The following is a 56024-nucleotide window of genomic DNA, read 5'->3' on the forward strand; positions in this document are numbered from 1 at the left end:
ACGCAAGGTGAAGGGCGGTTAGGCGCTGGCGGGGCAGGCGGCGGGACAATGCTGCCGGGGAATCAGTCGAAATCTGGTGGGACGAGTGACGCTTCCAGCCGACCTTTTTCGGTGACATCGTGCGGCGGCGAAAGACACACTCTCGTCGGCATGAGAATGCGTCATGCCGATGGTTCTTTCGCTGAGGGTGGTGCTCTCGACGGCTGATCACTCCCCCAGCAGGCCGACGAGGACCCGCGACAGCGTGTCGTCGAAGAGCGGCGCCGGCACCAGCGGGCCGCCGGTCAGTGCCGCCGTCAGGTGGGTGTGCCGACCCGCCGCGACCACGTGGGCCAGGTACGCGCCCTGCCGCTGGCGGGCACCGGAGCCCCCGCTGAGCTCGTTGAGGGCGAGCGCGGCGGTCAGCGTGCTCATCACGCCGAACGCCTCCAGCTTGCGACCCGCGTCCGCCGGGTGTCCGGCGAGGACCGCCAGCACGTGCTCCAGCAGGTCGGTACCGTGCGGGCCGAGCGCCGATCGGGTGAGCACCAGCTCCGGCAGCCAGCCGTGCCGCAGCATCAGCGAGCGTCCCTGACGGCACACCTCCAGCAGCTGCGGCAGCCAGGGGCCGTCCGGCGCCGGCAGCTGATACCCGGCCGCCACCTCATCGGTCATCAGGTCGAGCAGGTCGTCCCGGCTGTCGACGTAGCGGTAGAGCGACGCCGCGCCGGTACCCAGCTCGGCGGCGACACGGCGCATCGACACGGCGGCCAGCCCCTCCCGGTCGGCGAGCGCGATCGCCGCGGCGGTCACCTCCGCCCGGGATCGCTCGGCGGGCCGGCCCACTCCCGTGCGCCGTTCCCGAAGCCATACCGGCGTCGCGTCCATGCCACTCCCTCTCGATTGCACCCACCCTATCGTTTCGTTTACGGTGTTCGCGAACACTGTTTTCGAATGAGTGAGGCGGCGATGACCAGGACCCCGTACACCGCGCGCAACGGCGACGTGCACCTCGCGGTCGATGACCTCGGCGGTGCCGGCGGTGACCCGCTGCTGCTGATCATGGGACTCGGCGTCTCCCGCTTCTTCTGGCCCGACGGCCTGGTCGCCGCGCTGATCGACGCCGGCTTCAGCGTGGCCTCGTTCGACGGCCGCGACGCCGGCGGCTCCACGCACTTCGACCACGCCACGACGGGTAATCCGGTGACCGGGCTGCTGCGCCGGCGGCCGCTCGCCTACACCGCCGAGGACATGGCCGACGACACCGTCGCCGTGCTCGACGCGCTCGGCTGGCAGCGCGCCCACCTCTTCGGCGTCTCCCAGGGCGGCCTGGTCGCCCAGCGCACCGCGCTACGCCACCCGGAGCGGGTGCACACCGTGACCTCGTTCGCCGCCGTACCCAGCGACGTTCAGGGCGCCGCCGTCCTCCGCTACGTGCGCCTGCCGTTCCTGGCGCGCCTGACGCGCATGCGCCACCCCGCCGGCCGCGAGGGTGACGTGGCGGCCGGGCTGGCTCTGCTACGGGCGGTCAGTTCGCCCGGCTATCCGTTCGACGAGCGGGACGCCCGCCTCCGCGTGGAGCGCGAGCTCGACGCGGGGCTGCCCAGCGGTGTCCGCGACAGCCGTGCCCAGGCCCGGCAGACCAGCGCCACCTGGCACGGCCCGCGCCTGCGCGGGCTCCGCGTGCCGACCCTGGTGCTCCACGGCGAGCGGGACCCGCTGATCCGGCCCGCCGCCGGCCGCCGCATCGCCGCGTCGGTGCCGGGCGCGCGGTATGTCGAGCTGCCCGGCACCGGTCACGACCTGCCAAGGGCAATCTGGCCCACAGTGGTCCGCGAGATCCGCGCCCACGCCGGCTGAGGATCAAGACCCGCGCCCAGCCCAGCCCAGCCCAGCCCGGCTGAGGTTTCAAATCCGCGCCCAGCCCGACTGACGTTTCAGATCCGCGCCAAGCCCGGCTGAGGTTTCAGATCCGCGCCAAGCCCGGCTGAGGTTTAACATCCTCGGCCATGGTCCGCACCACGCCCCCGCGTCCCCTGGACATCACCGAACTCTTCCCCGGGCTGCGGGAACATTCCACCACCGCCACCCGCCTGCATCCCCGGCCCGGCACCCCGACCACTGCGGACAGTTCGGTCGGCGGCCCGCTGCTGTGGCCGGCCGGCGAGGCGTGGCCGGTCTGCGACGACGCCGGGGCGCACGAGCCGTACAACCTGACTACCCCGGCCGCCCTGCGCCGCAGGCGAGAGATCCTCGCGACCGCGAACGCCCGAACGCCACAGCGGCACGGGGATTTCCTGACCGCGGAGGAGCGGGCCGAGCTCGACGCGGCCGACGCCCTGGAGCTGGACGATCTGATCGACGATCCGATCCCGCTGATCCCGGTAGCGCAGCTGTACCGCCGGGACATCCCGGACTACGCCGGCCCGGACGGCACCGACGTGCTCCAGGTGCTGTGGTGCCCGGTGGACCACTCGGACCGGCACTACAGCCCGCGCGTCTTCTTCTACTGGCGCGACAGTTCCTCCGTCGGCCCGGTGCTCGAAGCGCCGCCCGAGCCGCCGGTGATCAGCGAGCTGTACCTGCCGGTCCCGTGCGTGGTGCACCCCGAGCAGGTTCGCGAGTACCAGTACGCCGACCTACTCCCCGATGACCTGCGGGAGCAACTCGACGAATGGGGCGGAGACGACGAGGACGACGAGGGTCCCGGCTACCAGAGCGACCTGTCGCTGGCTCCGGGATGGAAGGTCGGCGGGTACGCGAACTGGTCCCTGAGCGACCCGCACCCGGTGGATTGTGAAGTCTGCGGCACCGCGATGACCTTGACCTTCACCGCGGACTCGGCCGACTGGAACGGCACGCATTGCAGCTGGCGCCCGTTGGAGGAGGACCCGGACACGTCCCCGGACACCGTCGGCGTGCAGATCGGGCGCGGCTATTCGTTGTACGCCTTCCGCTGCCCCGAATCCTTCGACCACCCGCCGGCCACCGCCATGCAGTGACCCGCTGAAATTGCGTCACGTGACCGATGCGGACCACGCGGCGGGCCTGCAGGATCGATTCATGAAAGATGTACGGGTCACTCACATCGGAGGGCCGACCACGCTGATCGAGGTGGGTGGCTGGCGGATCCTCACCGACCCCACCTTCGACCCGCCGGGACGCCGGTACTCGTTCGGCTGGGGCACCAGTTCGCGCAAGCAGACCGGCCCGGCGTTGCAGCCCGGCGAGGTCGGACCGGTGGACGTGGTGCTGCTCAGCCACGATCATCACGCGGACAACCTGGACGACCGTGGACGGAAACTGCTCGCCGGCGTACCTGTCGTGATCACCACGGCGGCCGGGTCACGCCGGGTCGGCGGTCGTGGCCTGCGGGCGTGGGAGTCCACCGAGCTGACCGGTGCCGACCGGCCGGCCATCAAGGTCACCGCGACCCCCTGCCGGCACGGACCCGTCCTCAGCGAGCCGATCGTCGGCCAGGTGATCGGTTTCGCCCTGGAGTGGGAGGGCCAGGAGCACGGCGTCCTCTGGATCACCGGCGACACCGTGCTCTATCCGGCCGTGCGTGAGGTGCCGCGCCGGATGACCGTCGACACGGTCGTGCTGCACCTGGGCGCGGTCCGGTTCCCGATCACCGGCGGACTGCACTACAGCCTCACCGCAGACGACGCTGTCGAGCTGTGCGAGCTGGTCCGGCCACGGACGATCATCCCGGTGCACTACGAGGGCTGGTCGCACTTCAGCCAGGGGCGCGCGGCGGTCGAGCGGGCGTTCGCGGCGGCGCCGGACGGGCTCGGCGAACGGCTGCACTGGCTGCCGCTGGATCAGCCGGCCGGCGCCTGATCGAATTCGGCTGGAAGGGTTCTCAGCCGGGTGGGGTGGCCGCCGATGCTTCGCGGCGCCATTCCCCCGCGCCGACACCCGAGGTCACCGCATGTCCGTTCGCACCCGGCCCGCCATCCTGCTCGCCACCGCCTCGGTCGCCGTCGGCCTGCTGCTCGCGCCCGGTGCGGCCGTCGCCGCCGCGAACCTCACCGCCGCGCAGCAGTCGCCTGCACCGTGACGGCCTCCGGCAAGAAGGCCGTCGTCAAGAAGGTCTCCTAGCCGGTCAGGCACATCTCGGCGGTCCGCGACGCCAGCGCCATGATCGTGATCATCGGGTTGGTGCCGGAAGCGGTCGGGAAGGCCGACGCGTCGCCGATCCAGACGCCGGGAGTGTCGTGCAGTTCCCCGCGCGGGTCGGCGACGCTGGTTGCCGGGTCGGCACCCATCCGGCAGCTGCCCATCTGGTGCGCCGAGAAGAGCACGGCACCGCCCGCCCGCAGCGGGATCTCCCCCGCCCGGGCGATGAACGCCTCCAGGTCCTCGCCGGCCTGCCAGGGCGGCAGACCGTGGCCGAGCACCCGGATTCCCCGCGCCCCGGCCGCGTGGTGCAGGCGGATCTCCGCCTCGACCGCCCGCCGGGTGTTGCGGAGGTCGAGTTCGTCGGTGAGGTCGTACCAGGCGGTGGTCTCGCCGCCCGCGTCGAGAGTGACCCGGCCGTGGCCGCGGTCGCGGATCAGCCCGATGAACGAGCCGAAGTCGCGGTACCCGGCCATCGCCTCCTTGTGCTCGGCGCCCGTGGTGAACGGCATCGCCGACGCGCCGAGGCCGGTGGTGTACTGCACGCTCTCCATCAGGAAGCCATAGCCGTCCTCGACCGCGGCGAACTCGTCGATCAGGGCGGCCTGCGGCGGACCCCACCAGCCCCGCATGTCGGTGCCGTAGTTGCCGAGCGTGACCGTGCACGGGTGCAGCCGCAGGTGCTCCCCCACCGCCGGCCCGCCGATGCCGGAGCGCAGCAGCACACCCGGCGACTCCAGCGCGCCGGCGGCCAGGACGACGATCGGCGCGCGGACCGTGACCGCCGCGCTCCGGCGACCGTCCTCGCTGGTCCACCGGCCGGTGACGCCGGCCGCGCGGCCCCTGTCGGTCAGGATCCGGTCGACCCGGCAGCCGTCGACGACGCGGGCTCCGTGCCCGGTGACCGCCGGCTCCAGGTAGACCTTGACGGTGGAGCGCTTGGCCCCGGACGGGTCGCCGAAGCCGAGACCGCCGGCGACCAGCGCGTCGTGCCGCTTCTCGTCCCAGTTGCGGTGGACCGTGGCGAACGACCAGCCGAGCGCCTCGGCGCCGCGGTGCATCGCCTCGTGGGCGCGGTTGAACTCGGAGCACCGGTCGGTCACCGACAGCTCGCGCCAGACCGTGTCGAGATGCCGGTCGAAGTCGGGTCCGGCCACATCGGTCAGGCCGTGCTCGTCGGCCCACTGCCGGCGGACCCGGTCGGTGGTGCGGATGCAGTTCGTCCAGTTGATCACGGTGCCGCCGCCGAGGCCGGCGCCGGCCATCAGCGTGATGTTCTGATCGGCGGTCGGGGTCGGGCCACCTCGCCGGTACGACTGCTGGTACGCCTCGAGCTCGAACTGGCGGAAGTCGGCCTCGGAGCGGTAGCGACCGGCCTCCAGCACGACGACGCGCGCGCCGGCGGCGGCCAGCCGGCCGGCGATCAGCCCACCGCCCGCGCCGGACCCGATCACCACGGCGTCGGCTTCCAGGGCGAGGTCGCCGTCCGGGCGCAGCGGGGTGATCGGGCGCTGGAGGGCGACCGCCGGGCGCGGGGCCGGGCCGGGATAGCCGAGCCGGGTCCAGTTCGGATTGCCGCCGGTGGCGTCGGGCATGCCGTACGTCAGCAGCAGGACCAGCCCGGCGAGAGGCGCGACAGCGGGCCCGGCCGAGGCCAGGATCTGCTCCCGGCGCGCCTGGGCGGCGGTCAGGAAGCCCTGTGCGGCGAGGCCGTCGAGCAGCGCGCCGACCGCCTCCCGCTGCTCGGCCGGCATGGCCGCGACGGTCGCCAGCACGCCCAGGTCGGCGGCGACGTCGCTGGCCCGGCGGGCCCAGAATCCGTCGGCGTCGTCGGGGTGGTCGATCGAGGGTACGACGGTGTCGCAGAGCAGCCGCAGTACCTGGGTCCGGAGGTCGGTCACGATGCGGTCCTCCTTCTTCGGTGGAGAAGGGCGAGACCAACCTTGCCGCCACCCGTGCCGCGCCGCAAGGTATCGACCGTCGTTATGCCACTCCGTCGAGGTAGGCGAGCCGGCCGGCGCACGGCCCGCAGCGTGCTCCACACCTCCGGTCGCTGCCCAGCGCGAACTGGTCCTGTGCCGCCCGGACCCGGTCCAGTGGTGTCATCCGAACCACCCCACGGATAGATGATCTCTCATAGTTAGCGTTGCCGATCTAGGGTGTGCGGCTATGACTGTCATCAATCGGCGGATCTTCGTGCTCGGCGGACTGGCCACCGCCGGAACACTCGCCGTGCCGTCCTTAGCCAGCGCAGCCGTGCCGTACCCGTTCACCCTCGGCATCGCCTCCGGCGAACCGGACTCCACCAGCGTCGTCCTCTGGACCCGCCTCGCCTCGTCCCCGTTGAACGCCGACGGCCAGGGTGGCATGGCCAACGCCGATGTCATCGTCGACTGGCAGGTCTCCACCAACGAAACCTTCACCGCGGTCGTCGCGAACGGGTCGGTCACCGCCCGGTACGCCGACGCCCACTCGGTCCACGTCGTCGCCGGCGGGCTCGCCGCGGACGCCGAGTACTTCTACCGTTTCCGCGCCCAGGGTCACATCTCCGCGATCGGCCGCACCCGCACCGCCCCGGCCACCGGCACGTTCGGCCGTGACCTGAAGATGGCGTTCGCCTCCTGCGCCCACTACGAGTCCGGCTACTTCACCGCCTACCGCAGGATGGCCGAGGACCGGCCGGACCTGATCCTGCACCTGGGCGACTACATCTACGAGGACGCGGCCACCGCCGGCTCGGTCCGGGAACACCTGGGCGCGGAGATCGTCAGCCTGGCCGACTACCGCCGCCGGTACGCCCAGTACAAGGTCGACCCGGATCTGCAGGCCGCGCACGCCGTCGCGCCGTGGCTCGTCGTCCCGGACGACCACGAGGTGGAGAACAACTACGCGAACATGGTGCGGGCCGACAACAGCCCGGCGCTGACCGCCGCGCAGTGGACGGCCCGGCGGACCGCCGCGTACCGCGCCTACTACGAGAACATGCCGCTGCGCCCGGCCCAGGCCCCGAGCGGCAACAGCATCCCGCTCTATCGGCGGGTGCGGTGGGGCAACCTGGCCACCTTCCACATGCTCGACACCCGGCAGTTCCGCGACGACCAGGCCTGCGGCGACGGCTGGCAGGCGTGCGCGGACGCGGACCTGCCCAGCCGCTCGCTCACCGGCGCCGCGCAGGAGGCCTGGCTGCTCGACGGTCTCGCCGAGCACGCCGCCACCTGGGACATCCTCGGCCAGCAGGTGTTCTTCGCCCGCCGGTTCGACACGGCCGGCGCGGCCGCCATGGACGCCTGGGACGGTTACCGGGCGTCCCGGTCCCGGATTCAGCAGGGCTGGCGTGACCGGGCCGTACGCAATCCTCTGGTCCTCACCGGCGACGTGCACCGTGCCTGGGCCAACAACCTGATGGCCGACTACGCCAACCCGAACTCGGCGGTGATCGGCACCGAACTGGTCTGCACCTCGATCGCCTCCGGCGGCGACGGCAGCACGACCAGCACCATCCCGGACGTCGCGAACAACCCGCACCTGAAGTTCTACTCCAACCTGCGCGGCTACACGCTGACCACGATCAGCCCGAGCCAGGTGCGCGCCGACTTCCGCGCGGTGCCGCTGGTCAGCGAGCACGGCGCGGCCGTCTCGACCCTGAAGTCCTTCGCCATCCTCGACGGTGTACCGGGGCTGGAGGCCCTCTGATGATCCCGCTGCTCGCGCTTCTCTCCACCGCCCTGGTCACCTTCACCACCGCCAACAGCGTGGCCACCGGCGACCAGGACACCCCGTCGATCGCCACCAACCGCAACGGTCAGGTCGCCGTCGTCTGGGAGGACGACCGGGACACCACCGCGCCCGAGGACGACGCCCACTCCGACGTCTACCTGCGCCTGTTCAAGGACGGCGCGCCGGTCTACGAGATCAAGCTCTCCGACGGCGGGACCAGCGGCGTCAACTGGAAGCACATCACCCCGGACGTCGGGCTCGACGACAAGGGCAACGCGGTGGTCGTGTGGGCTGACGACCCGGACGGCAACGGCGCGTTCAACATCCCGTACCGGGTGGTGTCGCCGACCGGCACGGTCCTCGCCTCCGGGCGGGCGAACGCGGACACCGCCGGTGACCAGCGGGTGCCGCGCGTCGCGGTCGACCCCGACGGCACGCCGACCGCGGCGTCCGCGGTCGCTTTCACCGTCGTCTGGGAGGACACCCAGGGGACCGCGGTCACCGTCAAGGCCGCCGGTTACACGGCGGCTTCGACCAAGGCGTACGAGGTGACGGCGTCCCAGGCCACCGGCGCGCACCACCGCCCCGACGTGGCCGTGTCGGCCTCGGGGGACGCCACGGTCGTGTGGGAGGAGGACTCCGACGGCAACGGCTACGACAACGTCGGCCTGACCCGCCTCGCCAAGGCGAACGGCGCGGTGCTGCTCAGCCGCCGCCTCGCCAACTCCTTCGGCGACCTCCAGCAGCGCCGCCCCGCGGTCGCCGCGAACTTCAACGGTGACTTCGTGGTCGGCTGGGAGTCGGACCACACCGGCACGAACGCCGTCTGGGCCCGATCGTTCACCTCGGCCGGCGCCCCCAGACACCCCGAGGTCGAGGTGTCGACGACCACCGGTGCGGCCGCGCCATCCGTGGGCCTGGACGACCAGGCGAACGCCGCGGTCGGCTGGACCGTCACGGGCGCCGACGGCTGGGCCCGCGGCGTCAACCCGGACGGCACGTTCGCCGGCCGGCTCGGCGCGCAGACCCTGACCAGCACCACGACGGGCCGCCAGGACCAGTTCGCGGTCGCGGTGTCGGCGTGGGGCGAGATCCCGGTCGCCTACACCGACGACAACGACGGCAACCTCTTCGACCAGGTCATCCTGGGCGTCGGCGCCACCAACAGCGACTGGTGACCAGACCCGGCCCGCGGCGGTGACCGCCGCGGGCCGGGCTCCGGCGACACGGTCAGGCCCGCGCCGGGTCGAGCGCGAGGAACCGGCTCGGCCGGAACACCTGGTTCATCAGCTTCTCGTAGAACAGGCCGGCGGCGTGCACCCGCAGGTTCACCCGCTCGCCGGGCGCGGCGTCGATCACCAGCTCGGGGCTCGAGCACCAGTCGATCTTGGCCTTGACCACGTGCCGGCCGGACGGGATCAGGATGTCGACGCCGTCCCGGATGCTGACGTCCGATCAGGCGTCCGGCAGGTCGGTGCGGACGTCGACCCGCGCCGCCCGCAGCCGGGCGATCACGTCCCGGTTGGCCCGATCGTCGTCGACGGCCGCCCCCTCCAGGTACAGATGACCCAGCTTCGGCACGTCGGCCAGCCACGACGGAAGCCGGCGCAGCCGGGTCCCGCGCAGGTTGAGCGAGGTCAGGTTGCTCATCGCGCCCATCGACTCCGGCAGCGTGACGAGGTGCTGGTGGCTGAGGTCGAGATGGGCCAGCCCGGTGAGCTCGTGGAACAGGTCCGGGAGCTCGGTCAGGTAGGCGGGCCAGGGCTCGCTCCAGTTGGACACGGCCAGGCTGAGCTGCCGCAGTCCGCTCAGCTCGAACACGACCTCCGGGACCCGGACGAAGTGATTGTTCGACAGGTCGAGTTTGCGCAGGTCGCGCAGCTCGGCGAGGCCGGCCGGCAACGTGGTGAGCAGGTTGTTGCCGAGGTCGAGGATGCTCAACCCGGCCAGGCGGCCGATGTCGCCGGGCAGTTCGACCAGTCCGGCCTGCTCCACGCGCAGGTGGTCCAGGCCGGTCAGCTCCAGCACGTACGAGGGCAGGTGGGTGAAGGTCATCCAGCCACCTCGGACGTCCAGCCGCCGACCGAACGGGCCGGCGTCGCGCCGGGCGATCAGCAAGGTCAGCAGCCGGACCCCGTCGATGGTGCCAGGGCACTCCTCGACCAGGTCGTGTACGGCGCTCATCACGTCCCAGGAGTCGGCCGTCTCGCGGAAGACGTTCGTACGGGCGAACGCGCCGGCAAGCGCCGCGTTCAACGCCGCCGGAGCGTGCTCGGCGAGCAGTTTCTGGGCGCCGCCACGGACCGGCCGGCCCAGCCGGGTGTCCTTCCAGACGACGATCAGCTCCTCCAGCAGCCCCGCCTGCAGGCCGTCCTTCCGCGCCAGGTCCACCGCCGCCTTGATGTCTGCCTGGTCCGGTGAGGTGAGCAGCGCCCGCAGCCGGGCGGCCGGATCGTGCCCCGCGCCGGGCAGCGGCTCCGGCACGGCCCCGTCGAGCAGATCCTGCCCCGCGCCTGCGGTACCGGACAGCGGCTGCGGCACGGCCGCGTCGAGCACGTCGCGCAGGTGCGACTCCAGGATCAGCGGTATCCCGGCGTCCAGGTGGGCCAGCGCCCGTCCCCGGTGCTGCTCGCCGACGACGGCCAGCCGGGTCGCCGGGCCGGGCCGGCGGTCCAGGGTGGCACCCAGCGCCGCGAGCCGGTCGGCCAGCGCGGCCCGATCAGCATTGATCTTTCCGGCGAGCAGGACACCGTCGCCGCGGCGCAGCCCACCCTCCGGGACGGTGAGCCGATCGGCCAGCACGCGCTGCGCGGCCGACCGAACCGCGGGCACACCCGCGTCCAGGGCCGCCACCAGGTCACGGACGCCGGCCCGCTCGGCCGTGGCGTCACCGGTGTCGAACAGCAGCGCCACGTGCAGCAACCGCTCCTGCGGCGACCGGTCCTGACGGGCGAAGTCGGCCCGCAGTGCCCGCACCTGACCGGGCCGGACGGCCACACCGTCGACCTCGAAGGTCAGCTCCTCCAGGGTCGGCACCTGGACGAGACGGGTCAGGAACGCGGTCGGCAGCGGCCGGTGCAGGTGCCCACGGAACGTCAGCCGGGCCAGCCTCGGCAGCTCCGCCAGCACCTCCAGGGCGTCCTCGTCGCCCCACACGTCGATCTGTTCCAGGTTGACCAGCGCCCGCAGCCCGTCCCACGGGCTGATGCCGAGTTTGAGACGGCGCACTACCTCGGGGCCGGCCGCCAGCGCGGCCTTCAAGCCGGCGAAGAGCGGCGGATCCAGGTGGGCGAAAAGACCGGCATAACCCGGGTGCTGCCACATCGGCGCGAGTGCCATGTCGTCGCGGATCAGCCAGATGGAGCCGTCGTTCCGCTCACCGGCGGCGACCATCTCCACCACCCGGTCCCGCTCACCGAGTGCGAAGTAGACCCGGGCCGCGCAGTGGAAGATCTTCGGGTACACCGCGCCATGCGGCAGCGCCGCGGCCAGACGGGTACGCGCCAGCGCGGGATCGATCGGGCCGGCATTGTCCTGGTACAGCTCCTCCAGCGCCGTGCAGCAGGTCTTGGCCGCCAGGATCGCCGATGTCACCGGGCCGCCGAAGGGTCGTGCGTCATCCGTCGTCCGCTCCTCTGCCGACATCCGCAATCCGGGAACAAGCCACCCGTGTCTGAGACGATCGAGGATAGACCGACGGATACGTCGGCGGTGTCACTTGATGCTTGCGGCGCGGTTCTCGAACCAGGGATCGAGCCGATCCATCGACGCCACGACTTTGGCGCTTCGAGCCGCGGCTCGATCGGCCCTGCCGACCTCCTTGGCCAGTCGTTCAGCGCGTTCCCGAGTCTCCTCGAAGAACACCGGGCCGTCCCAGACCGTGCCGGAGGGGCTGCCGCCGGCCAAGGCCGGTAGCGTCTGCCCCAGGTCTCCGGTGATCCAGCCGAGCACCAAGCGCGGTTCGTCGTCGGCCAGCTCAAAACGGGCCGGATCATCAACCTTCCGCAGTATCACGGCAAACAGCGGGTACGGCTGCGGAACGAAGGACGCAGGCACCGGCAGGTTCCCTTCATCAGGGTGCGAGGGCGAGGCTTCACGCTAACCGCCACCCGGTGCATCGGCATAGACCTAGGGCGACCACTTCCTCACTCTGAGGTCACCGGGCACACGATGGCGGCACCACTGACCTATTGCGACAAGCGTCCAAAGCCGACAAGCCATCGAAGGACAATCCGCGCCCGGCAGGGGCCGTAAGGCCAAGCCGTCAGCCGGCGTCACGGATCCGCAGCCGGGCAGAGCGGCCGACGCCGTCGATAGAGCCGAACGCGATCCTGCGAGGCATTCGATGATCTTCTGTCCTGCCGTACAGATAGATAGCCGGCGGCAGGGTTCCGGCATTATCGCCGAACTCGGCGAGGCGAGCGCGACGTTTCCTGAATCCGCCGGGGATTTGACCGCGATTTGACCCGTTCGGAGGAGGTGGCCATCAGCTGAAATGCCACCTAACACGGAAATTCGAATGAATGCCGGAAGTGTCATGGTCGGCTTGTCGAGGCCAGCAATTCTCCGGAAGGATCAGAACTTTGAACGTCATGACACGCACGCTGATGGTGGGCATCGGACTCATCGCCGGGGCAACGGTCGGGGCGGGATCGGCGCTCGCCTCTTCGAGTGACACGAGCACGCCGGCGTCCGTCCACACCCGAGCCGATTGGCCCGATATGGACTGCCCCGAACCCTACCCGGACGTCGACCCGGACTGCTTCGAACGCCCGTACCGGGACGTGGACCGGAACCAGCCCGTCGCGCGGCCCATGGCGCAGAGCGTTGCACGCCCCGTCGTCGTGAAGAAGGTCGTACGCCCCATCGTTCGGCCCGTCGTCGTGCAGAACGTCCAGCGGCCGATCGTGCGACCCATCGTGAAAAAGGTCGTGCGACCCATCGTCGTGCAGAACGTCCAGCGACCCATCGTGCGACCCATCGTGAAAAAGGTCGTGCGACCCATCGTTCGGCCGGTCGTGGTGCAGAACGTTCAGCGGCCCATCATAAAGAAGGTCGTGCGCCCCATCGTCGTGCAGAACGTCCAGCGACCCATCATAAAGAAGGTCGTACGCCCAGTCGTCGTGAACAAGGTCGTGCGCCCCATCGTGCGACCCGTCGTCGTGCAGAACGTTCAGCGACCCATCATAAAGAAGGTCGTGCGCCCAGTCGTCGTGAACAAGGTCGTGCGCCCCATCGTGCGACCCGTCGTCGTGCAGAACGTCCAGCGGCCCATCATTAAGAAGGTCGTACGCCCCATCGTTGTAAAGAATGTCGTACGCCCCATCTCGCGACCCGTCGTCGCGCAGAACGTCTCGCAACCCTACCGGGCCACAAACGTGGACACCGACCAACACTGCCCCGTCGCACTTCCCGACCCGCAGTGCCCCGTCGCACTTCCCGACGGCCCGGTGTGCGACAAGAACAAGTAGCGTCAACTATTGCCGAACAACGGTCGCGCCCTCGCCGGGCGCGGCCGCTGTTCGGCATCGTGCACGACCGATTCTTCGGCCCTCATCCGACGATTTCGCCGGCGCCCCGCTGGGCCTGTCGGTTCGGCCGGTGACCTCATCGCAGCACGGCGCCCCCCATGGGTTGCCACGGCTCAGATGGGGTCTGAACCTGCCGATAGCACCGTCATGTCAGTACGCCCGGCGCCGTTGTGCGCCGCGATGACGGCGGCTGTGCTGCTCGCTGCCTGCGGTCCGCACCCGGCAGGGGAGCCGGCAGACCGTCCCGGCACGAAGTCGCCGACGCCTCGATCGGCCGGCGAGGAGTCCGGGCCGTCGCCGTTCGCGACGTTTCCAACCCCTCTGCCATCCGAGATCATCGAAGCTTGCGGACTGCCTCCCGGCCGTACCGTCCTGCCGAGTTCCTGTCCCGGCGTGCTGGGCCCGGACAACATCGGTGTTCTTGACTAGAAGCAGTGCGGTTGAGGTCAGTAATAGCCGAGTCGCCACTGCTGGTTGGTCGTTCCGATGCAGAGGCGCTGAACGACGGCCGCACCCTCAGCCGTGCCGGTGCCCGATACGGTCAGGCATTTTCTGCTGTTCCGCGAGACGGCCAGGTAGCTGTTCCCGCCGACGTAGGGAAAGGTCCACTGCTGACTGAAGTTCCCGCCGGCACAGGCTTGTTGCACGGCAGGGGCTCTGGTCGCCGTGTCGGCACCCGCCACGGACAGACATTTGCCGCTGTGCCGGGCGACCATGATGTAGTAGTCGTCGTCGGCGACGAAGAACGACCAGTGCTGGTTGTACGCGGTCTCGTCGCACGTCTCCTGGATCACCGGGGTGCCGTCCGCGGTGCCGGCGTCCGCCACGGACAGGCACTTGTTGCTGCGTGCGGTGGACAGCATGAAGTAGTACGGCGCCGCGTCCCGGATGTCACCGCCGGGCCGGGTGGCGGCCCGCGACGCCGCCGGGGCGGCCAGCACGGCCAGTACAGCGGTGATCGCCAAGAGGGCGACCTTCGATTTCGTCGATCTTGATCTGCGCATGCTCACTCCTGCCAGTTCGATGACGACATGACCGCAGTGCTCCGAGGGCCCTCAGCGGTTCCATCGTTCCTGGCAGTAGGGAAGACCGTGTTGCCAATCCATTAAAGTCCATCAATGTATGGCGAATCACTACCGATCGGCCGAAGTGATGGACCGCGCCGACGGGAACTCCTCGACGCCGAGGACACGGAGCAGGTCCAGGCGTTCCCGGGCTTCAGCGTCGGCCGGGGTCAGGACCAGCAGTTGCTGACCCAGGTCCGGGGTCACCAGGGTCTCGCAGTCCAGCAGGATCGGGCCGACCCGCGGATGGACGATCGTCTTGCGGTCGGCCCGGCGCACGCCCACCTCGTGCTCCTCCCAGAGCCGGCGGAAGTCGTCACTATCGGCCAGCAACCGCTCGACGAGCCCGGCGGCCACCGGGTCGCCGGCCCGGCGGCCGACAGCTGCCCGCAGGTCCGCGACCAGTCGCCTGGAATGCTGGTCATGGTCCTCGACCGGATGGACGGGGCGCACCGAGGGCTCGGTGAACCACCGGTAGATGGAATACCGCCGGTAGCCGGCGAGGCCCATGTGGTCGCCGATGAGCAGCAACGAGGCCCGATTCTGCGCCAGCACTTCGCCGAGATCGGAGACCACCATGGCCGGGGTGTCACCCAGCAGGTCGAGCATGCGGATCAGACCGGCGCGAGCCAGGCCGGCGACACCGGCCGCGGGTGGCGGCTGGTGGCCGGCCAACCGGAACAGGTGGTCGCGTTCATCGTCGGACAGGCGCAGGGCCCGCCCGAGGGCGACGAGCAGCTGGACCGACGGCTGGCTGCTGCGACCCTGCTCCAGGCGGACGACATAGTCGATCGAGATGCCGGCGAGCATCGCGACCTCCTCGCGGCGCAGCCCGGCGGTCCGGCGACGGGGACCGGCGGCGATGCCGGCCTCGGCCGGGCGGATCGCCTCACGGCGGCGGCGCAGGAAGTCGGCGAGCTGCTCACGTTGCATGGCACCCATGCTGCCTCGCGCCGGGCGCGCGAGACAGGGAGCGGCACTCCCACGAAGCGCCCCGCCCCCGGACAGCGCCGGGCGCGAGACAGGGAGCGGCACTCCCACGACAAACGCTCCGCTCCCGGACGGCGCCGCAAGCGCGCAGGGTGAACGGCATGCGGAAACGAACTCTGGGAAAGAACGGACCGGTCGTCGGGGCGCTGGGGCTGGGCGCGATGGGCATGACGAGCGGGGCGTACGGCGTCTCCGATCGCGCCGAGAGCATCGCCACCGTGCACGCCGCGCTGGACGCCGGCGTCACCCTGATCGACACGAGCGACCACTACGGCTCCGGCCTGAACGAGATGCTGCTCGCCGAGGCGCTGCGCGGGCGGCCCCGGGACGGCTATCAGCTGAGCGTCAAGTTCGGCGCCCTGACCGGGCCGGGCGGCGGCTTCAACGGGCAGGACAACCGGCCGGTGGCGGTGAAGAACCTCCTGATCCACTCGATGAACCGGCTCGGCGTCGACCACATCGACGTCTACCGCCCGGCCCGGCTCGACCCGGCGGTCCCGATCGAGGAGACCGTCGGCGCGATCAAGGAGATGATCGACGCCGGGTACGTACGGCACGTCGGGCTCTCCGAGGTGGACGCCGAGACGATCCGCCGGGCGCACGCCGTGCATCCGATCGCCGACCTGCAGATCGAGTATTCGCTCATCTCCCGCGCGGTGGAGGACGAAGTGCTGCCCACCCTCCGGGAGCTGGGCATCGGGCTGACCGCGTACGGGGTGCTCAGCCGTGGCCTCATCTCCGGGCACTGGAACCCGGCCGCGGAGGCGCCCGGTGACCACCGCGGCCGCATGCCCCGGTTCCAGGGTGCGAACGCGGAGCACAATCTCGCCCTGGTCGAGGCGCTGCGCCGGATCGCCGAGGCGAAGGGGTGCACGGTCGCTCAGCTGGCCATCGCCTGGGTGGCCGAGCGGGGCGTCGACATCGTGCCGGTGGTCGGCGCCCGTACCCGCAAGCGTCTGTCGGAGGCCCTGCCCGCGCTGGACCTGGAGCTGACGGCGGACGATCTCGCCCGGATCGAACGGGCGGTGCCGAGGGGCGCCGCCCGCGGCGACCGGTATCCGTCGGCGTTCATGTCCGGCCTTGGCGTGGGCAACTAGGGCGCCACCGAGGTGGCGGGCTGATCGGTTTCGGTCCGCTCCTCCTCCGCCTTCTCCTCGTCGTCGGTCGGCTCGGTGCCGGGTGGTTCGTGGTCCAGGGTCGGTTCGCCGGACGGGTGTGCCACCAGGTAGCGGATCCCGGTGTTGAGCACGGCCAGCAGCGGTACGGCGATCAGGGCGCCGATGATGCCCGCCACCACCACACCCGCGGCGATCGCCAGGATCACCGCCAGCGGGTGCAGCGCCACCGCCCGGCCCATGATCAGCGGCTGCAGGACGTGACCCTCCAGTTGCTGGACCGCGATCACCACGGCGAGCACGCCGAGCGCGGTGGCCGGCCCGTTCGCGACCAGCGCGACCAGCACCGCGACCGCGCCGCTGACGGTGGCGCCGACCACCGGGATAAACGCGCCGAGGAAGACCAGGGCGGCCAGCGGTAGCGCCATGGGTACCCGCAGCACGACCAGGCCGATGCCGATGCCGGCCGCGTCGACGAAGGCGACCAGCACGGTGGCGCGCACGTACGACACCAGCGTGTGCCACGAGTAGTGCCCGGCCCTCGCGGTCGCCACCCGGGCGTCGCGCGGCAGCAGCCGGCACAGGAAGGACCAGATCTGGCCGCCGTCCCGCAGGAAGAAGAAGAGCGTGAACAGCACCAGGAAGAACCCGGTCACCACCTCGCCCACGGTGGTCGCCGTGCTCAGCGCCCCGGTGGTGATCGAACCCTGGCTCGCGGTGAGCGAGTCGCGGGCCTGCTCGACGTACTGGCTCAGCTGCGCGTCGGTGATGTGCAGCGGCCCGCGCTGCAGCCATCGCTGAACCTCGTCGATGCCGTCGGCGACCCGTGTGGAGAGGGTGTCGAGCTGGCTGATGAAGGTGCGCACGATCAGCCCGAGCCCGCCGGTGACCAGCAGCAGCGCGGCGACCTCGACCAGGCCGGCGGCGAGCGACCGCTTGACACCGTTGCGGACCATCCGGGCGCTCAGCGGCTGGAACAGCGCCGCCAGCAGCAGCGCCACCACCACCGGGATGAGCATCACTTGCAGCAGCGCGACGATCCTCAGGAACAGGTACCCGGCGACCACGAAGAGGATGAACCGCCAGGCCCAGGCACCGGCCGTACGTACCCCGTCGGGCAGCACGTCGGCGGCGCTGGGCTGCGGGTTCACCACCACGACCGGCGGTGTGGTGTCCTCGAGGTCGGGGCCGGCCGCGAACGGCGGCGGTGCGTTGCGGCTCGCGGCCGCGCTCAGTCTCGTCCGGGCACGTTCCCGGATCGTCCGCGTCCAGCTCATCAGGTTCCCTTCGCTCGCCTCCCCGGATGCCCGCCGGCGCGCTCTTTCATGCTCGAAAAGGTGACGGCGATACGGCGCGGGCCTCAACTCGGTGGCATCCGTGCCGATTCCTCGGGATACGTCGGACTCATGGCGGAGGAGGGGACACGTGACGGCTCGGTGGCGAGACTGGTATCTACCGGTCGCCCTCGTCATGGCCGGGGCCGAGGTCCTGCTGATCGTGCTCGGTACCCACGTCGGCTTCTCGAAGCTGGTGGTGTGGGTGCCCGCGGTGGCCGGTCCGGCGCTGGCTGCCGCCGCGTTCCACGACGCCGGGACCCGGACGGACGGCCATCTGCGCCGGTTCTGGGCGTCCGTCGCCCCAGCCATGGGCGTGGTGCTGCTCGGGACGCTGAGCCAGGTGGTCGACATCACCACCATGCCGTACACCGACATTCCGCCGATCGGTACGCGCACCCTGCTGCTGTACGTCACCGGCGCGCTCCTGGCCGTCACGGGCCTGCTGCGGATGCCGGGCGGCGGCAGTTCGTGGCCCCGGCTCATCACGGCCGTGCTGGACGTGGCGGTGATGCTGGTGATCGGCGGGATCGCCGCGTCGGAGTACCTCGGCTGGTTCACCGACCGGTTCGGGGTCAGCGCGTCCGCGTGGTGGCTGAACATCGCCATGCTGGCGGTCGGCGCCATGAGCGCGACCGTCGTCGTGAAGATCATGGCGGCACGCAGCACCCTGGCTCCCCGGGCCGCGCTGTGGTGGCTGGCGCCGATCGGGCTGTGCGGCCCGCTCTCCACCGTCTTCATGACCTTGCTGGGCCCCTGGCCCCACCTGAACGGCAGCGCCGCGGTGTTCCCCTTCATCGGCCTGTTCGGAACGCTCGCCGCCCACAGGCAGCATCGCCACCTCACCGGCCGGAGGAAGCGGCCGGCCCAGCCGCTGGACCTGCCGGCGTACCGGCGTGGCACCGTGATCCCGCTGTTCGCCACCGGCCTGACCAGCGTCCTGGTCGCCACCGTCTACCTGCGTACCGGGCACCTGAGCACGGTGCAGGTCGCCGGTACGACCCTGCTGCTGTTGCTGGTGGTGGCCCGCCAGGCGGTGGCCCTCAGGGAGAACGGCACCCTGCTGAACACCGTCGCCCGGCAGGCGATGCACGACGAACTCACCGGCCTGTTCAGCCGCCGGTACTTCGCCGCGGCCGTCGCCGGCGCCACCGGGCCGCACACCGTCGTCCTGATCGACCTGCGGGAATTCCGCACGGTCAACGACGGGCTGGGATCCGCGGTCGGGGACGCCCTGCTCATCGCGTACGGGGAACGCCTCACCGCGCTGGGCGGCGAGCACGCCGTCGTGGCCCGCCTCGGCGGCGACGAGTTCGGGCTGCTGCTGCCCGGCTCCGCGGAGGCGATCGGGCGCCTGCTCGCCGCCAACGCGGAACCACTGAACGCCGACGGGCACGAGGTGCTCGTCGAGGTGTCGGTCGGCGTCGCCGAGGGCACCGCCGACCTCTACCGGCAGGCCGAGACCGCGTTGCGCGAGGCGGCTACGGGTACGGGCGCGCGGGTCGTCCATTACGACGCCTCGTTGGAGCAGCGGCTGACCCAGCGCGCCACGGTCGCCGCCGACCTGCACCGGGGCCTGGCCGCCGGCGAGTTCCACCTGCTCTACCAGCCGATCGTGGAGTTGCCGCAGGGCCGGATCGTCGGGGTGGAGTCCCTGGTGCGCTGGTCACGGGCGGACGGCAGCATCGTCTCCCCCGCCGACTTCATCCCGGTCGCCGAGGACACCGGCCTGATCGTCGAACTCGGCGCCTGGATCCTGGACACCGCGTGCGCCCAGGCCGCCGAATGGCGGCGCCTGCACGGCCCGGACGCGCTGCGCTCGATCGCCGTCAACGTGTCGGCCCGTCAGCTGCTCGATCCGTGCCTGCCGGACCTGGTCGCGGCTGCGCTCGCCCGGCACGGCGTACCCGCCGCGCAGCTCACCATCGAGATCACCGAGACCGCGGTGTTCGCCGGCGGCCGCGCGCTGGCCACCGTGAACGCCCTGTCCCGGCTGGGCGTCAGCATCGCGCTGGACGACTTCGGCACCGGACACTCCTCGCTCGGTCTGCTACGCACCTGCCCGGTCGACGCCATCAAGGTCGACAAGTCGTTCGTCGACGGGCTGAACGGCACCCCGCAGCAGGAGGCGATCGCCATCGCCCTGACCGGGATCGCCCAGTCGATGGGCCTGCGCACCGTCGCGGAGGGCGTCGAGACCGAGGCACAGGCCAGGCGGCTGACCGAACTCGGCTACCGCCACGCCCAGGGCTTCCACTTCGCCCGCCCGATGCCGCCGGCGGCGATCGACGATCTGCTGCGGGCGGAGGACCCCGTCGCGGCTTGACATTATGCAGGCAGTTGCCTGCATAATGCTGCTCATGGCCGGTGACATGGACAGGGTGTTCAAGGCGCTCGCCGACCCGACGCGCCGCCGGCTACTCGATGGCCTCCGCCAGGAGGACGGCCAGACGCTGGGCCGGCTCTGCGGCCGGCTGGCGATGACCCGGCAGTCGGTGACGCAGCATCTCGACGTGCTGCAGGAGGCCAACCTGATCAGCACCGTCCGCCACGGCCGGGAGAAGTTGCACTACCTCAACCCTGTTCCGATCCATGAGCTGCAGCAACGCTGGATCGCCCCGTTCGAGCAGCCCCGGCTGCGGGCCCTCGACACGATCCGGCGACACGCAGAGGAGCCGCAGATGTCCACCGCCAAACCCACCTTCGTGTACGTGACCTACATCCACGCCACCCCCGAGCGAGTGTGGGAGGCGTTGACCGACGCCGACCTGACCGGCGCGTACTGGGGGCACAGCAACGTCTCCGACTGGCAGCCCGGATCCCGGTGGGAACACCGGCGCACCGACGGCTCCGGCATCGCCGACGCCGGCGGCGTCGTGCTCGAGGCGACCCCACCGACCCGCCTGGTCCTGACGTTCGGCGATCTCGACGCCGAGGCCGGGCCCGACGCGTCCACGGTCACCTTCCTCGTCGAACCGCACCACGACATCGTCCGGCTGACCGTCACGCACGTGAACCTCGCGACCGACCAGGACGTCGAGGCCGTCTCGGCCGGCTGGCCCGCTGTCATGGCCAACCTCAAGTCGCTGCTCGAGACCGGCCACGTGCTCCCCCAGGCACCGTGGGAGATGCACGCCGAGCTCCGCGCCACCCGTTGATCACGCCAGGGGCCACCGCACCTGCGGTTTGTTAACCTGCCAGGGTGTCGCAGCGTAGCGGCCGGGTCGACAGCCGGCGGACCGACACCCGGGAGCGGGCGGTGACCGTTGCCCTGGAGCTCTTCGCCCGGCAGGGATACACCGCGACGTCGCTGCGCGAGATCGCCGAACGGCTCGGGGTCACCAAGGCGGCGCTCTACTTCCATTTCCGTACGAAGGAAGAGATTCTCACCGCGATCCTGCGCGGCTACCTGGACGGCGTCACCACGCTGGTCGAAGCGGCCGAAGGGCCGGACGAGCTGATCCGCGGATTCGCCGCGCACCAGCGGCAGTGGGGCATCGACCTGGTGCTGCTGGTCTGGCAGAACTACACGGAGATCCAGGACCTGCCGATCGGCGCGGAGATCAGGCAGACCATGCGGTCGCTGGTCGACACGCTGGCACCCGCCGGCGCGGATCCGGCGCAGCGGCTGCGGGTGCGGATCGCGCTGTCGACCTTCCAGATCGCGGCGGTCACGGCGCTGGTCGAGGACGACGATGACGAGGCGAGTCTGCGAGAGGCCGCCCTCGGCCTCTCGCTGGAGCTTTTGCGCGGTGCAGATCCAGGGACCCGCGAAGGTACGACCACCGAAGCTTGACTACGGAGTCAGGTGAGGCCCAGGACGGCGCTACTCCACCCCGCTCTGACCCACTGACCTGCCGAAACGTCTGGTCGTTCGCCGCGCTCGCCGAGCGAACGACCAGATTCGAAGTCCGGCCGGCGCGCCCCGTCCTCGGCCAGCCAGCGCCGCATCAGTCGCGCCGCCGCGTCCTGGCATCCCCGGCAGACGAGCCACTCAGCAAGGTCCACGAAATACAGGCCGATGGTTACCGACGGCAGCCTCTCCGCGGCCTGCTCCGGTTCGGTCGATCCGTCGAACCATGGCAGGGCCTCCGCTCGCAGCCGCCGGAGGAAGCCTTCGAGCTGAGCGTTGCGCGCGGCAGGAGCGGTCAGGTCGACCTGGCCCTGGTGCCAGACTCCGGTGAGAACGCCGAGCGGATGCCCGCACAACCAGTCGTCGTTCACGCCGACGTAGGACGTGAGCGCGGGGTTGGCGCGGCGCCACTTCCGCAACGCGCCGTCGCGGACGTTGAGCACCGCGCCGAACTCGATCAGCTCACCCGTCCGGTTCCACTTCGAGCTCTGCAAATGAATCTGCTCGCGGCGGACGCCGATCCGCCGCTCCAGCTTTGCCAGCGATCTCGCCCAGGTGAACCCCTCGCCTCGCAACTGGGACGCAAGCCATTGACCAGCTGCACCGACCACCTCGGTGGGCCGCTCGAGCGCGGCCAGTTCGACCAACTCACCTTGGTCGTCCGGCTTGCCCGCGTCCACGAGTCCATCCTCCCATCTGGGCCGGACGATTCCGGCGAACGCGCTGCCCTTGCTGATCCTAGTGATCAGCAAGGCCAGCGTCCGGTACGACCATGGTGGAAGCGTTGTCGCCGCCGGCCGGTTCTACAGGAGGCGGTGGGCGTTGGACACGATGCCGGAGGCGCCTCGGATCCGCTTGCCCTGCGCGTACGCCTCCGCGCCGGCGGCGACACCGGCGACCGAACCGGCGGCGATGGCGGCCTGCTGGGCATATGCGGCGGCCTGCGGGAGGCCGCCCGCCGCGTAGGCCGCGCTGGCGCCGTGAGCGGTGGCGGCCGTCACGCCGGAGTGACCGGCGATGACCTTCGCGCCTGCCGCGGCGGCTTTGGCCGCGCCGGCCTTCGCCGCGAGCGCCTTCACCGCGAAGATGACGCCGAGAGTGATCGGGTCCATGGAGACCTCCTGTGGAGTGCGGTCCAGTGGCCTGGACCGGGGGCAACAGAATCAGTTGCCGGGTTCGAGAGCGTGGCCGTCCGGAAAGTTCCACGACCTCCCCGGACGGGTGAACGGCCGGATCCCGAGCACCCCGCCCCTATCGATTCGCGTCGCCACCGGTCGGGGAGCCGCACTCGGCGCAGCGTTCGACGGCGGCGCGGGTGAAGGCGAACCGGTGCCGGGCCGCCAAGGCGAGCGCGACGAGGATGAACGCGGCGACCGCCACGACGAGCGCCGCGGCGGCCAGCGTCGTCCAGGTGGGGTTCGGTCCGCCGCCGTACAGGCCGACAGCGATCTCGGCGGCCAGCGGGCGCAACGTCAGCATGCCGATCGGGCCCAGCAGAAGCAGCAGTGCCCAGGCGCCGCGGAAGTCGTCACGCAAGGCCAGCCCGACGGCGATCAGTAACGTGACCAGAAGAAGTGTCACCCCGGCGCCGGGCAGTACCTGCCCGGCCGGCCAGCCGTAGTACCCAGGGAATTCGTTGCCACCGCCATAGAGGACGGCAGCTGAGACGGACGCTGCCGCGGCAGCACCGGCCAATGGCGGCAGACGTAGCCACAGGGCTGGCCGGCTTGGAACGCCGAGCGCGACGAGGCCGAGGCAGGCCTGCGGAAGCAGGACGAACACGGGCGGCCGGAACAGGCCGGTGACGGCGGCGAGCGGGATGACGGCGACCGTGAGGACGAGGGCGGAGCCGATCGCCAGGCGCGTCCACCGACCGGGTGCCACCACATGCACCACCGCGGCGAGCAGCCACGCCGCCCACAGCCCGACGCCGAGGGAGAACAACGGGCCCTGCTGCGCGAACCCGAACCACGGCGTCGTCGCCGGGTTCGTCTCCAGGACGGCCCCACTCCCCGCCAGCGCCGTGGTGGTCGACAACGCCAGCGTTCCGGCCAGCCGGGCGCCCGAGCGGATCCCGGTAGCGCCGACCGGGCGCAGGCGCTGCCGCAACCCACCGCCGGCCAGATCGACCACGTCGGCGGGCGAGGGCCATCGCCGGTCCGGAGTGGCCAGAGCGAGGTACGTGTCGACGATCTCGGTGCCGCGCTCGTTCCGGTAGCCGTCCGGGTAGAAGAGTTTCACCAGGCGCAGGTAGCGGCGTTCCAGGTCGCTCATGCGGTCCCTCCACTGAGCCGGGGTGCACCCCGGTGGGTCCGGGTCTTCAGCCGCGCGGTCGCGGCCGCCACGTTGCGGCGCATCCGCTCGGTCTCCGCGGCGAGGAGGTCAGCGCCGCCTTCAGCGAGTCGGTAGTAGCGGCGCAGCCGGCCGTCCACCACCTCCTCTCGCTCGACGGCGACCAGGCCGGCGTCGACCAGCCGGTCGAGGGCCCCATAGAGCGTGCCCGGCCGCAGCGAAACGCGGCCGTCGGAAAGCCGGGCCACCTCGGTGATCAGCCCGTAGCCATGCAGCGGCTCCCCGGCCAGCGCCGTGAGAATCATGAACGTGGGTTCGCGCAACGGTGTCTCCACGCGACCAATATATCGGGTGCCAAGATATAGCGGCAGCCGTTACTTGACGTTGCCCCTACTCCTCGTCTCCGGCGCGGTCTGGATCAAAGGATCAGAGAAACAGGATCCGAACCATTTCGGACGTACGATCGGACGAGCGCTACCGCGGCTCCGGGCCGATCGGGTCCTGGTCGGCGGCTCGTCGCCGCTCGGATGTGGCGACGCGTGCTCGACGGAAGAGTTCGGCCACCGACCGCTTCATCGCATACCGCGTCTGGCCGGGCTCGCCCTTCCACCAGTAGAACGGGTACCGGCGTTCCGACAACACTCGCACTTCGTTCAGGTTCGCAAGCGATCCAGCGACGGCGTGTGCGTTGGAGAACGCGTTTCCGCTCCTGGTGAGGATCTCGGAAGCGGGGACCGGGCAACCGGGGTGATCGATCAGGAGGTCGAGGATGGCCGTCGCCCGTTCGCCGGCCTGCGCGTAGAAGGCTTCAGCCCGGTTCACGTCGCCGGCAGGACACCATTCCGGGTCGTCGTAATGCCCGGATCCGCCGGAGTGCTCACGCCACAGCGGGTGATCGTCTTCCAGAGGCTCCGCGTCGTCGACGTCGGCGGCTGCCGGTTCCGCTTCGCGGTCCCTGTTCGTCATGCCGGAGTTTGTACTGCCGGGCGCAGCCCGAACTCAAGGCTGCACACCCGCATGGGCGATCACCCCAGCCGAGGCGTCGAGGTCACATCCACAGCACGCCGTCGTCCTCGTGCTCGCGGACGCGGTACGCGATCATGCGACGCAGCAGGTCTGTCGGCACCGGACGGTCGTAGGGCAGCTTGATCGAACCCTTGCCGGTCTCGAGATCACCCAGTTCCAGGACGAAGGCTTCGCGGGTGCTGGGGGTGAACGTGAAGTTCGCGTGCTTCGCGTGGCCGCTGATCACGAACAGGATCGTCCCCGACGGATGCACCCAGGCGGGATGACCCCACTTGATGGCCTCGCTCGCATCCGGCACGGTCTCCCGGGCCAGCGTGTGCAGTTGCTCGAGCAGCTCGCGAGCCTGGCCGACGAACCCTTCGAGGTAGTCGTCGACCGTCTGAGGTTTGTTCACCGCACCAGTCTGGCAAAGCGGCCTCGGTTTCCGGGCATTGAAAACCCGCCGGGCCGGCGAGTGCCGGCCCGGCGGGTCCTGGGATCGAGCGGATCAGGCGGCGGCGTCGGCCGGGGTCTCGGGCTTGGCCGGCGCGGTCGGCTTGCCACCGCGCAGCGGCACGTGCCGGACGAAGAGCGCCACCACGATGCCGATCGCGGCGACCGCGCTGCCCCAGAGGAACAGCGGCCCGATTCCGTCGGTGACCGCCTGCTGGAACAGGTGCTGGGCGGTCTCCGGCAGGTTCCGCATCACGGCCGGGGTCATCGAGGAGGCCGAGACGCCGCCACCCGCGCCGGCACCGGCCGTGGCCAGCGAGTCGGTCAGGTGGTGGGCGTAGATCGCGCCGAGGATCGAGACGCCGAGCGAGCTGCCCATGTTCCGCAGGAACGTGGAGACGCCGGTGCCCGCGCCGATGTCGCGCATCTCCAGGCTGTTCTGCGCGATCAGCGTGCTGGGCTGCATGATGCCGCCCATGCCGGCACCGAGGATCACCATGTAGAGGGCGGTGAGCGTCTTCGACGTGTGCAGGTCGACCGTGCTGAACAGGAACATGCCGAGGACCACCAGGGCCGAGCCGGCGATCGGGTAGATCCGGTAGCGACCGGTACGGCCGATCAGGTTGCCGACCAGGATGCTGACGACCATCACCGAGGCCATCATCGGCATCAGCAGCAGGCCACTGTTGGTGGCCGAGGAGCCCTGGACGAACTGCTGGTACTGCGGGAGGTAGCCGATCGCGCCGAAGAGCGCGAAGCCGGAGATGAACGCGATCGCGCCGGCGAGGGTGAAGTTGCGGCTCTTGAAGACCCGCAGCGGCATGATCGGCTCCGCCTGGCGGCGCTCGACCAGGATGAACGCGACCAGGCCGGCCAGGGTCAGCGCGATCAGGCCGAGGATCTGCGGCGAGGTCCAGTCGTACTCGGTGCCGCCCCACGTGGTGATCAGCACCAGCGCGGTGATCCAGACGGTGAGCAGGGCCGTGCCGAGCCAGTCGATGCGGGCCGCGCCCTTGCCCTTCGGCAGGCGGGCCAGGGTGATCCAGGAGACGACCAGCGTGACGATGCCGAGCGGCAGGTTCACGTAGAACGCCCAGCGCCACGAGAGGTGGTCGGTGATGAAGCCGCCGATCAGCGGGCCGCCGATCATGGCGACCGGCATGACCGCCATCATGACACCCTGGTACCGGCTGCGGTCGCGGGGCGGGATCATCTCGCCGATGATCGACAGCACGCCGACGATCAGGCCGCCGGCGCCGAGGCCCTGCACACCGCGGAACGCGACCAGCTCGGCCATGTTGTGCGCCATGCCGCAGAGCACGGAGCCGACCAGGAAGAGCGCGACCGCCGCGACGAAGGTGATCCGCCGGCCGAAGAGGTCGCCGAGCTTGCCCCAGATCGGGGTGGCGATCGTGGTGGCCAGGATGTATCCGGTCGTCACCCAGGACAGGTGCTCGAGACCGCCGAGGTCACCGACGATGGTCGGCAGCGCGGGGGCCACGATCATGTTGTCCAGCTGGGCGAGCAGCATGGCGATGACCAGACCGCTCATCGTCACCATGATCTCGCGGTGGCTGAAACCCAGTCCTTCTTCGGCATCCGGCCTTGCCGGCGCAGCGGATTCCGCCATGAGGTGACCTCTCTCGTTCCGACCGCCGGTGAGCCCGGTTGACGGCAGTTCCATCGGCCGGCGCCCGGGGAGGCTTAGCCTGCCGCCCGGCAAGGCATCTCGTGAGAGCGATCACCTCCGCGCCGCGGAGAGCACCGCGGAGAGGCGGCGGGCGACCAGGACGCCGCCGAGGCCGGGAAGCCAGGCAAGCAGTTTCGCGGTGCGGTCCGCGGCCGGATTCGAGAGGGTCAGAACGATCACGAAGAGGTACGCACAGCCGTGGATCGGCCCGCACAGCGAGGTGATCGGCCGCAGATGCGCGGTCGCCAGGTTGACCAGCAGGATCACCAGGGAGAGCAGTTCGGCCGCGGCGGCGGCTCGCAAGGGTCGGTTCACGGTCAGGCGCCCGTCGTCGAGCCGGGACGGACGATCATCAGGACGACGACCACGGCCCAGAGCAGGTTGAAAATGCCGGTGAGCATGCCGAGCCGGGCCGGCGGGACCGGCGCCCCGGCGAGGACCCGCCGCTGAGCGGGGAGGATCACGAGCGCCAGCAGGGCGGCGGCCGCGGCGGTCAGCGCGATCGAGGTGATCAGCCAGGCGTCGCCGAGGACCCCGAGACTGCTCGCGGTGGCCAGGCCGAAGACCGGCACGGCGATGCCGAGCGTGGCGTACACCCGGCAGATCCGGTGCAGCAGGGGCAGGCCGGTGCGGTCGGCGCGGCGGGTCACGGCCGGGAACATGCTGGCCGCGACGGTCACCGGGCCGATCGCGATGATGGCGGCCAGGACATGCAGGCTGAGCAGGAGCTTTGTCACGCAACGGGACGTTAGTGGCGGGTCCGGGCCGACGGAACTGGCTGGATTGCCGATCCTCGACGGGTTCTGGCCAGGCGCCACGCTAGGGTCGCGGCATGCATGTCGTCGCCGTTCTCGCCCTCGATGGTGTGATCCCGTTCGACCTGGCCACGCCGATCGAGGTGTTCGACCGGGTGCGGCTCGCGGACGGCGGCAAGCCCTACGAGGTGCGGGTGTGCGCGCCGACCGGGACCGTGGACGCCGGGATGTTCACGCTGAACGTGCGGTGGGGGCTGGAGGCGCTGCTCGACGCCGACACGATCGTGTTGCCGGGCTGCGCGGACCCGGCGATGGCCGTACCGGAGGAGGTTTTGGATCATCTCCGCAAGGCCGCCGCGGGCGGCGCCCGGCTCGCCTCCATCTGCGCCGGCGCCTTCGTCCTGGCCGCGACGGGCCTGCTCGACGGGCTGCGGGCCACCACGCACTGGATCGGAGCGCGGGCGCTCGCGGAACGCCACCCGGCGATCGAGGTCGATCCGCAGGTGCTCTACGTCGACAACGGGCAGCTGCTGACCTCGGCCGGCGCGGCCGCCGGCCTCGACCTCTGTCTGCATCTGATCAGGCGCGACCACGGCTCGGCGGTCGCCGCGGACGCGGCCCGGCTGTCGGTGATGCCACTGGAACGCGAGGGTGGGCAGGCGCAGTTCATCGTGCCCGCGCAGCCGCCGACACCGCGCGGCGCCACGCTCGAGCCGCTGCTGCGGTGGATGCAGGAGAACACCGATGTCGAGGTCACGCTCGGCGACCTCGCCGCGCGCGGTGGGATGAGTATCCGTACGCTCAATCGCCACTTCCGCGAGCAGACCGGGACGACACCGCTGCAGTGGTTGCTGCGCGCCCGGATCCGGCGGGCGCAGCACCTGCTCGAAGCCACCGACCAGCCGGTCGAACAGATCGCCGGGCAGGTCGGTTTCGGCTCCCCCACCGCGTTCCGGGACCGTTTCAAACGGATCGTGGGCACCAGCCCGCAGAACTACCGGGCCGCCTTCCGCCGGAAAAATCAAAACCCGAGCCACTCCGCGGTACGCGAGTAGGACGTGCCCGCCCGACGGGCGTCACCTCGACGAGAAGTTCCGCGTCGCCCACCACGTCCTGCACCTGATCGCGGCGGGCCATCACCACCTGAGCGACCACACGGTGAAGACCCCTGCCGGGAATCTCTTCACCGGGTTGTCCCTGCGTGACCGCGCTCAGGCGGTGATGGTCGCCTACGAATCCGGCCTCGTGATCCCCGGCTCGGGCCCTACTCCTCGGCCTGGTACTCCTCGACCTTCTCGATCGGCCAGCCGATGAAGTCGGCGATCTCCTCCGGGTCGGCCTCGTCGGAGAGCACCCAGTCCTCGACGGCGTTGGCGAGGCCGTCCGGCAGGCCGGGCGTCGACACGTACGCCAGGTCCTCGTCCTCGAGGATCCGGTCGTGGTGGATGAACTTGTTGTCCGGGTCGAGTTCGCCGGCGGCGGCCTCGTACTCTTCGAGGCCACCGTCACCGGCGGCGAGGATCTCGTTGGTGCGCCAGTCGATGATGTCCCAGCCGTCCTGGCCGATCTGGCCACCGGTCACGATCCGGTGACCCTGCGCCTCGAGATCGTCGATGCGGCGCCGAGTCTCGACGACACCGGCGTAGTTGGCCTCGAGCACGTTCTTCACGTGCTCCTTGAGAAGGTCGCTCACGGGCGTGGAGCATATTGCCTCCCCGCCACCGCACCCAATCGGTATCCGCCGAGCGGGTAGCCGTGCACCCGCGGGGATAATGCCGGGCGTGGATCCGCTCTCCGGTCTTCACGAGGTGGAGTGGGCCTCGCTGCGCGGTCCCCATCACTCGTCCGAGGACGTTCCCACGCAGCTCACGGCGCTGCGCTCAGCCGATCCGGTCGTTCGCGGCCGTGCCCTGAGCGCGCTGGACGACGCGGTCCTTCATCAGGGGACCCGTTGGCAGGTCAGCGCGCACGTGGTGCCTTTCCTCGTCCGGTTGATCGACGACCCCCGCACTCCCGACCGGCACGACCTGACGGCCCTGCTGCGGGAGATCGGCCTGGGCGACCGCCGCGACCAGGACCTGCCGTTCGATCCGGCGACCGCCTTCGGCCGGTACGGCGCGGAGACTGTGACCGCAGAGCAGGAGAACCTGGTCGTCGAGCTCATGTCCGACTTGGAGCAGGAACACGTCGAGGACTGGACGGACCTCGCCAACGCCTGCGCCGAGAAGTGGGAGGCCGACGCGTACCGGGCCACCGCGGCGCGGGCGGACGTCTACCGGCGCTGGCTCGATGACGATCACCAGGAGGTCGCGTCCCAGGCCGCTGAGCTGCTGACCTGGTTAACGCCGACCGAACCCGTCGTCGCCGCGCTGCTGACGGCCGAGCGGAGCGACGCGGTCCGGGCGAGCGCCAACCTCGCCCTGGCACACCTGAACGTGTCCCCGGCCGCCGTCGCGGAACGGCTGACGTCGTTGCTCCGTCATCACTCCTTGGTGGTGCGGATCACGGCTGCGATCACCGCCGCGTACCGGCTCGGCCCGGATCTGCCCGGCGAAGCGCTCGACATCCTGATCGACGCCAAGGAGCGGGAGACGCTGCCGGCGTTCCCGCGCGGCTGGCATCGCCGGGCGCAGCGCGGCTACGTCGCCCTCGCCCTGCAGCGCCTCGGCCTGGACTGACCGGGCGTACCTTCATCCTGGCGGAAGCCGGAGCAGCCGGTGTATCGGCGCCTCAGACGCTGCGAATCGCCGGTGGCTGGCGCGACTCAGCGCTGGCGGTCCCAGGTGGTGGTGACGGCGGTGGCGGCCAGGACGAAGAGGGCCGCCGACCACAGCAGCCGAAGCTCCGTGTGTACGGCGGGAACGGCCAGTCCCCCGGCCGCGGCGACCACCGCGACGAGGACCGCCACGGCCAGGCCGAGCAGCCAGCGACGCACGGCCGCGGCGCGCCCGGCGAGCGGCAACCGGCCGTACACCTGGAAAAGTGCCGCGGTCGTCGCCGCGCCGATGACCAGCAGGCCGGCGGCGGCCGCGAAGAGCCGGGAGCCGAAGCCGAGCTCGTACCGGATGGCCAGCGCGGGAATCAGGAAGAGGGCCAGCCACCAGGACAACCCGGTGGTCAGGGTGTCCAGCCCGGGACCGGCGGGCAGCGGGCCGCCGCGCTCACGCAGCCGGGACGCCGCCAGCCGGGACGCGGCCAGCACCAGCCCGGCGACTACCGCACCGGGCACGTGCTGACCGACTTTGCCCATGCTGTAGAGCAGCACGCTGTCGTAGAGGGCGAGCGCCAGGAACCCGAGCGCGGCGGTTGACGCCGCGAACGCCAGCAACTCCGCCGCGGTCCGCGGAGCGCCCGTGCCCGGTACCGCCGACGGCCGCCGACGGAGCCGGCCGAACGCGAAGACCGTCAGTACGGCGGAGACGGCACGCAGCACCAGGTCCTGAGTCGTGTAGACGGTGTGCATCGCCCACTCGATCAGACCGAAGGTGATCGAGTACGACGCGCTGGTCAGCGCCAGCACCGTAGTGCCGGTGAGCCGCCGGTACAGGCGGGGATCCAGCCAGTTCACGATCGTCAGGTACGCGAGCATGCCGAACGGCAACTCCAGCAGCGACGGCAGCCGCAGGGCGCAGACCGCCAGCAGCCCCGGGGCCGGCGCGTGGTCCGCCAGCCAGGTCATCACCGGCCCGTCGGCCAACTCGAACCAGCCGTCCGGCACGTATCCGCCGAGGTAGGACAGGTCGCCGTTCCGGACCCGCAGCGCGTACACGGTGAACAGCACCTGGTTGACGAGGAGCAGCCCGACCACGGCAGCGAGCCACCACCCCGGCCCGACCGCCCGGCGGGGCGAGGGTTCGACGGCCGGGGCGCGCACGGCCCGGATCGTGACGGGCAGTCCGACCAGGACCGAGGCGGTCACCGTAGCGTGCAGGGCGGCGGACGTACCCGTCACAGTTCCTCACCCAGGGGCCGCAGGATCTCGCCGGCTCTGCGCAGATCCGGTGCGAGAAGCCCGATCCGAGGGTCCGGGTTTCTGCTGCTGTCGATGCCGTCGCACACCCAGATGCCATCCTCCTGTCGCCAGGTGGCATACCGGAACAGCTCGTTGCCGAAGGCGATCCCTTCGGCCGCGTTGCAGACCACCCAGGAATTTCGATCGAGCCCGCCCAGGATGGACAACGCCTGGGCGAACCAGGTGACCGCCTGGTCGGGCATCTCCTTGTCGCCGAGAATCGGCGCGAGCAGCAGCAACCGGCGGGCGATCTCCCGCCGGTCCGGGGCGGCCGCCTGAGCGATCCCCTTGAGCTCCGGCCAGCGCAGACCGGGCCCTGTCGGCCCGGCCTGAACGCTTCCCAGCAACATGCCTTCGCCAGTGGCTGGGGCGAGCCAGAAATCTATTTGGTGTTCCGCTTCCTCTTGAACCCACTTACCGTGGTACAGGGCCCGAGGGTGATGCGTACGGTGAATGATCACCATCACGGCACCGTCATGAAGCGGAATCGTGAACACAGGCCATTGGTCGAGTCGCCTCAGGGGCGGTAGCCCGGTCTCCCGTACCTCGTCCCAGGACAGGCCGAAAGCAGACGGGACATCCGCGTCGCGATCGGTTGTGGAGCAGAGATGGGCCGGCCAGAATTCCGGGCTTTCGAGAAGAGGCGAGCCATCGACCGCCAACTCGCTGGCCGAGGGGTAGGGATGGTCCCGTTCGTCCGCCAGCATGCTCTCCGCGAAGATCCTGAGGTCCTCCGCGGTAGCCAGATCGAGGCCGCGGCGCGCCATCGACTTCTCCGGATTCAGCCACTCATCCAAGGAGGCCGATCTTGGGTCATAGCCGTAGAGGTGCATCTGGCCTTCTCGGTGAGGGGCCGATCGGAACACTTCACTACCCGGCAGGCTCGCCCGGGCGGGAGATTCCGATCGGCGGCGGTCCCGGATTGTGGATCTTAGCCGCAGGAGACAACCCTGGGCCGGGCGCTGGTGTTGCCGTTCGTCATGGTGGTGAAGCCGAAGGTGTTGCCGCTGCCGTTGGGTTTGACGGTCATGGTGTTGCCGCCGCCGCTCCAGGTGAAGGTGCCGCTCCAGGTGGTGGAGACCTTCTGGGGCGCGGTGATGTCGATGACGACGGTCCAGTTGGTCGAGCCGGTGACGGTGACCGAGGTGTTGTAGCGGTCGCCCCAGACGGTGCCGGGTGTGATCGTCGCGGTGCAGGCTCCGGTCGAGGGCGTCGGCGAGGGCGAGGACGGAGCCGGTGAGGACGGTGCGGGCGAGGAGGTTCCGCCGCCCAGGGCCGGGGTCTGCCAGGTGCGCCACTGCGACAGGTTGCCGGCCTTCGAGCCGGAGATCCGGAACGTCCCGGCCGCGTTACCGGTCTTCAGCAGGTACTTCTGGATGTTCTGCTGCAACGGGGTACGCCATTCGCCGCGCACCGCGCAGTGCGTGCCGTCGCTCACGTCCGACCAGTAGCTGATGTTGTCGCCGGCACCGAGCGCCTTGTAGACCTCGGCTCCACCCAGCGCCGCCACGCTGCCCGAGCGGGCCGCGAGCCAGTCGATGTGCGGATTCTCCATGATGAACAGCCCGCGCGGCGCGACGAGGCCCACCAGCTCGTGGGTGTCGACCGGCAGGCTGTTCGGGTTGCCGGTGAACGAGCTGAACGCGTCGCCGAGCCACGGCTGTTCGCTGTAGGCGCTGCTCAGCGGCTGGGCACCGGACTCGCCGGGTATCCCGCGCAGGATCGGCACTCCCCCGCTGCCGGACTCGATCGGCATGGTCAGGGCGATCCGCTGGTCGAACGCACCGATCGCGAAGGCGCCCTTGCCGTACCGGGAGCAGCCGGTGACGCCCAGCGCGTCGGCCCGCAGGATGTTCCCGCCGGACTGTTCGACGACGTCGATGATCCGGCTGACCCCCCAGGCCCAGGCCATCAGGATGCCGGTGCCGCTGGTCGCGCCGTACAGGGTGTAGAACGCGCCCTGTTTGTTGTTGCGGGCGGTGCCCTCCCGGCCGAGTTGCAGCGGGTCATAGCTGATCACCGCCGCGCCGGAGTTCCGGATCGTGTCGGTGTCCGCGCCGAAGCCGCCGACCACGACGACGGCCGGATACGGTGCGGTTCCGGTCGTCGGCAGTTGCACGCTGGCCGAGAAGCTGGCGCTGCGGCCCTGGTCGGCGACGTTGACGGTGATGTTCGAGGTGGAGACCGTGCCGGTGACGGTCGCGGGCTTGGCGGGCTTCTGGCCGTACACGTGACGTTCGGCCATCTCGCGGATCTCCGCGCGCCGGCATCGCCAGTCGTCCCTGGTGGTGATGCGACTCCCGTCGATCCGGGTGAACGGGTCGGGCAGTTGCGAGTTGTTGATCGTGCTGGTGGCGGCGACGGGGCAGTCGGCGCCGTCGTCCTCGACGGCGGCGAGCGCGGTGGACGGGATCGCGAACACCGCGGCGGCCGCGGTCAGCACGACCGCCGCCGACAGCAGGGCGGGTCTGGTAGCCACGAGGGCTCCTTCCGGGGGGTGGGAGCGGCGGCGGTGACGTTACGAAGAAGTTTCGAGCGATTCAACAACGTCGATATCTGCCTTGACCAGGCACTTTGCAGTGAAGTCGCTGCTCTGGAACTTTCGCTATTCGACAGAAGTTACGGCCGCCCATCTGTGGCCGGCGACTCCCATGCACGCGGGGTGCGGTGCATATCACGTACATAAATCGTCTTGGATGTTTTGAAAGATCTCCGTAACATCCGGCAGCAGGTAGCTAGCGATCCGGGATAGTCCCGCCCGCGAAGGACAGGCGAATCCGGTACGCCGTGGTCGGCGTGCTCCTCGCGATCGCCGCCGCCGTCGCCCACCCGGCCGGCCCCGCGTTGACCGAGGTCATCGGGTGACCGCCGGGCGCCGGGTCTCATCCCAGGGGACCCGGCGCCCGGTCTCGATGATTGCCATTCGGCCCGTGCCGGCCGCCGGCTCCGCCTACCGTGATGAGACCGTCATCGAGGAGGCATCGGCATGACAGCGAGAGACACCCCGATTCGTCTGACCCACCCCGATGAGCCGGAGCCGCCGAGCCGCCGGTTCGAGGTGGCGGTGTCGCCGATCGTGGACCGCAGTCTCGACCAGGTCACCGAGGACGCCGGCGAGCAGGTCCGCCCGGCGCGGCTGTGCGGTGGCAGCGACACCTGCCTGGCCATCGTCGAGGTCGGATAGCCCCGGCCATGGGCGCCGGCCTCGCCACCTCGCGCTACACCTTCCGGATTCCACTGCCGACCGGGTACGCGCTGTTCAACACCAGCACCGGCAGCGCGCTGCGGATCGACGGCGCCGACGCCGACGAGCTGTCCGTACTGCTCAGCGGCCCGCCGACGGTGGTGCCCGAGGACGCGTTCGGGGCTGAACTGGCCGGCACCCTGCGCCGCGGCGGCTTCCTGCTCGATCCGGCCTTCGACGAACTGGCCGAGATCCGCGATCGGTACCGGGCCGCCCGCGGCGGCGCTCCCGTGGCGCTGACGGTCACCACGACGATGGACTGCAACCTCGGCTGCTATTACTGCTACGAGTCACGTTCGCCGGACGCGCTGGCCGTCGCCGACGCCGATCGTCTCGTGGCGATCGCCCGTGACCGGCTGCACCGGCAGCACAAACGCAGCCTGCACGTCGACTGGTACGGCGGCGAGCCGCTGATGAACCTGCCGTTCCTGGAGCAGGCGTCGGCCGCCCTGCAGCAGTTCTGCCGCGCCGAGGAGGTCACGTACCACGCCTCGGTCGTCTCCAACGGCACGCACTGGCCGGACGACGTCGGCGCGTTCGTGACACGGCACCGCATCCGGCAGGTGCAGATCTCGTTCGACGGCCTGGCCGACAATCACAACCGCCGGCGCCGCTACCGTGCCGGTCACCAGCCGGCCGACGAGACCTCGTCGTTCGACAAAGCGGTCGCGCTCGTCGACCGCCTGCTCCGGCACACCCGAGTCGACCTCCGGTTCAACGCCGACCACGGCAACGCCGGCGACCTGCCCGGGTTCATCGACTTCGCGAAGCGGCGCGGCTGGTTCGACGCGCCCTTCCGGTGCGTGTTCATGGTCGCGAAGCTTGCCGCGTACAGCGACCGTGCGGCGTTCCTGCGCCCGCACGAGCTGACCGCCGAACGGTTCGAGGAGCTTCAGGCCCTGGCCGACGCGGAACTCCCGGACCGCTGCCGGGACCGCCAGGACATCGTCGAAGGCTTTCCATTCCCCCGTACGTCGGTGTGCGGCGCCCTCGCCGACGACTCGACAGTCGTCGGCGCCGACGGGCTCGAGTACCGGTGCGGACTCCAGGTCGGCGAGGCCCATCGGGCGGTCGGCGAGTTCGGCGGCGGCCGGCGCCTGCTCCCGCTCGCCCCTCGAGAGTTTCCCGACCGCACCTGGTGGGACGAGTTCGACCCGACCACGCTGCCGACCTGCGCCCGCTGCTCGTTCCTGCCGGTGTGCTGGGGCGGCTGCCCGAAACGCCACCTCGACGGCACGCAGGCGGAACGGGACGCCGAGGGCCGGCGCTGGCGACTCAACCTGCCCCGCATGATCGCGGCGGGCCTGCGCGAACCCGCTCCGGACGGCTTCGTCTTCTCCCACCACGACCAGTTCCGGGACGAACCGGCGCCGCCGGAATCCCGGTCGAACTCGGGGCGCGGCCTATCCTCGAATCCATGATCGAAACCGAGGCCGCGCACCTCAACACTCTCGTCGACTTCTGCGCTCAGCGCGATGTCAGCGTGCTGAGCCGCGACGCTGTCGGAGAGGCGGCCAACGGCGAACTGGACGTCGCCATCCTCTTCGGCGGCAACATCCTCGCAGGCGGTGACCTATTCGCCCGAGCCATCGCCGACGGCCTCGCCGCCTGCTTCATGATCGTCGGTGGACAGGGCCACTCCACCGACGTCCTGCGTACCGCGATGCGGCACCGGATGGGCTGGGACGATGTCGCGGGCCTGACCGAGGCCGCCCTCTTCGATCGCTATCTCGGGGAAGAATACGGCGTTCACGCCGACCTCCTGGAACACGAGTCGACAAATTGCGGCAACAATGTCCGCAACGCTCTGGCACTGCTCGCCGCAAAGGGCGTTCCACATCAGCGGATCCTGTTGATCCAGGACGCCTCGATGCAACGGCGCATGGACGCCGGATTCCGGCTGTCCGCGCCCAGCGCACAAGTCGTGAACTTCGCTGCGCACCGGACCCACGTCGATCTGATCGACGGCGGGCTGGGGTTCCGCACGCCGCCAGAGGGCATGTGGCCGCTGGACCGGTACGTTTCCCTGCTGATGGGGGAAATTCCCCGGCTCACCGATGACCGCACCGGCTACGGGCCGGCAGGGCGCGGCTTCATCGCCCACGTGACGGTGCCGGCCGAGGTCGAGCGAGCGTACGCATCCCTTCACGACGCGGGAGTGGGGACACCTCGGCCTGCCGATCAGCGGTGGGCGGACACCTACACCTGAAGGACGTTCGTCCTGACCCACCGCTTCTCGTATCCACATCGGACTTGTGCAGGCCGCCGGCTCCCTCGCGGAGACCGTCGTGCCGGCCGCGGCGGGCGTGGTGTTCGTCCCGGCCGGCGCTGTGAGCGCCCGGCGTCCCGCCTGAGAAACCCCCACAGCTTGACTCAGTACGATCACAGCGGGGTGCGCCGAGAGTGCGAGCGTGCAGACTTCGCTTCCCGATGTACCCCGTTGGGCCGTGCTCGCCGCCCATGGCGCCGCGCTGACCGTGGTGCCGAGCGGGATCTGGCGCATCCTCAGCGCCGTGGCGCACGTGCCGCTGAACACGACGGCCACCGCGGCACGGCATGACAACCTCGAGCTCATCACCGGTTGGTGGTACCCGATCGCGTTGACCGTAGTGAGCGAGCTGCTCGCCTACCTGACCGTGGGTCTGGTCGCACCCTGGGGCGAGATGATCCCCCGCTGGGTCCCGTGGCTCGGCGGCCGACGAATCCGGATCGCCGCCGCGGTCCTACCGGCCGGGATCGGCGCGACGGTGCTCACTCTGCTCTGGACCTACAGCCTGTCGATGATCGCCGCAGGTCGCTCGATCGAGGGCTCCGTCAACACCGGCCTACACATGAACGCCTGGCAACAGCTCGCCTTCTGGACGTGCTACGGCCCGCTGGTGCTGTGGGGCCCGCTGCTCGGCGCCGTCACGATCCACTACTACCGGCGCCGCCGCCGAACCGTACGCTGTGGAAATGATCAATCCCACCGCAGCGCTCCGGATCGCCCGGCCCAGTCGTGACCTCGCCGCGGCCGAACGCTTCTACGCCGGCGGGCTCGGCCTGCACGTCCTCTACCGGTCAACCGCCGAGACACCCGGCGAGCACGACCTGCTCATGCTCGGCTGGCCCGGCGCCTCCTGGCACCTCGAGCTGCTCGGCGGCCCGAACCTCACGGCCGAACCGTCCCCGACGAACGAGGACCTGCTGGTGCTCTACCTCGCCACCCCGATCGACGAGTCCCTGATCACCGCACTCATCGAGGCGGGCGGCCAGCGTGTCGCGCAGGGCGACTACTGGGATCGCTGGGGCGTCACCATCGCCGACCCCGACGGCTACCGCCTTACGCTCTCCACCCGCACCTGGTCGAACGGCTAGCCTGCGGCCCGGCAGCCCCCACTCACACCCCTACCCGCCCGATCCGCACCCGGCAGAACAGCCAACCCCGCAACCGCTGCCCACCAGGCCCACACATCAACCGCGCCTGATACGCATCCGGCCAACGACCAACCCGCAACCGCTGCCCACCAGGCCCACACACATCAACTGCGTCCGATACGCACCCGACCAACGACCAACCCCGCAACCGCTGCCCACCAGGCCCACACACATCAACCGCGCCTGATCCGCAGCCGACCAAACGGCCAACCCCGGGCGGGTGCCCGGCGGGCCCGCACACACGTTTAGCGCGCTCGATGATGGCTCCGACAGACCGTCACCGGTGCTGCCCTGCTGCCGGCGCCCCGCCCAGACCGATCTCATTCCCGTCGGGATCGCGAAAAATCGCCTTACGCACGCCGTTGTCGTAGGTCTCGACCTCGGCCGGTTCCAGCCCCCTCCCCGCGATCCCGGCGAGACGACCGTCGAAGTCCTCGGCGAACAGCGTGTTCAGGGCATGACCGGCAGCCGAAGGACGCACCTCGATGTACACGAACCGGTGCTCGGCAACCTCCCACACCGCCTCCACATCGTTCGGCAGGAACGCCGGCGGACCGCCGAAGAACCGCTCGTACCAGGCCATCGAAACGGCCCGATCACGCACCGGAATCCCGGCGAACAGGTCCACACTCATGCGACCAGGCTACGACGACGAGGAGAGTACGCACGGCAGCACGTGAGCCAGGACGACGTGCGCTGTGCACGCGATGATGGCAAGAAGCACCCATGGCGCATCTCAAACATGCCGGACCGCGCTAAAGAAGAAAGTTTCCCGGCGGCGCACGATTCCGAAAGACATTTCGCGCTCCCCTTATCGCCGACACACCAGGAAACAAATAACAACATTGGAACAAACAAATTCCGCCTGACTTAACCCCAGCCCCCGCACCGTGATTATCGCGGATCCGCACATACCGAATATCGCCGAGTGCCACCGCAACCACCAATACGCGGTGCCCACCCTTATTCATTGAAAGCCCACCGTGAGTCGCTCGCGGCAGGGCTGGCTCCTGCAGCCCCGACCGAAAATCGGGTAGCAAGCTCCCTGACCGCGGTGTACCCCGCTGTCGCCTCGCTGCCGCCAACCGCGGTGTACCTGACCGTCGCCTCGCTGCCGCCAACCGCGGTGTCCCCGACCGTCGCCTCGCTGCCGCCGGCCGCACTGTCCCTGGCCGCTGCCCCGGTTCCACCGGCCGCAGTGCCCTCCGGCGCTGCGCCAGTAACCCCGGCCGCTGCCCCAGTGCCGTCGGTCGCGGCCCGCTACATGCGAACGAAGGAGTCCCCGGGGAGGGCGGGTTCGGCCATGACGCCGGGATTGCCGGTCGCGGCCGCGGGGGCGATGTCCGGGCTTGCGGCGCATGCGCTGATACGGCGTTTGCCGGCTCTGACGAGTAGACCTTTGACTCCGAAGGCTCCGATTCCCGGATCGGTGTCAGGGAAGACGCTGGCCGCAAGGCAGCAGCTGGCCGCAAGGCAGCAGCTGGCCGCAAGGCAGCAGCTGGCCGCAAGGCAGCAGCTGGCCGCAAGGCAGCAGCTGGCCGCTGCACCGCCGAAGCCGGCGGCGGTACAGCGGCTGCGACGGCGCGCGGCGAAACGCTCTCGGCGGCAGCAGCCGAGCGGCTCTGCCGGATCCGGCGAAGCTTCGTGGCGTGGCGTTGCTGGAGGCCCCAAGCGCGATGACGCTCGTGCTCACGGCGAAATTCATCACGTTCCGCGGAATAATTCCGAGCCTTGGTCCGGTCGCGCATCGCAGCAATTTCCGACCTGCCGAACAATGACAGCTGCCCCATGCACTTATTCTCTCGCAGCCCCGCCCCGATTCGTCAGTGTCGGAACATGCCAACCTTTATTTCCGCAATAACGTATACCAGCCGACAAGGACGCCTCGACAGTCTCGCTGAAAGCGATTTCCAGCGAGGACATCACGTGCCAGCCCTCGTCTGAGGACACCGGCAGGGAAACGGAACCGCACGACCGGGCCGAAGCATGATTCAGCGATCGACGCCCGCGTCCGTCTGGGTGTCAGGGCGCGGAGCACAGCCCAGCGACAGACACCCGCGACCGTCAGGATGCGAAGCTCAACACAGCCACCCGCAACCACCCGACCCCAGACCACGGAACGCGCAACGCCCACGACCTCCCGGACCCCAGCGCGCGGCCCAGCGACAGACACCCGCGACCGTCAGGATGCGAAGCGCGGCTCAGCGATAGACGCTCGCCACCGCCTGAATGTCAGGGTGCGGACCGCTCGGCTCCCGATCCGCCAACAACCCAGCCACCCGCCGCCGCTGACGGCGCGGAACACCACCGTTGATACCGAGGTACTCCAACGTCGGGTGACCAGAAGCGATCACATCAACCAGCATTTTCGCCCCACGGCCACGAACCCCGGTCAGGCGCAGGTCCAAGCGCCGGAGCCGCGCCGTCGGCAGGGCCGCGGCAAAAGCCGCCGCACCCTCATCACCGATCTCGTTGGGCCGGGCGCCGAGCACCCGCTCAGACGGCGCCCGGCTCAGGTCGAGAGCCTGCCACTCCCCACAGTGCCGAGCCAACTCACCGGCACCGGCCGCGGTCACACCGTTTCCACCGAGCCCCAGCGTCACCGGCACCCCGTCCGCCGCGGCCGCCAACGCGGACACCCCCTCGTCACCGAGATGGTTCGCCGCCAGGTAGAGATCGTGGACACCGGCCTCGTGGATCAACCGCGCGAGCACCGGCACGACCTCGGGCCCGAACCCGTTTCCGCCGAGGAAGAGCCGCTGCAGACGGGATCCGCCGGCGACCAGGGCATCGGTCAGGGCAGTCAACCCGGTCACGGTGAGTCCGGTATTGACCAGATCCAACGTACGCAGGCAAGGGTTTCCGGAGAGCGCGGCCGCAAGCCGCGCCACTCCCTCATCCCCCACCGGATTGCGTTTGAGCCACAGCGCGCGCACCGTGTCGTCCCCGGCCAGCCGGTCCGCGAGGACCGCCACCCCGTCCGGTCCGATCCGGTTGCAGCCCAGGTAGAGCGTCTCGATCCCGTGCCCGGGCCGCAGGGCTTCGGCGACCGCCCCGATCCCCTCGGCACCGAGCGCGTTGGTGCCCAGCAGCAGGTGCCGCACGTGCGGCGACCCGGCCGCGGCCGCCGCGATCCGGCCTACCTGAAGCGGCCCGACACCCTGTTTACACAGGTCGAGCCGCCCGTCAGCCTGCACTACTCCGCGTGGGAAGACCTCCGGACCGCGCTCCGGCGTCGCATCGGTGAGCCAGACGATCAGCGGATCGAAATCGGACGGCGGGGCGAGGCCGGCGTCGGGATTCTGGATCACCGGGCAACGGATCGGCATGGTCACCAGGGCACGCTCCGGTAGTCCTTGAGGAATTCTCCGCCGATCGGCTCGCCGCGCGCGGCGGTCACGATCGGATGGTAGACGCGGGCCGCGCCGTCGATGACGTCCAGCGGCGGCCGGAACCCGGCGGCCCGGTGACGCTGTTTGTCGGGGTGCGGCCGCTCGTCGGTGACCCATCCGGTGTCGACCGCGTTCATCAGGATCCCGTCGGTGGCGTAGTCCGCGGCCGACGTGCGGACCAGCATGTTCAGCGATGCCTTCGCCATGTTGGTGTGCGGGTGCCGGACGGTCTTGCCGGTACGGGAGAAGCTGCCCTCCATCGCGGAGACCTGCACGACGTGCCGGTGCCCGGGCGGACCGGCCGCGAGCAGCGGCCGCAGCCGGGAGGTGAGCAGGAACGGCGCGAACGCGTTGACCACGTGCACGGAGAGCCACTCGTGCGGGCTCACGTCGCCGTCGCGCAGCGTCCACGAGTTGACCGGCCGCAGGTCGAGCGGCTGCCCGGTCTCGTCGACGAGCCCGGCCGGGAAGAGCGCCTGCACGGCGGCCGGCGCGGAGTCGGCGATCACCAGTTGGGCGGCCGCGCCGGGCAGTTCGGCGGCCTCGGCGGCACGCAGCTCCCGGTGGTAGGCGGGCGGCCGGTACAGCGTCTGCGCGGCGTTGTTGACCAGGATGTCCAGGCCGGTGAAGTGACGACCGGCGAACCCGACGAATCCGTGCAGGGCGGCCAGATCGAGCAGGTCGAGCCCGTACACGTGCAGGCGGCCGGACCACTCGGCGAAATCGGTCACGGCCGCGAACCGGCGGGCGGCGTCGACCGGGAAGCGGGTGGTGACGACCACCGAGGCGCCGTCCCGCAGCAGCTTCAGCGCGGTGTGGAAGCCGATCTTCACCCGGCCGCCGGTGACGATCGCGGTGCGGCCGGTCAGGTCGGTGCGGGCGTGCCGCCAGGTCCGGTTCTCCTCGGCGCAGGCCGGGCAGAGCAGGTGGTAGTCGGCGTCGACCTGGCGGTACTCGCTCTTGCAGACGTAGCAGCGCCGGGCGCGGCGCAGCGTGCCGATCGGCGGCCCGGCGGGATCGGCGGCCGGGGCCGTGGCCGGGATCTCGGTGTGGAACCGGGTCGCGGCCGACAGCAGGGCCCGGTCGGCGGCCCGGGTCTCCGTCGACCGCCGCGCCTTCGCCCGCTGCTTGATCTTCCGGGCGGCGGAGGTGACGGCGCGTTCGAGCAGCAGCCGGTCGGCCGGGTCCAGTTCCGGATCGTCGAGGCGGCCCAGCGCGGCGAGGCAGGCCGCCAACTCTTCCCGCTTCACCAGGAGAATCCCGGGCTCTTGCGGGCGGTGGCGAGCAGTTGGGCGGCGGTCTGGCCGCCCGAGTTCCGCGCGTCCGCACGGGCGCCCGCGGCGATCAGCGCGGCCATCACCTCCTCGGCGCCCAATCGCGCCGCGGAGTGCAGTGGGGTCCGCCCGCCCAGGTCCCGGTCCTCCAGCGACAGGCCGGCGGCCAGCAGGACCGGAAGCATGCGCTGATGGTCCAGGTAGGTGAGCAAGTGCAGCAACGTTCGGCCCTCACCGTCGCGCAGCCGCGGTTCGAAGCCGGCGTTCAGGTCCGTCAGCAGGCCCTCGGTGTCGCCGTTGAAGGCCCGGGCGAAGATGCGCCGCCGCAGCCTGCGGATCTCCTTCGGCAAACCCTTCCCGCCGGTACGGAATCCGATCAACGCCCTGGCACAACCGTTGAGTTCAGCTTCCGGATCGTCGTGATGCCGGGTCTGGACGCTCGCGCCGGCCACCTCGATCCAGTGCCACTCCGTGCCGCACCGCACCCGGAACCTCGCGAACGGGTCGTGCACGAACCGCCGCAAGTCCTGGGTCCGGCCGGGGAACAGCGCCTCGTGCACGAGCGGATGCAACTGGTCGGGAGTGATCACTCCCCAGCGCAGCAGGGCCACGTCCCGCGGAGCGGCGAGCCCGAACGGGGCCACGGTGGTCCGCTCCGTCCACTTGGACCAGTCCCAGACGGCGCGCAGCGCCGATCCGTCCCGGGACACCGCGAGTCCGGGACCTCCGGCCCACCTGCCCGACCCGAGCACGACCGCGTCCGAGCCGTGTTCACGCAGCATCTCGCCGTACCGGTGGGCGAGCCGGCGCGTCTCGGCGGCCAGCACCGGAAGCCGGTCCTGCAGCGCGGCGAACACCTTGGGGAGCCGGGCGTCACGCTCGTCGGCTTCGATACCGGCCGAGCGGAAGAGGTCGAACATCTTCTCCGGTACGGTCGCGGCGAGCAGCCTTTCGAACTCGGCGGCGCGGTCCCGGTCCGCCGGGGCCGAGATTCCCTGGTGGTACGGCGTTCCGTCGGCCAGATGCCACGGCAACCGCTGCTCCGAGGCGCCGTACGCCCAGCGCCGCTCCACCACAGCGCCGGCATGCCACGCCCACGCCGGCAGGTCCAGCCATCTGCCGGACAGGTCGCCGACGTCGGCGACCCGCAGGGCCAGCCGCTGCGCCGCGTCCGTGCTGGACGGCGTGGCCACCACCAGCACCGGGAGGCCGTGCCGCCGGAACGGCTCCGACCGTCGGGAAAGCACCACGCGCACGTCCGGTGACAGCACCGCCGTGTCCTCGCGGGGCAGGTGCCGGCGCAGCAGGTCGGGGGCGAACCCGGCCAGGTCGGCCTCGATCATCGCCGCCGCGTACGCACCGAACCGGGCCCGCACGTCCCGGAGATCGACGTGCACGTCCACCGCGGCGGCGGCACAGGCGGCACGCCAGTCCCCGTCGAGCCGGGCGGCGGTGGCCTCCAGGATCATTCCGGCCGGCGACGCGTACCGCATGGTCCTGGCGTATCGCGAGCGGGCCGACCGCCGGTGCAGATCCACCCCTACCCGCCTCGCTCGTCCTGGGGGTGGCGAGCCGGCCGGATTCGAACCGGCGTCCTCCGCCTTGAGAGGGCGGCGTGACGACCTCTGCACTACGGCCCGCCGCCCGGCAGTTTAGATGATCATCACGAGCGTGGCATCAGTGACGCTCTTCGCGTTCACGGGCTCTGGCGAGCAGCCACGCGGCGGTCCGGCCACCGGAGTCCCGCACGTCCGCACTGGCACCCGCGGCGACCAGCGCGGCCATCACCTCCTCGGCGGCCGACTGAGCCGCGACATGAAGCGGCGTCCGCCCGTCGTGGTCCCGAGCCTCCAGCGACAGACCACCCGCCAACAGCACCGGGAGCACGCGCTCGTGGTCCAGGTGCGCGAGCCAGTGCAGCAGCGTGCGGCCCTGCTCGTCGCGCAGCCCCGGTTCGCAGCCAGCGTCCACGTCGATCAGAACGCCCTCGGTGTCACCGTGCAGGGCCCGGGCGAAGATGCGCCGCCGCAGCCTGCGGATCTCCTTCGGCACGCCCTTTCCACCGGTACGGAACCCGATCAGCGCCCTGGCGCAGCCGTTGAGTTCAGCCTCGGCATTGTCGTGGTGCCGGGTGTACACGCTCGCGCCGGCGGCCTCGATCCAGTGCCACTCCGTGCCGCACCGGACCCGGAACCGCGGATACGGGTCATGCACGATCGGCTGCCAGTCCTGGGTCCGGCCGGGGAACAGCGCCTCGTGCACGAGCGGATGCAACTGGTCGGGAGTGATCACTCCCCAACGCAGCAGGGCCACGTCCCGCGGGGCGGCGAGCCCGAACCCGGCCACGGCGGCCCGGTCCGCCCATCCGGACCCATCCCAGCCGGCCCGCAGCGCCGATCCGTCCCGGGGCACCGCGAGTCCGAGTCCTCCCCAACTGAACTCGAACGCGACCGCTTCCGAGGCGGAGCCGCGCAGCAGTTCGCCGTACCGGTGGGCGAGCCTGCGCGCCTCGGCGGCCAGCACCGGAAGCCGATCCTGCAAGGCAGCGAACATCCCGGGAAACCGAGGGTCACGCGCCTCGGCTTCGATACCGGCCGATCGAAAAAGATCGAACATCTTCCCCGGTACGGTCGCGGCGAGCAGCCTTTCGAACTCGGCGGCGCGGTCCCGGTCCGCCGAGGGCGGGACTTCTTGGTGGTACGGCGTTCCGTCGGTGTGATGCCACGGCAACCGCTGTTCCGAGGCGCCGTACGCCCAGCGCCGCTCGGCCACCGCGCCGGCGTGCCACGCCCACGTCGGCAGGTCCAGCCAGCTGCCGGAAAGGCGGCTGACGTCGGCGACCCGCAACGCGAGCCGCTGCGCCGCGCTCCCGCTCGACGGTGTGCTCACCACCAGGGCCGGAGTGCCGGGCGGGCGAACCAGGCGGCCCGGCCAGCGAAACACGCGGCCCGGCACGCGAACCGGCTTCGGCGCACGGAACGGCTCCGGCCACCGGGACAGCACGACGGTCATGCCCGGCACCAGCGCCGCCACGCCGTTGCGGGGCAGGTGCCGGCGCAGGAGGTCGGGGGCGAACCCGGCCAGATCGGCCTCGATCATCGCGACCGCGTCCGCACCGAACCGTGCCTGCACGTCTCGCAGATCGACATGCACGTCCACCGCGGCCGCGGTGGACGTGGCACGCCAATCCCCGGCGAGGCGAGCCGCGGTGGCTGCACGGATCATTCCGGCCGGCGACGCGTACGCCATCGTTGTCGCGTACTGCTCGCGATCCCACCGCTCGCTGAGATCCACCCCTACCCGCTTCACTTGTCACGAGGGTGGCGGACCGGCCGGAATCGAACCGGCGTCCTCCGCCTTGTCAAAGCGGTGCGTCGACCTCTGCGCTACGGCCCGCCGCCGCAGAGCTTAGAAGATCATGGCGGTGACCGGGAAGGGACGGCGACGGGGCGTCCCGAGTCCGGGCGCTATAAAAGGATCATGCGTACCGAAGATCGGGCGAGCACTGAACCGGTGATCGTCGAAGTGAGCGGGCCCGTCGGGCACCTGATCCTGAACCGGCCGAAGGCGATCAACGCGCTCACCGCCGAGATGGTCACGATCATGCGCCGGGCGCTGGCCGAGTGGGCGGAGTCGGCACAGGTGCGGACCGTGCTGATCAGCGGGGCCGGGGAGCGTGGGCTCTGCGCGGGCGGGGACATCCGGGCGATCCACGCGGACGCGGTCTCCGGCGGTACGGCGTCACTGGACTTCTGGGCCGACGAGTACCGGCTGAACGCGACCGTCGCGACGTTCCCGAAACCGATCGTCGCCCTGATGGACGGCCTGGTCATGGGCGGCGGCATCGGAATCTCCGCGCACGCCTCGGTGCGGGTGGTCACCGAGCGCTCCCGGCTGGCGATGCCCGAGGTCGGCATCGGCATGCATCCCGACGTCGGCGGATCGTGGCTGCTCTCGCACGCGCCCGGCGAGCTGGGCACACACCTGGCCCTGACCGGCTCGCCGGTCGGCGCGGCCGACGCGATCGCCGCCGGTCTGGCCGACCACTACGTACCCGCCGCGGAGCTGACCCGGCTGATCGAGGCGCCGGACCTGGTCGAAGCCCTCGCCACCACCCCGCCGCCGGGCGAGTTCGGCGCGGCCCGGGAGTGGATCGACGCCTGCTACACCGGCGACTCGGTCAGCGAGATCGTCGCCCGCCTGGCCGCGCATCCCGCGCCGGGAGCGCAGGCGGCCGCCAAGGAGATCGCGACCCGCTCCCCGACCGCGCTGACGATCACGTTGCGTTCCCTGCGTACGGCCGCGCACCTGCCCGATCTCCGGGCCGCGCTGGACCAGGAGCTCCGGCTCTCCGCGGCGATGCTGCGCCTGCCGGATCTGGCCGAGGGCATCCGGGCCCAGATCATCGACAAGGACCGCAACCCACGCTGGCGGCCGCCGACGCTGGCCGAGGTCTCCCCCGGCCTGATCGACGCCTGCTTCGCCCAGCCCGCACACGGCAGTTGACCGGCTTATCTGGGAGGCAGCGAACGCGCGTACGTGACGCCGTGATCCACCCAGCTTCGCAAGGCGTCGTCTTCCTCAACCGCCTCGTCGCCAATGTGGAGCCAGCCGGTCATTTTCCGGTCGCGCATCTCGAAGCGGCGTACGTGCGGCTCGTTGATCAAGGTTTCGACCTGAGCCGGGTCGACGCGGAGCAGTAGGCCGCCCTGACTGCTCGCGGCGACGGCCATGTTGCCGTGGAGCAGGAAGGCGAGCCCGCCGAACATGCGGCGCTCGGTCAGACCGGACTCAGCTCGCATCACCGCTCGGACCCGATCGGCCAGCCCGACGTCATACGCCATCAGCAGAGTCTCCCCCGGCGCCTCGGCCGTGTGCTGCCGGTACCGCAGGCTGATGGGCAGGTTCAGGCCGTTGCCGGGCTGCCTGGAACGGTGCGCGGTCGAAGAGGAACCGGCTGTAGATGATCTTGCCGGCCTTGACGGTGACGCACTCGGCGCCCGGGGCGCTCGGCACCGGTGTGGTGCTCGTGTCGTACATCATCAGTGCGGTTTCGTCGTCGCCGAAAGCGGCGATCATCCTGGCGTCGCGCAGGATCCGCAGGAACGGCGCCAGGAAAGCCCGGTAGGCGTCGATGCCCTCGATGCGGCCGGCCGGTGCGTCGCAGACGATGTCGGCAGCGATATAGGACATGGCTCGTTCCAGGTCCTTCGTGGTCCACGCCTCGTGGTAGGCGAGGGCGGTCCGCAGCGCGCGGCTGTCGTCGGTCATGGTGTCTCCTTCTCGTGGGTCGCTCCGATGGTTCAGACACCGCGGATGGCCGGGACGGACCGCTGGGCGGGAAACTGGCAGGATTTCCTTCGTGAGCGAGACCGCGCTCGAGCGCGCCCGGGCCGGTGACGCGGACGCGTTCGCGGAGCTTGTCGGGCCGCACCGGGCTGAGCTGCGGCTGCACTGCTACCGCCTTCTCGGCTCGCTCACCGACGCCGAGGACATGGTCCAGGAGACGCTGATCGCGGCGTGGCGGGGGTTGGACCGCTTCGAGGGGCGGGCGTCGCTGCGGACCTGGCTGTACCGGATCGCGACCAACCGCTGCCTCAACGCGCTGCGCGACGCCGGCCGGCGGATCCCGGCCGAGCCGGTGGCACCGTTCCAGGCGCCGGAGCCGAGCAGGCGCGGCGAGGTCACCTGGCTGCAGCCCTACCCGGACGCGCTGCTGGATCACCTGCCCGAGCCGGCACCGGGCCCGCAGGCGCGGTACGAGACCCGCGAGGCGGTCGAACTCGCGTTCGTGACTGCGCTTCAGCGACTACCACCGCGGCAGGCTGCGGCCCTGGTCCTGCGGGACGTACTCGGCTACCCCAACGCCGTGGTCGCCGACATGCTGGGCACCACCGAGGCAGCGGTGAAGGGCGCTCTGCAACGAGCCCGCGCCACGCTCAACGCACGGCGCACCGCCGGCCGGCCGACGCCGGATTCCGCCGCCGAGCGGCGGCTGACCCGCCGTTTCGCCGAGGCGTTCGTCGCGGCCGACCTCGGACGGCTCGTCGCCCTGCTGACCGACGACGCCTGGCTGAGCATGCCGCCCGCGCCCCACGAATACCACGGCATCCCGGCGATCACCGGCTTCCTCCGGGCAAGCCTCGCGTTCCAACGCACCCGACGCGTCGCCCTGGTGCCCACCCGTGCCAACGCCCAGCCTGCGTTCGGCGTCTACTTCGCCGGGTCCGAGGGGACGACCGCCGGCCCGGCCGGACTGATCGTGCTCACCCTGGCCGGGGACCGGATCGGTGCCGTGACCCGCTTCCACACCAACCACCTGCTGGCCTACTTCGGACTACCCGCTTCGGGCTACCCGACATGAGCGCCCGGTGATGCGGGCGGGTACCCGGCCGCTGCGGCGGTCGGCGCCGAGGTTCAGTCGCCGGTCCCGGTGCCGACGGGGCGATATTCGCGGTACTGGTGAGCCTGCGGGCACACGCGGAGCCAGGCGGCCATCACCTGATCCATCTCTGCCACGCTGACATAGGGCGCAGTCCGCCCGTGGAGGCGGCGCCCGTCCCGTGTCCGCAGGCGCAACACGGCTTTCTGATACTGCTGGTTGAAGAACGCACGTTCTTCGTTGCTCGTGTCGGGACCGCTGGCGAACGGAGTGCACACCAGGGTGACCGTCACCATGCTGTCCGGGGTGAACCGCTCCTCTCGGCCGCTGACCGTCCGAATCCAGATCACCGGCTCGGGATCGTCGACCATGCGCGCCTCTACGACGCTGGTGTAGTCGTACACCCACAGAGCCACGGCGATCACCAGCAGCAGGACCGCCAGACCGGTCAGCGAAGAGCCGAGGATCGGCCGATCGAAGCAGATCACGAGCAGACCGCTCCCACCGATCACGGCTATGGAGATCAGCCATCTGGCCCAGCGCCGCCAATCCCGCCCGAGGTTGCCGGTCTTCCACAGGGTGTCCTCGGCGATATCCATCTGCTCATCATTGCCGATACCGTCACGTCAGCAGCGGCCACGAGAACCGGATCCGGGCGGCATTGAGTCAACTACCAGCGTCCGATCGCGTACCCCCCGTCGGCGAACGTGATGATGCCGGGCAGGTCACCGTTCAGAATGTCTCGGACGCCGCCTCCGTACCGAGGCCCTTCCCCGGACACGTACGGCGCGATGAGATCGAGAACGGTCCCGACCTCACCCATTTCGTCGTCGACATAGCAGGTCCGGACATAGAGCCCCCATTCGTGACGTCCATCAGCGGTAGTGGCATTGCGATGCAGTCGCAGTCGTGCCACGTCGCCGCCGGGCAGGCGGCCTTCCGGATCCGGGTAGAGCAGCGGGTAGGGCGCGGTCTCCTCGCCCAGATGCGCGGGTCGCTGCTCCACCGATCCAAGATGCCACCGCAGCTCATCAAGCACATGGTCCGGTGTGTCGGCGCCGAGAAAGCAGCTGATGACAATCTCGAAGTGGTCACTCACGCCAGGCAGCGTAGAGCCCCGGGCATCCGAGCTACTTCCCGTCCGCGATGGCCCCCGGTTGTTTCGACCTCAGCGGACTGGGGCGCGGTTGTACAGGAGCTACACGGGAGGCGGCTGGCTGTCCGCAGACACCTTCTTGATCTCGAAGTTGTGGCAGCCTTTGATCTGGCCGGCGATAGCCTCCGGCCCAGAACTGTCGAACGTAGCCGAGTCCTCGGTCATGCCATAGCCAGCAGGCTGTTCGATCCAGTAGTCGCCCTGAAGGGTGAATGACGAACTGTCGTAGGTGCCCTTCTTCGCAATCGAGCCCCGGGGCACGCCAGGATTCGACGCCACCGGAAAGAAATTGAAGGTCGCACGGAGGGTACGCGAGTCTACGATATAGATGATCAACTCCATGCCGGTCAAACCTTGGCCACAGCGATAGGTCCCTCGCCACGTGCCCGACAGGAATTTCGCCGCCTTGCCGGAATCCCCGATCTGATTGACCTGTTCCGTAAGATCGTCGGTCCGCTGCCGGTTTTCCCGAACGCCCTTCTGGATCTTGGCCTGCTCGTTCTTGATCTTTTCCGTGTCGTTGGAAAGCATTGCCGTTCGAAGCGCTACAGCACCAGTGATCAGGCCCAACGCGGCTACGGCCACGCCAATGATCTTGGCAGCGCGGCCGCCTGAGCGTTTTTGATCTTCGAGTGGAGTTTGGTACGACACGAAATCTCACCTTGTTTGAGGTAGTTGGCACCCCTGTTCGGCGGCCCACGACGCCGTCATTGTGGCTTCTGCCAGGCAATAACGAGTATCACTCGTTCGGGTTTTTATTGATCCGGCGATCAATTGAGCATGGGATGGCCGACCGATCCGCACATCACGCGTCCGGTCACGCCCGATACGCCGTGAACAATTTGGTTTGCGATGTTGAAGACCCACCCGAGCATTCGTCATTTAGCCGAATCCGGCTCATTGACGCCACGCGTCCACGGTTTCGCTGATGCGGGTTCGGCTCCGTGACGAGGCCGATCCCGCTGTGGCGCGCTGGGTGGTTTTCACGCTCGGCTTTCACCGGGACCGGGAGGCGCGGAAAGTCAGGTCGTTCGCCGCGTGGAGGCCAGGTATCGGAGGCCGCGTTTGAGGAAGGTGCGTGGATTGGTGTCGAGATGGCGTGCCCACTCCGGGTCCGGCTCACCGCGTAGCCACGCGTACCGGGCAAGCCCGTAGCCGTACATCGGTTCGGTCAGATATCCGAGTCGGCTGGTGTGGGTGTAGTCGTAGGCGCCGCGGGCTTCTCGCGAATAGTCGAACGCGGCGTTGGCGCTGAAGATGCCGAGGCCGAAGAAGATGGTCAACAGATCGGTCAGTGGTTCATGATCCTGCTGCTGGGCGGAGATCCGGCCGTCGGCCAGCAGCAGGACATGGCCCAGCTCGTGAGCGAGGGTCGCCACCAGCGCCATGGGACGGGCCGCCTGATCGTCGCGGATCCCGATGACCGACCGGCCGTCGCGGACGCGGTGATGCCCGGCCGCGCCCGTCCCGGCCATGTGGATCGGCACGTGCGCCGACAGTTCGGGGCGGTCGTCGGTCTCGTCGTGTTCCAGGTCGACTCGTGCGGGGTCGATCTTCATGTGGGCGCAGAGCCGGACCAGAACCGCCTGGACGTCCTCCCGCGTGCCCCGGTAGGCGCCGGGAAAGTAGTCGTCGGTGGGCAGGACCACCTCCGCGTGCAGCCGGTCGGTGCCGAACTCGGCCAGGAGCCAGTCCATCGACCGCTCGATCCAGTCCCGTTCGACCGGCCGCACCGGGCAGTCTGGCTGCCGCCACCAAGGCATGCCCGGATTGTGGCACGCCCGCGACCGCCCGACGGCGGGAGCGGCCTCTCACATCGGCCCGGACCGGCCAACCGTCAGCGTCGACGCTCCTTTGAGCCGGACAGTGGCTGCTTGAAGTCGCTGTACTCCATGATGTGGCACCGCTCGACCGGGTTGGGCCGGTACGGGATCACCTTGTCCGTCATCCGGAATCCGATTCGCCGGTAGAACGCCAGCGCCCGGGCATTGCCTTCGTGGACCCCGAGCGTCAGCCGCGAGACGTCGATGCGCTGCTCCGCGAAACGGATCGCCGCCTCGACGAGACGGGCGCCAAGGCCGGTCGGCCCCCGGTGGCCCGCACGAACATAGACGGCATGGATGTGCGCGTGGTCCGGCACCTCCGCCAAGGGCTCGGCGCTCGCCGATCCCACCCAGTCGTTGTTCTCATCGCAGGCGACGAAGGTCGCGCCATGGTCAGAGGTCGCCTCCCCAGCCGCCCGCTCCTGCCAGAAGACGTCGGTGTGGCCGGCCAGATCGGCGTACGAGGAACTGAAGGCCGTAGGGGTGTCACGCACCGCCTCGAGCCTGATCGCACGAAGTTCGCGCCACTCACCGGGGGTCATCCGGCGGATCACGTAGGTCATCGGCGAGCGACGCGGCTGGGACGCGCCGCGGATGGGTCGGGCCGCACCGGCTGTTCGACCTCCTCATGGAACTGATCGTCGTACCTCGATCATCGGAGCGATGTGCTGTGGCTGACCTGAGCCCGACTCAGGTGACGCTCAGCCGAGATGAAGTGAACCCCATTTACGCCGGCGCGGTCCCTCTCACCAGGGGATGACGCCGGCGTCGTTGAAGAATGAGCCGGTCGGTCCGTCGTCGGGGAGCGTAGCGAGCCGGATCGCGGTCGCCGCGGCTTCCCGAGCGGGCCGGCCCTGGAAGCCGGTGAAGTCGGTGGCGACCAGGCCCGGGCAGGCGGCGTTGATGAGGATTCCCGTGCCGGCGAACTGTCGCGCGTAGTGCACGGTGACAGCATTCAGGTACGACTTCGTCGGCGAGTAGGCCGCCATGATCGGGCCGACTTCGATGTTCGGGTCCGTCTGCCAGGTCACCGACCCGACGCTGCTGGAGATGTTGACGATGCGCGGCGACGCCGAGCGCCGCAACAACGGCAGCATCGCATTGGTCACCCGGATCACGCCGTAGACGTTGGTTTCCACGACCGCACGGACGACATCGAGGTCGAGCGCGGTCGGATCCTGTACCCATCCCGGTCCGGTCTCGCCCGAGATGCCGGCGTTGTTGACGAGAACGTCCAGGCGTCCGATCAGGTCCACGGCCTCGGCCACGCTCCGGTCTCTCGTGACATCCAGCGGGACCGCGAACGCGTCCACCCCCGCGGCGTGCAGCGCCTTCACGGCCGCCTCACCCCGAGCCATGTCGCGGGCCCCCACCGCCACGCGGTGACCCCGTGCACCCAACCCTGCCGCGATCTCGTATCCGAGTCCCTTGTTCGCGCCGGTCACCAGCGCGGTCTTCTTGTCGCTCATGCCGCCCATGGTGGCTCCACGACGAGCGACGTTGTTACACCGAGTAGGTGCGCTGTCATACCCGGCCGGTATCACCGCGCTACCGTCGTCACGGTGGACACGATGGAGACCCGCGAACTCAGATACTTCGTCGCCGTCGCCGAGGAACTGCACTTCAGCCGGGCGGCCGAGCGCCTCGGCATCGCCCAGCCGCCCCTGTCCCGGGCGATTCAGCAGCTCGAACGGCGCCTCGGTGTCACCCTGCTCGAACGCGACCGCCGCAGCGTCACGCTCACCGGTGCGGGTCGGGTGCTGCTCGACGAGGCCCGCGTCATCCTCGACGCGACGGCGGCGGCCGCCCGCCGGACCCGTCGCGCCGCGTCCTCCACGAAACGCCTGACCCTGGCGACGAAAGCCGGGTCGAATCACGAACTGTTGCGGAAGCTTCTCGACGCCCACGCCACCGAACCCGAGGCAGCCGAGATCGACGTGCTGCTGTGCGGCATGGGAGAGCAGGCCCGAATGTTGCGCGACGGCCGCGCCGACGCGGCGCTCATGCAGCGGCCCTTCGACGCCCTCGCCGGCTTCGACACCGAGGACCTGCTGACGGAACAACAGGTCGCCATCCTGCCCGCCGGGCACCCCCTCGCCGCACGCACCGCTCTGACCCTGGCCGACCTCAGCGACGTGCCGGACCTGCCGGTCGCCCGCTGGCCCCGTCACGACGGCACCTACGAACCCGGCCCGGGCCCCGAGATCCACGACCTGTCGCAACTGGCCCAGCTGATCGCCCTGGGGCATACGCTGGCCGTCCTCTGCGCCTCTTCCCGATCGTGGCTCTGGAGCGCGCACGCGGCCGTTCCCCTGACCGACGCGTCGCACGTCACCACCGTCCTCGCCTGGCCCGCGCACAGCCGCTCCCGGGCCGTCGCCGGCCTCGTCCGTACCGCAGCCCGGCTGTGACAGCAGCGGCGCTGAACCAGGCTCCGATCGAGAAGGGAATGACGACGGCATATGGCCGATCTGGTGAAGGATCTCCTGTGGTCGGGTATCGAGGATTTCACGGGTCTCTGGGATGCCGCCTTCACGGCGCGGGCCACCGATGAAATCACCTCGCCCGAAATGGCACGCGACAGAGCCCGAAGCGTCCTGAACTCCCTGCTCGCCGAGGAACTCATCGCTCTCTATCAGTTTCGAGGACTGCCGCGGAACGACGCCGCCCCGGTTAGCCCGGAACACCGAGTCGAGATGTTGCACGATGACGAGTCCTGGGTCGTGCCCGAGGAGGAGAATGCCGTCTCCGTTTGGTATGACACCACGGAAAAGGGCTTCGAGCGCTACTGCGCGTTGTACAACGGCGGTGTTCTTCTGTATCGCAGATGACGCGAGAAGGGCACCGAGCCCCGCACGATAGATCCCTATAGATCACTACAGGTCCCGAGGGGTTCCGGTAAGCAGTCGAATACCCTTTTCCTCGATGACCGATACACATGCTGCCGCGCCCTGGACCAGGTTGACCGCGGCCACCGACCTCGACCCGCGATCAGCCCACTCCTGGCTCTTCGGGCTCGGATTCAATCCCTCGGCCCCTGTCGACGTACTCCTCGGCCTGCTCGACGCCGGCGAGGCCGGCTTCCTTCAGCGGGAGGACCTGCCGCCCGAGGTGATGGAGGCCGCGGTCGTCCACGAAGCCGGGGAGGTGCGCGCCGCCGCCGCGGAATCCGGCCGCCTCTCCGCCGCGCAGTGGGACCGGCTCGTCGCCGCCACGCCGGATCCGCGGCAGCGCGAGCTCTTCGCCGAGCTCGCGGGGGAACAGCAGGCCGCCCGACGGCTCACCCGCGGTGGCCGCGGCGTCGGAAGGGCGCCGCACGCCGACGCCACGCCGCCCGGGACGCCGGAGGAGATCGCGGCGATGGCGGCCGAGGTGCCGGAGATCGACCCGCGCGACGTGACGACCGCGCTCTGGTGGGTCGGCG

58 protein-coding genes and 2 tRNA genes (1 of these 60 running past the window's edge) are annotated in these 56024 nt (G+C 70.2%); 23 read left to right on the forward strand and 37 right to left on the reverse strand.

Going from position 1 to position 56024, the window contains the following annotated elements; translation table 11 throughout:
- Positions 1-207: 207 nt before the first annotated feature.
- Positions 208-867: a TetR/AcrR family transcriptional regulator gene (locus CHC09_RS29685; RefSeq protein WP_089296544.1), complete on the reverse strand. Its 660-nt coding sequence runs from the start codon at positions 865-867 to the stop codon at positions 208-210.
- Between the two features lie 81 nt (positions 868-948).
- On the opposite strand from CHC09_RS29685, the gene CHC09_RS29690 reads away from it, so the two are divergent.
- The 4 genes from CHC09_RS29690 (at position 949) to CHC09_RS48520 (ending at position 4042) form a co-directional block, all read left to right on the forward strand.
- Entirely contained in the window at positions 949-1839 is an 891-nt protein-coding gene (locus CHC09_RS29690; protein WP_203833263.1) for an alpha/beta fold hydrolase, read from the forward strand.
- Positions 1840-1988: 149 nt separating this feature from the next.
- On the forward strand, positions 1989-2981 hold the full coding sequence (locus tag CHC09_RS29695) for a hypothetical protein (RefSeq protein ID WP_089296546.1): 993 nt from the start codon (positions 1989-1991) through the stop codon (positions 2979-2981).
- Positions 2982-3042: 61 nt separating this feature from the next.
- Entirely contained in the window at positions 3043-3822 is a 780-nt protein-coding gene (locus tag CHC09_RS29700) for an MBL fold metallo-hydrolase (protein WP_089296730.1), read from the forward strand.
- A 91-nt stretch (positions 3823-3913) separates the two neighbouring features.
- The gene (locus CHC09_RS48520; RefSeq protein ID WP_275407903.1) at positions 3914-4042 is read left to right on the forward strand and encodes a hypothetical protein; all 129 of its coding nucleotides are present in this window, start codon (positions 3914-3916) and stop codon (positions 4040-4042) included.
- A 37-nt stretch (positions 4043-4079) separates the two neighbouring features.
- Here CHC09_RS48520 and CHC09_RS29705 read toward each other — a convergent pair whose 3' ends face one another.
- Both CHC09_RS29705 and CHC09_RS48525 read right to left on the reverse strand, forming a co-directional pair.
- Positions 4080-6002, reverse strand: a complete 1923-nt coding sequence (locus CHC09_RS29705) for an FAD-dependent oxidoreductase (protein ID WP_203833262.1) — start codon at positions 6000-6002, stop codon at positions 4080-4082.
- Between the two features lie 82 nt (positions 6003-6084).
- Complete coding sequence (locus CHC09_RS48525; protein WP_275407902.1) at positions 6085-6207, reverse strand: hypothetical protein; 123 nt, start codon at positions 6205-6207, stop codon at positions 6085-6087.
- Between the two features lie 63 nt (positions 6208-6270).
- On the opposite strand from CHC09_RS48525, the gene CHC09_RS29710 reads away from it, so the two are divergent.
- Positions 6271-7794, forward strand: a complete 1524-nt coding sequence (locus CHC09_RS29710; RefSeq protein ID WP_089296547.1) for an alkaline phosphatase D family protein — start codon at positions 6271-6273, stop codon at positions 7792-7794.
- Complete coding sequence (locus tag CHC09_RS29715; protein ID WP_089296548.1) at positions 7794-8996, forward strand: hypothetical protein; 1203 nt, start codon at positions 7794-7796, stop codon at positions 8994-8996. The genes CHC09_RS29710 and CHC09_RS29715 overlap by 1 nt, the downstream gene beginning before the upstream one ends.
- 52 nt (positions 8997-9048) lie before the next feature.
- On the opposite strand, the gene CHC09_RS46640 is transcribed toward CHC09_RS29715, so the two are convergent.
- The 3 genes from CHC09_RS46640 to CHC09_RS29725 form a co-directional block, all read right to left on the reverse strand.
- A complete protein-coding gene (locus CHC09_RS46640) occupies positions 9049-9219 on the reverse strand; it encodes a hypothetical protein (RefSeq protein WP_179277336.1) in 171 nt (56 codons plus the stop codon).
- A 54-nt stretch (positions 9220-9273) separates the two neighbouring features.
- Entirely contained in the window at positions 9274-11463 is a 2190-nt protein-coding gene (locus tag CHC09_RS29720) for a leucine-rich repeat domain-containing protein (RefSeq protein WP_089296549.1), read from the reverse strand.
- Positions 11464-11532: 69 nt separating this feature from the next.
- On the reverse strand, positions 11533-11874 hold the full coding sequence (locus CHC09_RS29725) for a hypothetical protein (RefSeq protein WP_089296550.1): 342 nt from the start codon (positions 11872-11874) through the stop codon (positions 11533-11535).
- Positions 11875-12410: 536 nt separating this feature from the next.
- Between CHC09_RS29725 and CHC09_RS29730 the strand changes: the two genes are divergently transcribed.
- A complete protein-coding gene (locus tag CHC09_RS29730) occupies positions 12411-13289 on the forward strand; it encodes a hypothetical protein (protein WP_089296551.1) in 879 nt (292 codons plus the stop codon).
- Between the two features lie 506 nt (positions 13290-13795).
- On the opposite strand, the gene CHC09_RS29735 is transcribed toward CHC09_RS29730, so the two are convergent.
- Together CHC09_RS29735 and CHC09_RS29740 are read right to left on the reverse strand one after the other, a co-directional pair.
- Positions 13796-14353, reverse strand: a complete 558-nt coding sequence (locus CHC09_RS29735) for an RICIN domain-containing protein (protein ID WP_089296552.1) — start codon at positions 14351-14353, stop codon at positions 13796-13798.
- Positions 14354-14482: 129 nt separating this feature from the next.
- Positions 14483-15346 carry a helix-turn-helix transcriptional regulator gene (locus tag CHC09_RS29740; protein WP_089296732.1) on the reverse strand — a complete coding sequence of 288 codons (864 nt, stop codon included), beginning with the start codon at positions 15344-15346 and terminating at the stop codon, positions 14483-14485.
- A gap of 158 nt (positions 15347-15504) precedes the next feature.
- Here CHC09_RS29740 and CHC09_RS29745 point away from each other — a divergent pair, with 158 nt between their 5' ends.
- Positions 15505-16500 (forward strand): aldo/keto reductase, encoded by a 996-nt coding sequence (locus tag CHC09_RS29745; protein ID WP_089296553.1) that lies wholly within the window; start codon positions 15505-15507, stop codon positions 16498-16500.
- Here CHC09_RS29745 and CHC09_RS29750 read toward each other — a convergent pair.
- Complete coding sequence (locus CHC09_RS29750) at positions 16497-17795, reverse strand: AI-2E family transporter (protein ID WP_089296554.1); 1299 nt, start codon at positions 17793-17795, stop codon at positions 16497-16499. The genes CHC09_RS29745 and CHC09_RS29750 overlap by 4 nt on opposite strands.
- A 148-nt stretch (positions 17796-17943) precedes the next feature.
- Between CHC09_RS29750 and CHC09_RS29755 the strand changes: the two genes are divergently transcribed.
- Genes CHC09_RS29755 through CHC09_RS29765 form a run of 3 tightly spaced genes read left to right on the forward strand, consistent with a single transcriptional unit; the run spans position 17944 to position 21648 of the window.
- Positions 17944-20178 (forward strand): putative bifunctional diguanylate cyclase/phosphodiesterase, encoded by a 2235-nt coding sequence (locus tag CHC09_RS29755; RefSeq protein ID WP_239138582.1) that lies wholly within the window; start codon positions 17944-17946, stop codon positions 20176-20178.
- Between the two features lie 34 nt (positions 20179-20212).
- Positions 20213-21010: an ArsR/SmtB family transcription factor gene (locus CHC09_RS29760; RefSeq protein WP_239138581.1), complete on the forward strand. Its 798-nt coding sequence runs from the start codon at positions 20213-20215 to the stop codon at positions 21008-21010.
- Positions 21011-21054: 44 nt separating this feature from the next.
- Positions 21055-21648 (forward strand): TetR/AcrR family transcriptional regulator, encoded by a 594-nt coding sequence (locus tag CHC09_RS29765; RefSeq protein WP_089296556.1) that lies wholly within the window; start codon positions 21055-21057, stop codon positions 21646-21648.
- Positions 21649-21656: 8 nt separating this feature from the next.
- Here the strand turns inward: CHC09_RS29765 and CHC09_RS29770 are convergent, their stop codons facing one another.
- From CHC09_RS29770 to CHC09_RS29810, 9 genes are all read right to left on the reverse strand, one after another.
- Positions 21657-22352, reverse strand: coding sequence for a hypothetical protein (locus tag CHC09_RS29770; RefSeq protein WP_143232650.1), 696 nt, complete (start codon positions 22350-22352; stop codon positions 21657-21659).
- A 156-nt stretch (positions 22353-22508) separates the two neighbouring features.
- On the reverse strand, positions 22509-22817 hold the full coding sequence (locus tag CHC09_RS29775; RefSeq protein WP_089296558.1) for a hypothetical protein: 309 nt from the start codon (positions 22815-22817) through the stop codon (positions 22509-22511).
- 139 nt (positions 22818-22956) lie between these two features.
- Positions 22957-23979, reverse strand: coding sequence for a hypothetical protein (locus CHC09_RS29780; protein WP_089296559.1), 1023 nt, complete (start codon positions 23977-23979; stop codon positions 22957-22959).
- Positions 23976-24332 (reverse strand): PadR family transcriptional regulator, encoded by a 357-nt coding sequence (locus CHC09_RS29785; RefSeq protein WP_089296560.1) that lies wholly within the window; start codon positions 24330-24332, stop codon positions 23976-23978. The genes CHC09_RS29780 and CHC09_RS29785 overlap by 4 nt, the downstream gene beginning before the upstream one ends.
- A 139-nt stretch (positions 24333-24471) precedes the next feature.
- Positions 24472-24963 (reverse strand): DUF6416 domain-containing protein, encoded by a 492-nt coding sequence (locus tag CHC09_RS29790; protein ID WP_179277338.1) that lies wholly within the window; start codon positions 24961-24963, stop codon positions 24472-24474.
- 82 nt (positions 24964-25045) lie between these two features.
- The gene (locus CHC09_RS29795) at positions 25046-25417 is read right to left on the reverse strand and encodes an iron chaperone (protein ID WP_089296561.1); all 372 of its coding nucleotides are present in this window, start codon (positions 25415-25417) and stop codon (positions 25046-25048) included.
- A gap of 93 nt (positions 25418-25510) precedes the next feature.
- Positions 25511-27085 carry an MDR family MFS transporter gene (locus CHC09_RS29800; RefSeq protein ID WP_089296562.1) on the reverse strand — a complete coding sequence of 525 codons (1575 nt, stop codon included), beginning with the start codon at positions 27083-27085 and terminating at the stop codon, positions 25511-25513.
- A 111-nt stretch (positions 27086-27196) separates the two neighbouring features.
- Complete coding sequence (locus CHC09_RS29805; protein ID WP_203833261.1) at positions 27197-27460, reverse strand: DUF3817 domain-containing protein; 264 nt, start codon at positions 27458-27460, stop codon at positions 27197-27199.
- Positions 27461-27462: 2 nt separating this feature from the next.
- Positions 27463-27882 carry a hypothetical protein gene (locus CHC09_RS29810; protein ID WP_089296563.1) on the reverse strand — a complete coding sequence of 140 codons (420 nt, stop codon included), beginning with the start codon at positions 27880-27882 and terminating at the stop codon, positions 27463-27465.
- A 95-nt stretch (positions 27883-27977) separates the two neighbouring features.
- Here CHC09_RS29810 and CHC09_RS29815 point away from each other — a divergent pair, with 95 nt between their 5' ends.
- Positions 27978-28955, forward strand: a complete 978-nt coding sequence (locus tag CHC09_RS29815; RefSeq protein WP_089296564.1) for a GlxA family transcriptional regulator — start codon at positions 27978-27980, stop codon at positions 28953-28955.
- Between the two features lie 209 nt (positions 28956-29164).
- Here CHC09_RS29815 and CHC09_RS29825 read toward each other — a convergent pair whose 3' ends face one another.
- Positions 29165-29593 (reverse strand): helix-turn-helix domain-containing protein, encoded by a 429-nt coding sequence (locus CHC09_RS29825; RefSeq protein ID WP_089296565.1) that lies wholly within the window; start codon positions 29591-29593, stop codon positions 29165-29167.
- 88 nt (positions 29594-29681) lie between these two features.
- Between CHC09_RS29825 and CHC09_RS29830 the strand changes: the two genes are divergently transcribed.
- Entirely contained in the window at positions 29682-30578 is an 897-nt protein-coding gene (locus tag CHC09_RS29830; RefSeq protein ID WP_089296566.1) for a hypothetical protein, read from the forward strand.
- Positions 30579-30664: 86 nt separating this feature from the next.
- Here CHC09_RS29830 and CHC09_RS29835 read toward each other — a convergent pair whose 3' ends face one another.
- The 3 genes from CHC09_RS29835 to CHC09_RS29845 all read right to left on the reverse strand — a co-directional run bounded on the left by CHC09_RS29835 (position 30665) and on the right by CHC09_RS29845 (position 34391).
- On the reverse strand, positions 30665-31852 hold the full coding sequence (locus tag CHC09_RS29835; protein ID WP_089296567.1) for a hypothetical protein: 1188 nt from the start codon (positions 31850-31852) through the stop codon (positions 30665-30667).
- The gene (locus tag CHC09_RS29840) at positions 31849-32745 is read right to left on the reverse strand and encodes a hypothetical protein (protein ID WP_089296568.1); all 897 of its coding nucleotides are present in this window, start codon (positions 32743-32745) and stop codon (positions 31849-31851) included. The genes CHC09_RS29835 and CHC09_RS29840 overlap by 4 nt, the downstream gene beginning before the upstream one ends.
- A 98-nt stretch (positions 32746-32843) precedes the next feature.
- Positions 32844-34391: a glucuronyl esterase domain-containing protein gene (locus CHC09_RS29845; protein WP_203833260.1), complete on the reverse strand. Its 1548-nt coding sequence runs from the start codon at positions 34389-34391 to the stop codon at positions 32844-32846.
- A gap of 507 nt (positions 34392-34898) precedes the next feature.
- Here CHC09_RS29845 and CHC09_RS29850 point away from each other — a divergent pair.
- The 5 genes from CHC09_RS29850 (at position 34899) to CHC09_RS29870 (ending at position 38513) form a co-directional block, all read left to right on the forward strand.
- Positions 34899-35096, forward strand: a complete 198-nt coding sequence (locus tag CHC09_RS29850) for a hypothetical protein (RefSeq protein WP_089296569.1) — start codon at positions 34899-34901, stop codon at positions 35094-35096.
- Positions 35097-35104: 8 nt separating this feature from the next.
- Positions 35105-36577 (forward strand): radical SAM/SPASM domain-containing protein, encoded by a 1473-nt coding sequence (locus tag CHC09_RS29855; protein ID WP_089296570.1) that lies wholly within the window; start codon positions 35105-35107, stop codon positions 36575-36577.
- A complete protein-coding gene (locus CHC09_RS29860) occupies positions 36574-37365 on the forward strand; it encodes a YdcF family protein (protein WP_089296571.1) in 792 nt (263 codons plus the stop codon). Before CHC09_RS29855 ends, CHC09_RS29860 begins: the two co-directional genes overlap by 4 nt.
- 202 nt (positions 37366-37567) lie before the next feature.
- A complete protein-coding gene (locus CHC09_RS29865; RefSeq protein ID WP_089296572.1) occupies positions 37568-38158 on the forward strand; it encodes a hypothetical protein in 591 nt (196 codons plus the stop codon).
- Positions 38112-38513: a VOC family protein gene (locus tag CHC09_RS29870; protein WP_089296573.1), complete on the forward strand. Its 402-nt coding sequence runs from the start codon at positions 38112-38114 to the stop codon at positions 38511-38513. Before CHC09_RS29865 ends, CHC09_RS29870 begins: the two co-directional genes overlap by 47 nt.
- 337 nt (positions 38514-38850) lie before the next feature.
- Here CHC09_RS29870 and CHC09_RS29875 read toward each other — a convergent pair whose 3' ends face one another.
- The 7 genes from CHC09_RS29875 to CHC09_RS29905 all read right to left on the reverse strand — a co-directional run bounded on the left by CHC09_RS29875 (position 38851) and on the right by CHC09_RS29905 (position 46634).
- Positions 38851-39207: a VOC family protein gene (locus CHC09_RS29875; protein WP_089296574.1), complete on the reverse strand. Its 357-nt coding sequence runs from the start codon at positions 39205-39207 to the stop codon at positions 38851-38853.
- Positions 39208-40774: 1567 nt separating this feature from the next.
- Entirely contained in the window at positions 40775-41902 is a 1128-nt protein-coding gene (locus CHC09_RS29880) for a leucine-rich repeat domain-containing protein (protein ID WP_089296575.1), read from the reverse strand.
- 2 nt (positions 41903-41904) lie between these two features.
- Positions 41905-43215, reverse strand: a complete 1311-nt coding sequence (locus tag CHC09_RS29885; protein ID WP_089296576.1) for an SDR family oxidoreductase — start codon at positions 43213-43215, stop codon at positions 41905-41907.
- The gene (locus CHC09_RS29890; RefSeq protein WP_089296577.1) at positions 43212-44732 is read right to left on the reverse strand and encodes an ankyrin repeat domain-containing protein; all 1521 of its coding nucleotides are present in this window, start codon (positions 44730-44732) and stop codon (positions 43212-43214) included. Before CHC09_RS29890 ends, CHC09_RS29885 begins: the two co-directional genes overlap by 4 nt.
- 74 nt (positions 44733-44806) lie before the next feature.
- A tRNA-Glu gene (locus tag CHC09_RS29895) sits at positions 44807-44879 on the reverse strand.
- A gap of 37 nt (positions 44880-44916) precedes the next feature.
- Complete coding sequence (locus CHC09_RS29900; RefSeq protein ID WP_143232652.1) at positions 44917-46548, reverse strand: ankyrin repeat domain-containing protein; 1632 nt, start codon at positions 46546-46548, stop codon at positions 44917-44919.
- A 12-nt stretch (positions 46549-46560) separates the two neighbouring features.
- A tRNA-Val gene (locus tag CHC09_RS29905) sits at positions 46561-46634 on the reverse strand.
- Positions 46635-46719: 85 nt separating this feature from the next.
- Here CHC09_RS29905 and CHC09_RS29910 point away from each other — a divergent pair.
- Complete coding sequence (locus CHC09_RS29910; RefSeq protein ID WP_089296579.1) at positions 46720-47745, forward strand: enoyl-CoA hydratase/isomerase family protein; 1026 nt, start codon at positions 46720-46722, stop codon at positions 47743-47745.
- Between the two features lie 5 nt (positions 47746-47750).
- Here the strand turns inward: CHC09_RS29910 and CHC09_RS29915 are convergent, their stop codons facing one another.
- Positions 47751-48083 (reverse strand): TfoX/Sxy family protein, encoded by a 333-nt coding sequence (locus CHC09_RS29915; RefSeq protein ID WP_089296580.1) that lies wholly within the window; start codon positions 48081-48083, stop codon positions 47751-47753.
- Positions 48073-48510 carry a nuclear transport factor 2 family protein gene (locus CHC09_RS29920; RefSeq protein ID WP_089296581.1) on the reverse strand — a complete coding sequence of 146 codons (438 nt, stop codon included), beginning with the start codon at positions 48508-48510 and terminating at the stop codon, positions 48073-48075. Before CHC09_RS29920 ends, CHC09_RS29915 begins: the two co-directional genes overlap by 11 nt.
- A gap of 91 nt (positions 48511-48601) precedes the next feature.
- Here CHC09_RS29920 and CHC09_RS29925 point away from each other — a divergent pair, with 91 nt between their 5' ends.
- Positions 48602-49603 (forward strand): RNA polymerase subunit sigma-70, encoded by a 1002-nt coding sequence (locus CHC09_RS29925; protein WP_203833255.1) that lies wholly within the window; start codon positions 48602-48604, stop codon positions 49601-49603.
- Between the two features lie 53 nt (positions 49604-49656).
- On the opposite strand, the gene CHC09_RS29930 is transcribed toward CHC09_RS29925, so the two are convergent.
- From CHC09_RS29930 to CHC09_RS29955, 6 genes are all read right to left on the reverse strand, one after another.
- The gene (locus tag CHC09_RS29930; RefSeq protein ID WP_089296583.1) at positions 49657-50220 is read right to left on the reverse strand and encodes a hypothetical protein; all 564 of its coding nucleotides are present in this window, start codon (positions 50218-50220) and stop codon (positions 49657-49659) included.
- Positions 50221-50291: 71 nt separating this feature from the next.
- Positions 50292-50720 carry a hypothetical protein gene (locus CHC09_RS29935; RefSeq protein WP_089296584.1) on the reverse strand — a complete coding sequence of 143 codons (429 nt, stop codon included), beginning with the start codon at positions 50718-50720 and terminating at the stop codon, positions 50292-50294.
- Between the two features lie 99 nt (positions 50721-50819).
- Positions 50820-51428 carry a hypothetical protein gene (locus CHC09_RS29940; RefSeq protein ID WP_143232654.1) on the reverse strand — a complete coding sequence of 203 codons (609 nt, stop codon included), beginning with the start codon at positions 51426-51428 and terminating at the stop codon, positions 50820-50822.
- A gap of 371 nt (positions 51429-51799) precedes the next feature.
- Positions 51800-52540: a hypothetical protein gene (locus CHC09_RS29945; RefSeq protein WP_143232655.1), complete on the reverse strand. Its 741-nt coding sequence runs from the start codon at positions 52538-52540 to the stop codon at positions 51800-51802.
- Positions 52541-52614: 74 nt separating this feature from the next.
- Complete coding sequence (locus tag CHC09_RS29950; RefSeq protein WP_089296587.1) at positions 52615-53163, reverse strand: GNAT family N-acetyltransferase; 549 nt, start codon at positions 53161-53163, stop codon at positions 52615-52617.
- Positions 53164-53346: 183 nt separating this feature from the next.
- Positions 53347-54069 (reverse strand): SDR family oxidoreductase, encoded by a 723-nt coding sequence (locus tag CHC09_RS29955; RefSeq protein WP_089296735.1) that lies wholly within the window; start codon positions 54067-54069, stop codon positions 53347-53349.
- A 102-nt stretch (positions 54070-54171) separates the two neighbouring features.
- On the opposite strand from CHC09_RS29955, the gene CHC09_RS29960 reads away from it, so the two are divergent.
- The 3 genes from CHC09_RS29960 to CHC09_RS29970 all read left to right on the forward strand — a co-directional run.
- Positions 54172-55011: a LysR family transcriptional regulator gene (locus CHC09_RS29960; RefSeq protein WP_203833259.1), complete on the forward strand. Its 840-nt coding sequence runs from the start codon at positions 54172-54174 to the stop codon at positions 55009-55011.
- A 51-nt stretch (positions 55012-55062) separates the two neighbouring features.
- Positions 55063-55431, forward strand: coding sequence for a hypothetical protein (locus CHC09_RS29965; protein WP_089296589.1), 369 nt, complete (start codon positions 55063-55065; stop codon positions 55429-55431).
- A 94-nt stretch (positions 55432-55525) separates the two neighbouring features.
- Positions 55526-56024, forward strand: partial view of a hypothetical protein gene (locus CHC09_RS29970; RefSeq protein ID WP_143232657.1) — the beginning only. The gene runs 626 nt beyond the window's last position; 499 of the gene's 1125 nt are visible here — the first part of the coding sequence; its start codon is at positions 55526-55528; its stop codon lies beyond the right edge, outside the window.

This window comes from Actinoplanes regularis (genome assembly GCF_900188005.1).
GTDB classification, from domain to species: domain Bacteria; phylum Actinomycetota; class Actinomycetes; order Mycobacteriales; family Micromonosporaceae; genus Actinoplanes; species Actinoplanes regularis.

Coding starts and splice junctions, on each gene's coding strand:
- CHC09_RS29685 (WP_089296544.1), bottom strand. CDS start 867: ATGGACGCGACGCCGGTATGGCTTCGGGAACGGCGCACGGGAGTGGGC.
- CHC09_RS29690 (WP_203833263.1), top strand. CDS start 949: ATGACCAGGACCCCGTACACCGCGCGCAACGGCGACGTGCACCTCGCG.
- CHC09_RS29695 (WP_089296546.1), top strand. CDS start 1,989: ATGGTCCGCACCACGCCCCCGCGTCCCCTGGACATCACCGAACTCTTC.
- CHC09_RS29700 (WP_089296730.1), top strand. CDS start 3,043: ATGAAAGATGTACGGGTCACTCACATCGGAGGGCCGACCACGCTGATC.
- CHC09_RS48520 (WP_275407903.1), top strand. CDS start 3,914: ATGTCCGTTCGCACCCGGCCCGCCATCCTGCTCGCCACCGCCTCGGTC.
- CHC09_RS48525 (WP_275407902.1), bottom strand. CDS start 6,207: ATGACACCACTGGACCGGGTCCGGGCGGCACAGGACCAGTTCGCGCTG.
- CHC09_RS29710 (WP_089296547.1), top strand. CDS start 6,271: ATGACTGTCATCAATCGGCGGATCTTCGTGCTCGGCGGACTGGCCACC.
- CHC09_RS29715 (WP_089296548.1), top strand. CDS start 7,794: ATGATCCCGCTGCTCGCGCTTCTCTCCACCGCCCTGGTCACCTTCACC.
- CHC09_RS29720 (WP_089296549.1), bottom strand. CDS start 11,463: ATGTCGGCAGAGGAGCGGACGACGGATGACGCACGACCCTTCGGCGGC.
- CHC09_RS29730 (WP_089296551.1), top strand. CDS start 12,411: ATGACACGCACGCTGATGGTGGGCATCGGACTCATCGCCGGGGCAACG.
- CHC09_RS29735 (WP_089296552.1), bottom strand. CDS start 14,353: ATGCGCAGATCAAGATCGACGAAATCGAAGGTCGCCCTCTTGGCGATC.
- CHC09_RS29740 (WP_089296732.1), bottom strand. CDS start 15,346: ATGCAACGTGAGCAGCTCGCCGACTTCCTGCGCCGCCGCCGTGAGGCG.
- CHC09_RS29745 (WP_089296553.1), top strand. CDS start 15,505: ATGCGGAAACGAACTCTGGGAAAGAACGGACCGGTCGTCGGGGCGCTG.
- CHC09_RS29750 (WP_089296554.1), bottom strand. CDS start 17,795: ATGAGCTGGACGCGGACGATCCGGGAACGTGCCCGGACGAGACTGAGC.
- CHC09_RS29760 (WP_239138581.1), top strand. CDS start 20,213: ATGGCCGGTGACATGGACAGGGTGTTCAAGGCGCTCGCCGACCCGACG.
- CHC09_RS29775 (WP_089296558.1), bottom strand. CDS start 22,817: ATGGACCCGATCACTCTCGGCGTCATCTTCGCGGTGAAGGCGCTCGCG.
- CHC09_RS29780 (WP_089296559.1), bottom strand. CDS start 23,979: ATGAGCGACCTGGAACGCCGCTACCTGCGCCTGGTGAAACTCTTCTAC.
- CHC09_RS29790 (WP_179277338.1), bottom strand. CDS start 24,963: ATGACGAACAGGGACCGCGAAGCGGAACCGGCAGCCGCCGACGTCGAC.
- CHC09_RS29800 (WP_089296562.1), bottom strand. CDS start 27,085: ATGGCGGAATCCGCTGCGCCGGCAAGGCCGGATGCCGAAGAAGGACTG.
- CHC09_RS29815 (WP_089296564.1), top strand. CDS start 27,978: ATGCATGTCGTCGCCGTTCTCGCCCTCGATGGTGTGATCCCGTTCGAC.
- CHC09_RS29840 (WP_089296568.1), bottom strand. CDS start 32,745: ATGCACCTCTACGGCTATGACCCAAGATCGGCCTCCTTGGATGAGTGG.
- CHC09_RS29850 (WP_089296569.1), top strand. CDS start 34,899: ATGACAGCGAGAGACACCCCGATTCGTCTGACCCACCCCGATGAGCCG.
- CHC09_RS29855 (WP_089296570.1), top strand. CDS start 35,105: ATGGGCGCCGGCCTCGCCACCTCGCGCTACACCTTCCGGATTCCACTG.
- CHC09_RS29860 (WP_089296571.1), top strand. CDS start 36,574: ATGATCGAAACCGAGGCCGCGCACCTCAACACTCTCGTCGACTTCTGC.
- CHC09_RS29870 (WP_089296573.1), top strand. CDS start 38,112: ATGATCAATCCCACCGCAGCGCTCCGGATCGCCCGGCCCAGTCGTGAC.
- CHC09_RS29875 (WP_089296574.1), bottom strand. CDS start 39,207: ATGAGTGTGGACCTGTTCGCCGGGATTCCGGTGCGTGATCGGGCCGTT.
- CHC09_RS29880 (WP_089296575.1), bottom strand. CDS start 41,902: ATGCCGATCCGTTGCCCGGTGATCCAGAATCCCGACGCCGGCCTCGCC.
- CHC09_RS29890 (WP_089296577.1), bottom strand. CDS start 44,732: ATGCGGTACGCGTCGCCGGCCGGAATGATCCTGGAGGCCACCGCCGCC.
- CHC09_RS29910 (WP_089296579.1), top strand. CDS start 46,720: ATGCGTACCGAAGATCGGGCGAGCACTGAACCGGTGATCGTCGAAGTG.
- CHC09_RS29915 (WP_089296580.1), bottom strand. CDS start 48,083: ATGGCGTATGACGTCGGGCTGGCCGATCGGGTCCGAGCGGTGATGCGA.
- CHC09_RS29920 (WP_089296581.1), bottom strand. CDS start 48,510: ATGACCGACGACAGCCGCGCGCTGCGGACCGCCCTCGCCTACCACGAG.
- CHC09_RS29930 (WP_089296583.1), bottom strand. CDS start 50,220: ATGGATATCGCCGAGGACACCCTGTGGAAGACCGGCAACCTCGGGCGG.
- CHC09_RS29945 (WP_143232655.1), bottom strand. CDS start 52,540: ATGCCTTGGTGGCGGCAGCCAGACTGCCCGGTGCGGCCGGTCGAACGG.
- CHC09_RS29950 (WP_089296587.1), bottom strand. CDS start 53,163: ATGACCTACGTGATCCGCCGGATGACCCCCGGTGAGTGGCGCGAACTT.
- CHC09_RS29955 (WP_089296735.1), bottom strand. CDS start 54,069: ATGAGCGACAAGAAGACCGCGCTGGTGACCGGCGCGAACAAGGGACTC.
- CHC09_RS29960 (WP_203833259.1), top strand. CDS start 54,172: ATGGAGACCCGCGAACTCAGATACTTCGTCGCCGTCGCCGAGGAACTG.
- CHC09_RS29965 (WP_089296589.1), top strand. CDS start 55,063: ATGGCCGATCTGGTGAAGGATCTCCTGTGGTCGGGTATCGAGGATTTC.